General features: G+C 53.9%; 54 protein-coding genes, 1 tRNA gene and 3 pseudogenes (1 of these 58 running past the window's edge). 41 read left to right on the top strand and 17 right to left on the bottom strand.

Going from position 1 to position 57671, the window contains the following annotated elements; genetic code table 11:
* On the top strand, positions 1-386 hold the 3' end of the coding sequence (locus tag LKE28_04375; GenBank protein ID MCH3907486.1) for a hypothetical protein. The gene continues 439 nt to the left of window position 1, outside the view; 386 of the gene's 825 nt are visible here — the last part of the coding sequence; the start codon falls outside the window, past its left edge; the stop codon is at positions 384-386.
* On the opposite strand, the gene LKE28_04370 is transcribed toward LKE28_04375, so the two are convergent.
* Both LKE28_04370 and LKE28_04365 read right to left on the bottom strand, forming a co-directional pair.
* On the bottom strand, positions 387-1484 hold the full coding sequence (locus LKE28_04370) for a glycosyltransferase (protein MCH3907485.1): 1098 nt from the start codon (positions 1482-1484) through the stop codon (positions 387-389). It abuts the gene before it with no gap.
* Positions 1481-2533: a mannose-1-phosphate guanylyltransferase gene (locus LKE28_04365; protein ID MCH3907484.1), complete on the bottom strand. Its 1053-nt coding sequence runs from the start codon at positions 2531-2533 to the stop codon at positions 1481-1483. Before LKE28_04365 ends, LKE28_04370 begins: the two co-directional genes overlap by 4 nt.
* A gap of 119 nt (positions 2534-2652) precedes the next feature.
* Here LKE28_04365 and LKE28_04360 point away from each other — a divergent pair, with 119 nt between their 5' ends.
* The 7 genes from LKE28_04360 to LKE28_04330 all read left to right on the top strand — a co-directional run bounded on the left by LKE28_04360 (position 2653) and on the right by LKE28_04330 (position 11211).
* Positions 2653-3708: a glycosyltransferase family 4 protein gene (locus LKE28_04360; GenBank protein ID MCH3907483.1), complete on the top strand. Its 1056-nt coding sequence runs from the start codon at positions 2653-2655 to the stop codon at positions 3706-3708.
* A gap of 344 nt (positions 3709-4052) precedes the next feature.
* Positions 4053-4835 carry a glycosyltransferase family 4 protein gene (locus tag LKE28_04355; protein MCH3907482.1) on the top strand — a complete coding sequence of 261 codons (783 nt, stop codon included), beginning with the start codon at positions 4053-4055 and terminating at the stop codon, positions 4833-4835.
* 21 nt (positions 4836-4856) lie between these two features.
* Complete coding sequence (locus tag LKE28_04350; GenBank protein ID MCH3907481.1) at positions 4857-5999, top strand: glycosyltransferase; 1143 nt, start codon at positions 4857-4859, stop codon at positions 5997-5999.
* A gap of 161 nt (positions 6000-6160) precedes the next feature.
* Complete coding sequence (locus LKE28_04345) at positions 6161-7399, top strand: hypothetical protein (protein MCH3907480.1); 1239 nt, start codon at positions 6161-6163, stop codon at positions 7397-7399.
* 417 nt (positions 7400-7816) lie between these two features.
* A complete protein-coding gene (locus LKE28_04340) occupies positions 7817-8692 on the top strand; it encodes an N-acetylneuraminate synthase family protein (protein MCH3907479.1) in 876 nt (291 codons plus the stop codon).
* 48 nt (positions 8693-8740) lie between these two features.
* Positions 8741-9916 carry an N-acylneuraminate cytidylyltransferase gene (locus tag LKE28_04335; GenBank protein MCH3907478.1) on the top strand — a complete coding sequence of 392 codons (1176 nt, stop codon included), beginning with the start codon at positions 8741-8743 and terminating at the stop codon, positions 9914-9916.
* The gene (locus LKE28_04330; GenBank protein ID MCH3907477.1) at positions 9913-11211 is read left to right on the top strand and encodes an oligosaccharide flippase family protein; all 1299 of its coding nucleotides are present in this window, start codon (positions 9913-9915) and stop codon (positions 11209-11211) included. The genes LKE28_04335 and LKE28_04330 overlap by 4 nt, the downstream gene beginning before the upstream one ends.
* Here the strand turns inward: LKE28_04330 and LKE28_04325 are convergent.
* Together LKE28_04325 and LKE28_04320 are read right to left on the bottom strand one after the other, a co-directional pair.
* Positions 11188-11763: a hypothetical protein gene (locus tag LKE28_04325; protein MCH3907476.1), complete on the bottom strand. Its 576-nt coding sequence runs from the start codon at positions 11761-11763 to the stop codon at positions 11188-11190. The genes LKE28_04330 and LKE28_04325 overlap by 24 nt on opposite strands.
* 34 nt (positions 11764-11797) lie before the next feature.
* Complete coding sequence (locus tag LKE28_04320; protein ID MCH3907475.1) at positions 11798-12844, bottom strand: capsule assembly Wzi family protein; 1047 nt, start codon at positions 12842-12844, stop codon at positions 11798-11800.
* A 181-nt stretch (positions 12845-13025) separates the two neighbouring features.
* Between LKE28_04320 and LKE28_04315 the strand changes: the two genes are divergently transcribed.
* The 8 genes from LKE28_04315 to LKE28_04280 all read left to right on the top strand — a co-directional run bounded on the left by LKE28_04315 (position 13026) and on the right by LKE28_04280 (position 19861).
* Positions 13026-13097, top strand: a tRNA-Pro gene (locus tag LKE28_04315).
* 88 nt (positions 13098-13185) lie between these two features.
* Positions 13186-14445, top strand: a complete 1260-nt coding sequence (locus LKE28_04310; protein ID MCH3907474.1) for a 2-hydroxyacyl-CoA dehydratase family protein — start codon at positions 13186-13188, stop codon at positions 14443-14445.
* Positions 14442-16169, top strand: coding sequence for an acyl-CoA dehydratase activase (locus tag LKE28_04305; GenBank protein ID MCH3907473.1), 1728 nt, complete (start codon positions 14442-14444; stop codon positions 16167-16169). The genes LKE28_04310 and LKE28_04305 overlap by 4 nt, the downstream gene beginning before the upstream one ends.
* 94 nt (positions 16170-16263) lie before the next feature.
* Positions 16264-17013 (top strand): aminotransferase class III-fold pyridoxal phosphate-dependent enzyme, encoded by a 750-nt coding sequence (locus LKE28_04300; GenBank protein ID MCH3907472.1) that lies wholly within the window; start codon positions 16264-16266, stop codon positions 17011-17013.
* Complete coding sequence (locus LKE28_04295) at positions 17010-17153, top strand: aminotransferase class III-fold pyridoxal phosphate-dependent enzyme (GenBank protein MCH3907471.1); 144 nt, start codon at positions 17010-17012, stop codon at positions 17151-17153. Before LKE28_04300 ends, LKE28_04295 begins: the two co-directional genes overlap by 4 nt.
* On the top strand, positions 17089-17616 hold the full coding sequence (locus LKE28_04290) for an aminotransferase class III-fold pyridoxal phosphate-dependent enzyme (protein ID MCH3907470.1): 528 nt from the start codon (positions 17089-17091) through the stop codon (positions 17614-17616). The genes LKE28_04295 and LKE28_04290 overlap by 65 nt, the downstream gene beginning before the upstream one ends.
* Positions 17600-19027 carry an aspartate aminotransferase family protein gene (locus LKE28_04285; GenBank protein ID MCH3907469.1) on the top strand — a complete coding sequence of 476 codons (1428 nt, stop codon included), beginning with the start codon at positions 17600-17602 and terminating at the stop codon, positions 19025-19027. The genes LKE28_04290 and LKE28_04285 overlap by 17 nt, the downstream gene beginning before the upstream one ends.
* Positions 19028-19069: 42 nt before the next feature.
* Entirely contained in the window at positions 19070-19861 is a 792-nt protein-coding gene (locus LKE28_04280) for an alpha/beta hydrolase (protein ID MCH3907468.1), read from the top strand.
* Here LKE28_04280 and LKE28_04275 read toward each other — a convergent pair.
* Positions 19849-21133 (bottom strand): annotated as a pseudogene (locus LKE28_04275) (FAD-dependent oxidoreductase). The gene LKE28_04280 and the pseudogene LKE28_04275 sit on opposite strands and share 13 nt — an antisense overlap.
* A 94-nt stretch (positions 21134-21227) precedes the next feature.
* Here LKE28_04275 and LKE28_04270 point away from each other — a divergent pair.
* Together LKE28_04270 and LKE28_04265 are read left to right on the top strand one after the other, a co-directional pair.
* Positions 21228-22193, top strand: coding sequence for a hypothetical protein (locus tag LKE28_04270; protein ID MCH3907467.1), 966 nt, complete (start codon positions 21228-21230; stop codon positions 22191-22193).
* Positions 22186-23757, top strand: coding sequence for a D-aminoacylase (locus tag LKE28_04265; GenBank protein ID MCH3907466.1), 1572 nt, complete (start codon positions 22186-22188; stop codon positions 23755-23757). The genes LKE28_04270 and LKE28_04265 overlap by 8 nt, the downstream gene beginning before the upstream one ends.
* On the opposite strand, the gene LKE28_04260 is transcribed toward LKE28_04265, so the two are convergent.
* The 6 genes from LKE28_04260 to LKE28_04235 form a co-directional block, all read right to left on the bottom strand.
* Positions 23741-24493, bottom strand: a complete 753-nt coding sequence (locus LKE28_04260; protein ID MCH3907465.1) for an amino acid ABC transporter ATP-binding protein — start codon at positions 24491-24493, stop codon at positions 23741-23743. The genes LKE28_04265 and LKE28_04260 overlap by 17 nt on opposite strands.
* Before the next feature lie 16 nt (positions 24494-24509).
* Positions 24510-25145 carry an amino acid ABC transporter permease gene (locus LKE28_04255; protein ID MCH3907464.1) on the bottom strand — a complete coding sequence of 212 codons (636 nt, stop codon included), beginning with the start codon at positions 25143-25145 and terminating at the stop codon, positions 24510-24512.
* Positions 25146-25324: 179 nt separating this feature from the next.
* Positions 25325-26137, bottom strand: coding sequence for an amino acid ABC transporter substrate-binding protein (locus tag LKE28_04250; GenBank protein ID MCH3907463.1), 813 nt, complete (start codon positions 26135-26137; stop codon positions 25325-25327).
* Between the two features lie 94 nt (positions 26138-26231).
* Positions 26232-26429, bottom strand: coding sequence for a FeoB-associated Cys-rich membrane protein (locus LKE28_04245; GenBank protein ID MCH3907462.1), 198 nt, complete (start codon positions 26427-26429; stop codon positions 26232-26234).
* On the bottom strand, positions 26426-28390 hold the full coding sequence (gene feoB / locus LKE28_04240) for a ferrous iron transport protein B (protein MCH3907461.1): 1965 nt from the start codon (positions 28388-28390) through the stop codon (positions 26426-26428). The genes LKE28_04245 and feoB overlap by 4 nt, the downstream gene beginning before the upstream one ends.
* Positions 28387-28620: a ferrous iron transport protein A gene (locus tag LKE28_04235; GenBank protein ID MCH3907460.1), complete on the bottom strand. Its 234-nt coding sequence runs from the start codon at positions 28618-28620 to the stop codon at positions 28387-28389. Before LKE28_04235 ends, feoB begins: the two co-directional genes overlap by 4 nt.
* A 77-nt stretch (positions 28621-28697) precedes the next feature.
* Between LKE28_04235 and LKE28_04230 the strand changes: the two genes are divergently transcribed.
* The 5 genes from LKE28_04230 to yqeC all read left to right on the top strand — a co-directional run bounded on the left by LKE28_04230 (position 28698) and on the right by yqeC (position 33149).
* Positions 28698-29078, top strand: coding sequence for a metal-dependent transcriptional regulator (locus LKE28_04230; protein MCH3907459.1), 381 nt, complete (start codon positions 28698-28700; stop codon positions 29076-29078).
* 142 nt (positions 29079-29220) lie between these two features.
* A complete protein-coding gene (locus LKE28_04225) occupies positions 29221-30522 on the top strand; it encodes an extracellular solute-binding protein (GenBank protein MCH3907458.1) in 1302 nt (433 codons plus the stop codon).
* 76 nt (positions 30523-30598) lie between these two features.
* A complete protein-coding gene (locus LKE28_04220) occupies positions 30599-31522 on the top strand; it encodes a sugar ABC transporter permease (GenBank protein ID MCH3907457.1) in 924 nt (307 codons plus the stop codon).
* Between the two features lie 9 nt (positions 31523-31531).
* Positions 31532-32413: a carbohydrate ABC transporter permease gene (locus tag LKE28_04215; GenBank protein MCH3907456.1), complete on the top strand. Its 882-nt coding sequence runs from the start codon at positions 31532-31534 to the stop codon at positions 32411-32413.
* A 31-nt stretch (positions 32414-32444) separates the two neighbouring features.
* Complete coding sequence (yqeC, locus tag LKE28_04210; GenBank protein ID MCH3907455.1) at positions 32445-33149, top strand: putative selenium-dependent hydroxylase accessory protein YqeC; 705 nt, start codon at positions 32445-32447, stop codon at positions 33147-33149.
* On the opposite strand, the gene LKE28_04205 is transcribed toward yqeC, so the two are convergent.
* The 3 genes from LKE28_04205 to LKE28_04195 form a co-directional block, all read right to left on the bottom strand.
* A complete protein-coding gene (locus tag LKE28_04205; protein ID MCH3907454.1) occupies positions 33131-34069 on the bottom strand; it encodes an XdhC family protein in 939 nt (312 codons plus the stop codon). The two genes, yqeC and LKE28_04205, sit on opposite strands and share 19 nt — an antisense overlap.
* Positions 34062-35195: an aminotransferase class V-fold PLP-dependent enzyme gene (locus tag LKE28_04200; GenBank protein ID MCH3907453.1), complete on the bottom strand. Its 1134-nt coding sequence runs from the start codon at positions 35193-35195 to the stop codon at positions 34062-34064. The genes LKE28_04205 and LKE28_04200 overlap by 8 nt, the downstream gene beginning before the upstream one ends.
* A 623-nt stretch (positions 35196-35818) precedes the next feature.
* Entirely contained in the window at positions 35819-36193 is a 375-nt protein-coding gene (locus LKE28_04195) for a nucleotidyl transferase AbiEii/AbiGii toxin family protein (protein ID MCH3907452.1), read from the bottom strand.
* A 416-nt stretch (positions 36194-36609) separates the two neighbouring features.
* On the opposite strand from LKE28_04195, the gene LKE28_04190 reads away from it, so the two are divergent.
* The 6 genes from LKE28_04190 to LKE28_04165 are packed head-to-tail and all read left to right on the top strand — an operon-like array spanning position 36610 to position 41074.
* On the top strand, positions 36610-37686 hold the full coding sequence (locus LKE28_04190; protein ID MCH3907451.1) for a YedE-related selenium metabolism membrane protein: 1077 nt from the start codon (positions 36610-36612) through the stop codon (positions 37684-37686).
* The gene (locus LKE28_04185) at positions 37679-37873 is read left to right on the top strand and encodes a sulfurtransferase TusA family protein (GenBank protein ID MCH3907450.1); all 195 of its coding nucleotides are present in this window, start codon (positions 37679-37681) and stop codon (positions 37871-37873) included. Before LKE28_04190 ends, LKE28_04185 begins: the two co-directional genes overlap by 8 nt.
* Positions 37873-38109, top strand: coding sequence for a DUF3343 domain-containing protein (locus LKE28_04180; protein ID MCH3907449.1), 237 nt, complete (start codon positions 37873-37875; stop codon positions 38107-38109). Before LKE28_04185 ends, LKE28_04180 begins: the two co-directional genes overlap by 1 nt.
* The gene (gene selD, locus LKE28_04175; protein MCH3907448.1) at positions 38109-39128 is read left to right on the top strand and encodes a selenide, water dikinase SelD; all 1020 of its coding nucleotides are present in this window, start codon (positions 38109-38111) and stop codon (positions 39126-39128) included. The genes LKE28_04180 and selD overlap by 1 nt, the downstream gene beginning before the upstream one ends.
* A 42-nt stretch (positions 39129-39170) precedes the next feature.
* A complete protein-coding gene (locus tag LKE28_04170) occupies positions 39171-40484 on the top strand; it encodes an extracellular solute-binding protein (GenBank protein MCH3907447.1) in 1314 nt (437 codons plus the stop codon).
* An 11-nt stretch (positions 40485-40495) separates the two neighbouring features.
* Positions 40496-41074 carry an HAD-IA family hydrolase gene (locus LKE28_04165; protein MCH3907446.1) on the top strand — a complete coding sequence of 193 codons (579 nt, stop codon included), beginning with the start codon at positions 40496-40498 and terminating at the stop codon, positions 41072-41074.
* Here the strand turns inward: LKE28_04165 and LKE28_04160 are convergent.
* The 3 genes from LKE28_04160 to LKE28_04150 form a co-directional block, all read right to left on the bottom strand.
* Positions 41032-42822 (bottom strand): sensor histidine kinase, encoded by a 1791-nt coding sequence (locus tag LKE28_04160; GenBank protein MCH3907445.1) that lies wholly within the window; start codon positions 42820-42822, stop codon positions 41032-41034. The two genes, LKE28_04165 and LKE28_04160, sit on opposite strands and share 43 nt — an antisense overlap.
* A 2-nt stretch (positions 42823-42824) precedes the next feature.
* On the bottom strand, positions 42825-43466 hold the full coding sequence (locus LKE28_04155) for a helix-turn-helix domain-containing protein (GenBank protein ID MCH3907444.1): 642 nt from the start codon (positions 43464-43466) through the stop codon (positions 42825-42827).
* A 191-nt stretch (positions 43467-43657) separates the two neighbouring features.
* A complete protein-coding gene (locus LKE28_04150; GenBank protein ID MCH3907443.1) occupies positions 43658-43969 on the bottom strand; it encodes a hypothetical protein in 312 nt (103 codons plus the stop codon).
* Between the two features lie 399 nt (positions 43970-44368).
* Between LKE28_04150 and ilvN the strand changes: the two genes are divergently transcribed.
* The 12 genes and pseudogenes from ilvN to LKE28_04090 all read left to right on the top strand — a co-directional run.
* Positions 44369-44896 carry an acetolactate synthase small subunit gene (gene ilvN, locus LKE28_04145; GenBank protein ID MCH3907442.1) on the top strand — a complete coding sequence of 176 codons (528 nt, stop codon included), beginning with the start codon at positions 44369-44371 and terminating at the stop codon, positions 44894-44896.
* Between the two features lie 60 nt (positions 44897-44956).
* Positions 44957-45955, top strand: a complete 999-nt coding sequence (ilvC, locus tag LKE28_04140; protein ID MCH3907441.1) for a ketol-acid reductoisomerase — start codon at positions 44957-44959, stop codon at positions 45953-45955.
* 22 nt (positions 45956-45977) lie between these two features.
* Positions 45978-47591: a 2-isopropylmalate synthase gene (locus tag LKE28_04135; GenBank protein ID MCH3907440.1), complete on the top strand. Its 1614-nt coding sequence runs from the start codon at positions 45978-45980 to the stop codon at positions 47589-47591.
* Positions 47578-49174: pseudogene (gene cimA, locus LKE28_04130) on the top strand (citramalate synthase). The gene LKE28_04135 and the pseudogene cimA overlap by 14 nt, the downstream one beginning before the upstream one ends.
* Position 49175: 1 nt before the next feature.
* Positions 49176-50447 (top strand): 3-isopropylmalate dehydratase large subunit, encoded by a 1272-nt coding sequence (leuC, locus tag LKE28_04125; protein ID MCH3907439.1) that lies wholly within the window; start codon positions 49176-49178, stop codon positions 50445-50447.
* Positions 50447-50941 (top strand): 3-isopropylmalate dehydratase small subunit, encoded by a 495-nt coding sequence (gene leuD / locus LKE28_04120; protein ID MCH3907438.1) that lies wholly within the window; start codon positions 50447-50449, stop codon positions 50939-50941. The genes leuC and leuD overlap by 1 nt, the downstream gene beginning before the upstream one ends.
* Positions 50938-51996 (top strand): 3-isopropylmalate dehydrogenase, encoded by a 1059-nt coding sequence (gene leuB / locus LKE28_04115; protein ID MCH3907437.1) that lies wholly within the window; start codon positions 50938-50940, stop codon positions 51994-51996. Before leuD ends, leuB begins: the two co-directional genes overlap by 4 nt.
* Before the next feature lie 2 nt (positions 51997-51998).
* Complete coding sequence (gene ilvD / locus LKE28_04110) at positions 51999-53678, top strand: dihydroxy-acid dehydratase (protein ID MCH3907436.1); 1680 nt, start codon at positions 51999-52001, stop codon at positions 53676-53678.
* Positions 53679-53680: 2 nt separating this feature from the next.
* Positions 53681-55363, top strand: a complete 1683-nt coding sequence (ilvB, locus tag LKE28_04105) for a biosynthetic-type acetolactate synthase large subunit (protein ID MCH3907435.1) — start codon at positions 53681-53683, stop codon at positions 55361-55363.
* A 138-nt stretch (positions 55364-55501) separates the two neighbouring features.
* Positions 55502-56029 (top strand): carboxylesterase family protein, encoded by a 528-nt coding sequence (locus LKE28_04100; GenBank protein ID MCH3907434.1) that lies wholly within the window; start codon positions 55502-55504, stop codon positions 56027-56029.
* Positions 55971-57165: pseudogene (locus LKE28_04095) on the top strand (IS256 family transposase). The gene LKE28_04100 and the pseudogene LKE28_04095 overlap by 59 nt, the downstream one beginning before the upstream one ends.
* A 43-nt stretch (positions 57166-57208) precedes the next feature.
* Positions 57209-57671: alpha/beta hydrolase (locus LKE28_04090; GenBank protein MCH3907433.1), on the top strand; the 463-nt coding region annotated here is incomplete at its 3' end.

The following is a 57671-nucleotide window of genomic DNA, read 5'->3' as shown; positions in this document are numbered from 1 at the left end:
ATATTACGTCGACGATTCCTGATCCGGTATTGGAAGAACTGCCTTCCTCATTGGTCGCCTATGCGTACCAGTTTGACACCACCTTCGATGGAAACGTGTACCAGCATACGTTCACAACTTCTGATCAAGAGATTTTCCTGGATATCACCAACATGACACCGATCAAATTTCGGGGGATTACCGGGTTGAAAGCAAAGGCGCTTTCCATGTGCCTTTCAACCTATCAGACCAAAGAAGGAATTCTCCTTTTTTCCTTGGTTGAGGTGAAGAATCGAAAACCTGAAGTGAAAATCCTGTTCTGGAGCGTATGGCTTCCCGGCGCTTTTGACAAACGAATCACCGCGTTGTCCGGATGGTTCCGTGATCGAATCTCGCTTGGAATGTAATCATCCGTTCCATTCCTTGAGACACTGGTCAACGTACGCTTTGAAGGTCGTCCGGAACACCTCTTGGGAGAACTTCCTGCTGTATTCCTGAATCTCCTTCCGGGAAGAGAGGACTCCATCTTGTTCAAACCGCGTGATGCATGCTTCCAGGCTTTCTTGCGTTTGCTCGGGGAAGAACAAGCCGGTTTTTCCGTCCAATATCGTCTCCAACGCTCCGCCTTTCCCATAGGCCAACACCGGAGTTCCTGCGGACTGGGCTTCCACCGGGGTAAGCCCGAAGTCTTCTTCTCCCGGGAACAGGAACGCTTTGGCGTGGAGGAATTCCTGCTGGACTTCCTCGTCGCTGAGATTCCCTTTGAACGTCACGGTGGGGCCTGCGATCTTCTTAAGATTTGCCGCTTCATCACCACTGCCGATGACCACCAGATGTTTCTTCAAGTGGGTGCACGCCTTGATCGCCAGATCGATGCGCTTGTAATAGACGAAACGGGATACCACCAGATAAAAATCATCCGGTTGTTCAGTTGCGGGGAATGGATTCATTCTGGCTCCCGGGTAGATGGTAGTGGCGTCCCGATGGTAAAACTTCTTGATCCGTTGTTTGATGAAATTTGAGTTGCTGACGAAAAAGTCAACGCGGTCGGCGGCCGCTTTGTCCCAGAGCCGCATACGGTGCACCATGCCAGGCATCAACTTCCGTTTCAACCATCCTGCGTGGGAGCGGTACTCATAGTACATGTCCCAGATGTAGCGGGTAGGGGTGTGGCAGTAGCAGATATGGGGGGCGTTCACCGGGGTGATGACGCCTTTGCTGCAACTGGAGCATGAGCTGATCACCAGGTCATATCCGGTGAGATCCAAAGACTCAAACTCCTTGGGCATGAAGGTCAGAAAGTTCTTGTACAGTTTGGTGGAGAAGGGCCACTTCTGCATCGGGGTGGTCACGATGTGGTAGTCCTGGAATCGCTTTGGCATCCGCTTCTTGTCGTACACCAACGTGAAGATCGTCGCGTCCGGATACAAAGAGAGAATGTCTTCCACCACGCGTTCCGCTCCGCCGTACTGCACCAGCCAGTCATGAACGATGGCTACCTTCATTTCTTTTCCCCCTTCTGTTTGAGAAGTTGCTGGATTTCCGGGACATGGGAGTTTGCGCAGATCAAAAGCGTCCCTTGGTTTTCAATGATGGTGCAGTCATCCACACCGATCAAAATGATTTGTTTGGTGGATGCCTCCTGGACATCGATGATGTTGTTGTGGGAGAGGGAGAGAACCACCTGCTTTTTCGCTCCGACGACGGTATTCCCAGCTTCATCCTGCTGATAATGACGGGTCAACGCCAGGAACGAACCGACATCATCCCACGAAAAGCGCGCCGGCACCATCTTCACCACGGTGCTTTTTTCCATCACCGCGTAGTCGATGGAGATGGAAGGGACCTGCCCGTAGGTGGCTTCATTGACGCCATCGGCGTCCACCAACCGTTCGACCTGGGAATACACCTCAGGGACGTATCGTTGAAGTTCCTGCTTCATCAGGGAAATGGGGAAGACGAACATTCCGGCGTTCCAGAAATAGGTACCATCTTCCAGATACCGCTGTGCCGTCTCTTTGTCCGGTTTCTCCACAAAACGTTCCACCGGACACGCTTCGGTTCCTTGTGGTTTTGCCTTCAGGTAGCCGAATCCGGTTTCCGGATAGGTTGGTTTGATGCCGATGGTAACGATATTTCCCTGTGAGGCGCTGGTGACGGCGTCGGTGAGCGTCGCGACGAACGCGTCCTCCGGTTCGATCAAATGATCGGACGGGAAGACCATAACCGTCACCTCTTCCGAACCATATGCCTGCTGGATGGAAAGAAGGGAGAGCGCAATGGCCGGTGCCGTGTTGCGTCCGCACGGTTCCAGAATGACGTGGGATTGGGGAATCTCCGGGATCTGTTCCTGCACCAGGCCGAGGAACCGGCTTCCGGTGATGATGAAGATGTCTTGGATGGGAACAAGTGAGGTTACCCGTTGGACGGTCAATTGGAGGAGGGACCGGTTGTTCTGCGTCAAGGTGAGAAACTGTTTGGGCCGTTCCGGTTGGCTGAGTGGCCAAAGCCGTTCCCCTTTCCCTCCGGCCAAAATCAATGCTGCTCGCTTCACAAAGTGACTCCTTGCGTGTGGTATGATGATTGTACCACAACCTGGGGAAAAAGAAACTCAGTGATGAACCTTGTCCGCCAGGGAATGGGTAGAGTATACTTCCCCATTGAGGAGTGGCTGTGAGTCGGTTCATCATCAACGGAAAATTCCTTTCGCAACGGATGACGGGGGTGCAACGGTTCGCCTATGAACTGGTCTCTGCGTTGGATGGTCAGCTGACGACGAATGATGGCGTCTCGCTGGCTGTGCCGTCGTCTGTTTCGGAAACCCAGATACCCAACCTTCATGCGATCGCCGTGGCGCGTGTCGGTTCCCACCACGGAGTGCGATGGGAGCAGTGTGACTTCCCCTCGTATTGCCATGCACAGCACGCCATACCGGTAAACCTGTGCAACGCCGCGCCGCTTCGTAATCCAGGCATCGTCTGCATCCATGATGTCAAAGTGAAACGGTTTCCCGAATATTTCACCTGGAAGTTCCGGCTCTGGTATGACCTGCTGTTTTCCCGTATCGCCCGAAAAGCCGTTCTGGTGTTGACTGTCTCCGAGTTTTCCAAGAAGGAGATCGAAGCAACCCTCCATATCCCGGAGAGGAAGATCGTGGTGGTTCCCAACGCGTGGCAGCATCTGGAGCACATCGTTCCCTCAGATGATGTGCTCTCCCGATACCATGTCTTGGACAAAGGGTTCTTCTTCATGCTGGGAAGCCTGGATCCCAACAAGAATCTTGCGTGGTTGGTCAAGGAAGCTCAGCGGAATCCCCAAGAGACGTTCTTGGTGTCGGGGAGCATTGACCGGAAGGTGTTCGCCAAAAGCGCCGCGATGGCTTCGTTGCCTTCCAATGTGACGTTCCTAGGCTATGCCTCGGATGAAGACGTCAAGGGGTTGATGACTCATTGCAAGGCGCTGGTGTTTCCCTCCTTCTATGAAGGATTCGGAGTCCCACCCTTGGAAGCGTTGCGGGTCGGTTCTCCCATCATCGTTTCGGATATCCCGGTGCTCCGGGAAATCTACCATGAGGCCGCGATTTACATTGATCCCCATCGGACGGATTACGTGTTGGAGGAGCTTCTCGCCACCAATACAACAGGGGCGGACAAGGTACTGGCTTCGTATGATTGGAAGATATCGGCGGGACTTCTGAAGGATGTGTTGGAAAGAGAGGGGAAACCATGATGCGGGTGCTGTTCGTGACGACCTGTCCCTGCTTTTATCGTGTCGCTTTTTTCCGTGAATTGGGGAAATATGTTGACCTTACCGTGGTGTATGAGGATGGAACGGGAAGGTATCAAAAAGATACCAGTTCATATTATCAACGGGATACCCAAGGAGAATTCACCGTTGCTTCACTCAAAGCAATGCACATAGGGCATTACAATTACGATTTTGGCCTTTTCCGGTTGATCAAAAAAGAACGCTTTGATGTCGTGGTATTCGGAATCATTGAAAGCTTATCCTGCATGCGGACGATGGAAGAAATGCATCGCCGCCATATGCCGTACATCCTGAACATCGATGGGTTGGCAGACAAGGACAGGGGGAGACTGAAGAATTGGGCTGGTCGCCATTTTGTGTCCATGGCACCGATGTTGTTGTCTCCCTCGAAGGCGAATGATCATGTGTTGGTTACGCTCGGAGCGAAGCTGGAAACAATCAAAAGATATTCGTTCGCCAGTTATTCGGAAAAGCAGGTACTCTCACAGTGCGTGACCCCAAAAGAACGGGAAGAGGCGTGCAAGACGCTTGGCCTTGTCCCTGGTCGCTATGTGGTGTCTGTCGCCCAGTTGATCGAACTGAAAAATCCGTTAGGTTTGTTGCACGCATGGAAACGAGTCTCCTCTCCAGAAGAAATGCTTCTCCTCATTGGAAGAGGTCCATTGGAAATCCAGGTAGCCAAAATGATTGCTCGGGATAGGTTGCATAATGTACGTTTGATCCCATTTGTTGCTCCCACGCAAATTCCTTTGTATTATCGCGCTTCACTTTTTTCCGTTTTGTTTTCCCATCAGGACGCGTGGGGCCTGGTTATTTCCGAGTCGCTTGCCAATGGAACACCAGTCATCGCCACGGATGCGTGTTATGCCGCGACGGAGCTTCTGCAAAACGATTCCAACGGACAGGTGATCGCTGACGACGAAACTCAGTTGGAGGCAGCCTTGCGGACGATGTTGAAGAAGTCACCAAAGGAACTTGCCGCGATGTCCGCTTCCGCGTTGCAGTCTGTCAAAACCTATACGGTGGAACAGATGGCGAAGGAACATGTGGCAATCTTTGAGGGGTTTCTGCGGGGGGAGGGAAGATGATCAAGGTACTTGAATTAGGGAATGACCGATACCATTGGAGGTATTGAGACATACCTGTATTCCCAATATCAGTATTTCGATCGTACCCAAATCCATTGTGATTTTATCAATGACAAGAAGTATGCATCATTGGCATATGAACAAGAATTTGTACAGTTGGGAGCGGGTATCGTCCGCATGAATGCGAATTTCTCCCATAATCCTTTGAAATTCTTGCAAGAGTTCAAGACGCTTCTCAAAGAGAAGAAGTATGATGCCATTATTGCCAATGCCACGTTGTATTCCCTCAAACAAGGCTGTGAAATGCTTGTTGCGAAACAGGTTGGTATTCCCGTGCGAGTGTTTCATTCCCACATTGCCAATGGGAAGAAAAATGGAAAGACATTGGTGGGGTGGTTGGTAGAGAATCCTTTTTGCGCTGGCAATTGCGGAAAGATACTCACAAATCGGTGGGCCTGTTCAAATATTGCGGGAAAGTATTTTTTTCACAACAAGCCATTTCAATTGATCCATAACAGTATCGATATTCAAAAGTTTTCTTTTTCCTCAGAAGTTCGTGATCGTGTTCGTGGCGGTTTAGGGCTTTCCCCATCCCGAATTGTGTTGGGGAATGTCGGGAGATTGCATTATCCAAAAAATCAACGTTTCCTTATTTCTGTTCTTCAAGAGTGTCTTTCAAAGGGATTGGATGTGGAATTATGGTTCATTGGCGCGTATCAACAAAAATGGAAAGAATACCAGGAAGTCAAGAAAAACATCCAACGATTGGGTGTCCAGGATCGTGTCAGATTTTGGGGACAACGCCAAGATGTACAGGATTTATTGATGGGAATGGATGTGTTCTTGTTGCCCAGTCTCTTTGAGGGATTCCCCATCGTTGGCTTGGAAGCGCAGTGTGCAGGACTCCCTTGTATTTTCAATTCATCGATTACCGATGAAATCAAAATATGCGATACAGTTCACTTCCTTCCTGTCTCAAACGGTTCACTACGATGGGCTGAAGAAGTGGTACGACTCCTCCATGCATCATCGCAAAGAAAAAATGAATCGCAGGTATTGTTTCAGAATGGATATACAAATCAACAAAATGTTAAGAGTGTACAGACAGCTATAACTCAAGCTCTGAAAAAACGAACAGAAGATGTGGTTAAAAAAAGAGAGTAATCCAAAATTTGTAAAAATTGTCGTTACCAGAATTATTGGTGTTTAAAGGATATATAAGTCTTTTACTGATATTGTTGCTTTTGAGATTTGGGGTTCTGGTTTAAGAGTATCTTCTTGGTTTTTGTAAATTGTTTTTACAGTATACTTAAAAAAAGGAAAATATGATTTTTTGGATATTACATAAAAAAACAAAACTTAGTGATTTATACAATAAAGTTGAAGGAACTCCTAGTCTATTCTACCAACTTTTTTCTTCATTCCGCTTTGTTGATATTTCTGAATATCCAGTCTCGAGAAGAATAGAAAACAGAATTCTAGGATTAAAGTATCTTCCAGATTTTGATGAATTAGGTATCAATAAGAAAGCATATATATTAATCAAGCGTAAAAGAGATGCTGTTAAATTGATTAGGTCGGTAGATCCTCAAAATGATATATTTATATTTCAAAAAATTGAAGAGAGATCATCATTGTGGTCTTTCTTGCTTTTGCTCAACCGGTATAAGATTCATACTGCACTTATAAATAATTGGCAGCTTCCATTACAAGAAAGAAGAAAGTCGTATAACTTAAAGACACTGGTAACAATTTGGAATCAAGATAAACGTTTATTCATATGCAAGAGTTTGCGCTTTTTATCGAATTATAAGAAACCAAAAAATCAAGGAAGTTTTGATTTTTCCCTATCTTCTGGGTGGGGTATGATCGAGGAGGTTGAGAGGTCAGGGCATATTTCCATTAAAAAAATAATTCCCGTTCATTCTGTCTCATATGATGAGTTTCTTGATGAGAGAACGCATGAAAAGAAGCTAATAACAACTCCATATTTTGTATTTGTCGATCAGGCATTGTTTATACATCCAGATAACAAAGAGTATAATTTTACAGAAAGAGATTTATATCTTTATCATAATGAAATACATAAAGCTTTGCGCTTCTTTTCTCAAGAAAATAATGGATGTAAAATAGTGATTGCTCAACATCCAAGAATTCAATATGAAAGAGGGTTTTGGGATGGCTTTGAAGTATATAATGGCGTTACCGCGAATTTGATAAAGTTTAGTGAAGGTGTAATAGGTCATTTTTCTACATCGCTCAATCTTGCTTTTCTATTTGAGAAAAAAATATGTCTTTTCACATCTTCGTCTTCTTGGTTTCCTTTCTCATTGCAGGTTTCTCAATATAGATCTCTTCTTCATTGCTCAATGATTGATATGAATACCCTTCAAAAATGTAAAATAAAGATTAACAGAGGAAAATATACAAAAGCTTTTCTAACTAAATATTATACTTTATTACCTGATGACGGAAGATCAAATAAAGATTTATTTACTAAATTTTTATCAAACTACTCTGAATTTCAAGAATATGGGCATACAAATCGGCTTTCCGGTGTGTAAGGTCCTAGTTAAATAAAAAAAATAGTATTCCATTCAAAATAATATTGATGCAATTATATTGATAATTCACAATATAATATAAAATGAAAAGTTAGTATAATTAAAACAAAAAAACACAATAAAGTTACGGTATCCTTCATCGCTTTTAAGTAGAAATCTTGTTGGTTAAAAAGGAGGCATCTTCATCAGTGCCATAAAGAATCAAATCTGGTACGAGATGTCAATTGAAATTCTTTGCTTTAGCTTATAAACGTGATACATTACTTGTAAAAGAAATTTTGAAAGTTTTCAAATTTACTTTGCGGTGAAGCTGTCAATGCATTCTATAAGGAATAGTGTAGTTCCATGTTTTTAAAATTGATTTTTTACCGATGGTATATTGATGTTATAAAGTTTTATATTAAAGGATATTAATAGATGTTGCAATACAATAAACCCTTTGTAATCGCGGAAGCGGGCTGTAATCATATGGGGAGTATGGAGATCGCCCATGAGATGATTGAGACTGCTGCATATTTCTGTAAGGTTGATGCCATCAAATTCCAGAAAAGATGTCCCAAGGAATTGCTGACGCCCGAACAGTACAACGCACCGCATCCGAATCCAGAAAACTCTTTCGGGAAGACGTATGGGGAACATAGGGAATTTTTGGAGTTCACCCTCGAGCAACATGCGCAACTGAAAGCTTGGTGCGAGGATGCCGGCATTATCTATTCGACGTCCGTTTGGGATTTGACAAGTGCAAAGGAAATAACCTCTTTGCATCCCCAATTCATCAAAATCCCTTCTGCCTGCAATACCAATTCTCCCATGCTCAAATGGTTGTGTGAAAACTACCAAGGGGAAATACAGCTGTCCTTCGGTATGACGACTCATGACGAAGAAGAATCAATCGTAAGGCTGTTCGAGGATTATGGGCGAGCAAAAGATCTTATCATTTATGATTGCACATCCGGGTATCCTGTCCCATTCAAGGACGTTTGTCTGTTGGAGATCTCCCGTTTGCAGAAATCTTATGGTAACAGGGTAAAGGCGATAGGTTTTTCTGGACACCATTTAGGGATTGCTGTTGATGTGGCAGCATATACTTTGGGAGCGACTTACATTGAACGCCATTATACATTGGACCGGACATGGAAAGGGACAGATCAGGCTGCATCATTGGAACCTGACGGGATGCGAAAACTGAAGAGGAATCTTTTGGCTGTCTATGATGCGTTACAGTTCAAGCAGGAAGAAATATTGCCGATTGAGCAAGTCCAAAGAAAGAAACTGAAATACAGGGTGCACTAACCATGTTTCTTTGAAAGAAGGAAAGCCTTAAACGATAAGGGGAAAAAGATGAATGTGGCATTTATCCCGGTAAGAGGTGGGAGCAAATCAATCCCGCTGAAGAACATCAAATTACTCAATGGCAAACCTTTGGTATATTGGGCTGTAAGGGCGGCTTGTGGTTGTAGATATATTGATCGGGTCTTTGTTTCAACCGACAGCAGGATTATCAGGGATACCGTTGAAAAGTTTGCAAAAGAGGAAGGGTCTTCCTTTTCGAAAGTTGAGGTGATAGACAGATCAGAAAAAACGGCTTGTGATTCTGCATCGACTGAGTCCGCCATGCTCGAATTTGCAGGGAATTATGATTTTAGTACAATCGTTCTTGTTCAAGCCACCTCTCCATTACTTACAAGCTCTGATCTTGACAAAGGTTTTGAAGCCTTTAGGGTGGGAGGTGTCGACAGCGTCCTGTCCGTCGTCAGACAAAAAAGATTCAATTGGGAAGTAGATGCGGAAGGATTCGCTCAACCTACAAATTATGACGTATTTCATCGTCCACGCAGGCAGGAATTTGATGGATATCTTGTAGAGAATGGAGCATTCTACATAACATCAAAAAATGATTTGTTGCGGACAAGAAACAGGGTTTCGGGGCATATCAAACCTGTTGAGATGAATGAGGATTCTTTTTTTGAAATTGATGAACCTTCTGACTGGGGGATCATCGAAGCGCTGATGAAAAAGCAACAACAAACCAGGGAGCAATTGCCGGTCATCAAGATGTTCCTTACGGATTGTGACGGTTGCCTTACGGATGGTGGGATGTACTACTCCGAGAAAGGTGATGAACTCAAAAAGTTCAATACAAAAGATGGCATGGGATTCCAACTTTTGAGGGAACATGGAGTCTTGACCGGTATGATTACAGGTGAAGATGTATCACTCAATGAAAGGAGAGGAGAAAAGCTCAAGCTTGATGTCTATGAACCTCATTGCCAAAACAAGGCAGCTGTGATTTCAAGGCTCTGTGAGAAATTCAGCATAGAACCGGAAAATGTGGTTTTCATTGGTGATGATATCAACGACCTTGAGGCCGTCAAAATGGTTGGATTGGGATGTTGCCCAAGTGATGCGGAACAACCTGTCAGAGAGGTCGCCAAATACATAACCAAAGCAAAGGGTGGGGAAGGTGTTATCCGTGAGGTTGTGGATAAAATCCTTGGATATAATTTGAATACATGATGAAGACGGAAAAATCCAAGATTCTCAGCAACATTTTCTGGATGACATTCGACAAGGTCTTCATCCTTCTTCTTAATGTCTTCGTTACCGTGAAGGTGGCCAATCATTATGGTGCGACAGAATATGGGGTATACCAATATGCAATAAGCGTTGTGGCGATTCTTGAGGTATTGGGGTCGTTTATTGATGGGCGTGTGGTAAAGAAACAATACCTGGAAACAGACCCCAGCATTTTGGTTTGGAATGTGACAATAGCGAGATTGATGCTTTCCCTCATTTCGTTGTTGTTCGGGGTTTGTGTGCTGTTTGTTGCTACACCTGATTTTGAATTTACTCTTATCTTTTGCTTATTGCTTTTTAATTCGATTATCAATGGGTCTCAGTTTGGGATGATCAACCGATATGAATATCTTTGCAGGTCAAAAGTAAATGTCCTGGCCAGGGATATTGCCAGTGTTTTGGGGTCGTTGTTACAGTTGTTTGCAGTCTGGAAAAAATTACCTACTTATGTTCTCGCCATCATCGTGCTGATTACGACGATCCAGAATTTGTTTTTGTTGTTTTTCCTTTACCACCGTGATTTTGGGATAACGGCATGGGGCGCTACCGATTTTGTCCTGATATGGGATATGGTCAAGGAAAGCATCCCTTTGGGTATTGCAGCCTCATGCGCTGTCATTTATTCAAAGAGCGATACCGTAATGATTGGTGCAATGTTAACAAAAGCTGATGTAGGCGTTTATTCAATTGCATTGAAACTAATAAGTGTCGTTCAGATAGCCCTTTCCCCAATCAGGGAGTCAGTCTATCCTGGTTTGATTCGTCTGTATCATACGGATAAAAAACGGTATGAGCAAAGATACATCCAAATAACCGCGACATTGACATGGATTTTTATTTTTGGTGCGGCTTTGTCTTTTTATATATTGCCTAAACTCATGTTCTTGATGAATCGTGAATATGAGGCTGCTTTGCCCATCTATAAAATCTATATTATAGGTTCATTTTTTATGTATAACGCTGCATTACGTGCTGGACATTTTACCCTGATACACCGAGGGAGAATACTTATGTATTCACAGCTTTTTAGTGTTTTAATTAACTTAATCCTGAATTATTGGTTAATTAGAAGCAAAGGACTTATGGGTGCTGCAATTGCTACCGCAATTACGCAAGCCCTTTCATTAATGTTCTTCAATCTGTTTTTCAAAAAGGATGGATGGCAGGTTTTTAAGCTTCAGCTTTTAGGGATGAATCCTGTATATATTTTTTCAAAAGTCATATTTAAAACCTAAAGAAAAGTGGAAGTTATTAAGAATTGTATTTACCCCATTTGCTGTGGAAATAGTAGTATAATATCCATTCCCATCAGTTTTATAGAGATCATTGAGAACTAAGTTGTAAACAACGCCCCCATTAACTTCGAACGTTTCAGATAGGAAGTAGGCGGTTTGAATCCCTATTGCAAAATTGGCTTTAAATGAACCGAAAAGAGGATTGTGGATTCCATGATCGTTAGAAGTTGGGGTTCCTGTTTTTATGACTTGTTCATACACATAATTATTATCAGGATTCGATCGTTCAATATAAAAGGTCGAAGTCCCTTTGGGATAATAGATTTTGAATGCAAGGATTTGGCTGTTTCCCGCCCATCCGGATCCTGCTCCAACAAGTTGCCCGTAATTCGTGAGGCTTACATTTCCATCATGTGAGTAGAAATTATACGCCCATTGGGTCTGGGCATCTTGACTCATTTCCATGTTGGTCCACTCAAAGATCAAATCTCCGGATATCTGCTTTTGTGGGTTGATTGAAAAACCTTTCTTCAGGCCAACTTGGTATACCATAGTGTGGAAGGGGTAACGCACATAGCCTAGGAATTTATCTCCCAGGCACATAATCATCAATTCCGAGCGACCCATAGATTTCCAGGCCCACAGTTGGGAATCTCCAGTTTGCGGAGATTTCCGCTTTGGCGTCCTCATTGCCGTTTCCGACAAAGGCGGTCGCTAGTCCGAACAACTGTTTCCAGCTTTCCGAGTCTTCCCAAGGGGTGATGACGAGACTGTTCAGGGAAAGGGTGAGGCCTGGAAGAAAGGAAGGAGCATAGGCGACGCTGGTTCCTGTGAGCAACATGTGTTTGTCGGCAAATCCTTGGCTGGGTTTATAGTAATCAGAATAACCGGTTCTTCCTGCCCAGAAACGGAGTTCAAAATCACCCGCGTACCAGTTGTTGAGCCAGGGGATTGTGATTTTTGTCTTTCTCCAACCAAAATCAAGGCGAGGGTAGGTCGGAGCGTTGTTGGAATGAAGAATGGCGTTAAGCCATCCTGGTCCGAGCCAGAGCGCTTGGGTCCCAAACCCTATCGTGAACGTCCCGATCGTATACCGGATTTCGGAGTCACCCCAGTCGAATGTAAAAAACGGAGAATCTCCAAACCTTTGGGGAAGATCCAAGGACGACCAATAATAGGCGTATGCACTTCCGTAATACGAATCGGCAACCATAATTTTGAAGGACAGATTCTGAGAGAAATTAAATTCAGGTTTCAGGATGATATCAAATCCATGTGAGCTGAATCCAACTCCACCTTTTACCTGGATGTTAAACCCTTTCCCTTGCCAAAGCGCGCCATCGTTCTGGCCGTAGGGATACGCACTGTTGTAGGATGAGAAAACTTCCGGTCCGTAAAACTTCCATACCTGTTCTTTTTTTGATCCAAGATTCCAGACATCTTGGGAAGCGTCAAGAAGGGTGAACTGGTTGTCGCTTAAGGTCCTCCAGCTCAGCGTGGGGCGCTCAGCGGCACCAATGAGTACCAAATGGTTCCAATATTCCTCTTCCAGCGATTTCAATGCGACGCCACCCCAAAGGAGGGAAGAAAGGCTGCAAACAACCATAATCAGAAGGCATTTCTTGCGATTCATAGGATGAGAATACCTGATAATTCCTGCTTTGGGAACTGTGCTCGTCTCAAAGCGGGAAGGATTACAAATGAAACGAAGTACCGATGTAATCTTATGGGGTATCATCAAAAGACACATGCTTCCTTTTCTGCTTGAGTTGACACTTTCGGCTTCAAAAGGTATAGTCTTTTCTGCTTGTGTTCGGGTAGTAGCGCAGTGGTAGCGTACTTGGTTCGGGACCAAGGGGTCGATGGTTCGAATCCATTCTGCCCGATGTAACCTCCCAGTTCCGTTGAGGAATGAGGGAGGTTTTTGTTTGTTCCGATGTTGTTGGTTTTAGGGTTTTCCGCTATCATCGGGGTATGTCGGTGGTGGATGCTTTTGGGGGCAAGGTAGGGGAGTTGGCGGTGACGGACGGGCAGAAAGCCCGGTCGCTGATGCTCCTTGGCTACGTGGCGCAGGAATTCCGGCTGAAGTGGTTTCCCGACAAGCGGCTTCCCAAAAGCAAGCAGTACCTCTCCTGGTTGATCATGCGGTATATGCGGGGAGTGCTTCGTCACCCTGAACAGAGTGCCATGACCAGCCTGTTTATTCCGTGCGAACCTCTTCTTTCTGTAGGCTACGCCCCGTATTCCGCCGAGGGGGTTTCGGCGTTCATGACGGGGACGCGATGCCAGGATCCGCTGCTGGACGCGGCGGATGAAGATCCCGGGCTCTGCTCGTATCATCGGATTTTTCTCGGAGGCACCCGATTGGGCCTGTTGCCGACGCCTCCGTTCCTCCTGTACACCAACGTGGCGTGTGACGCCAATATGATCACATTCCCCCATGTTTCCCGGACCTACCACATTCCACGGTTCTGCGTGGAAGTCCCATACGAGATTTCCCAGGACAGCGTCCGGTATGTGGCGGATGAACTGAGGGAAATGGTCACGTTCATTGAGGACCAGACCCATCGGTTGATCGCGCAGGACACGTTGCGGAGCGCGGTGAATCGCAGCAGGGAAGCGTGTTCCCTGTATCTTCGGTATCTTGATCTCGTCGGTTCGGTGAATGTTCCCGGGGATGTCACTTCCCAGATGTACGAGATCATGACCAACCATATGCTGCTCGGAAGCGAGGAAAGCCTGCGCTACTGGCGAATGGCCGTCTCCGACTATGAAAAAGGAAAGCCTGATCACGGGTTGAAGCTTCTGTGGATCCACACCATCCCGTTCGCCCAGATGCCGGTAAGAACGCTCCTGAATTTCAATCCACGGGTTCGGATCGTCGCCTGCGAGATGTCCTACGAATCGATGATCGCGTTCCAGGACGATCCTGATCCTTATCTTGCCATGGCGGGAAGAATGGTGCGCAGTTCGTTCTGCGGAGGGGTGGAGCATCGCGTCGACCAGATCCTTGCCGTGCAGAAACGGGTCCATGCCGATGGCGCGGTGCTGTTCGGCCACTGGGGATGCAAGGCGACGTTGGCCTCGTCCGGGATGATCAAGGATGAGCTGGAGGCGTTGGGGCTGCCCTGCCTGTTCCTGGATGGGGACGGGTGCGACATCCACAACCAAAGCGATGGACAGACGGAGACGCGGCTCCAGGCGTTCGTCGAGATGCTGGAGGCGGGAAAATGATCCGCTACGTGTGCAAGTACACTCCGATCGAGCTCTTCGCGGGCTTTGGGGTTTCCTGCAAGCCGCTTGAGGCGATGGCGTCCCAGTATCCTGATGCTGATCGTCTGGGGCACGCCAACCTGTGCGGGTTCGGCAAATCGGTCATCCAGGCGGTGGGTGACGGTGACGCGGAGGAGTTGGTCCTGGTCAATTGCTGTGACGTGATGCGTCGGGTGGCGGACATTGCCCGAAAGAGCGGGAAGTGCCGGTTCCTGTTTCTGTTGGATCTTCCCCACGAGGATATCGCATGTTCCCGCTCGTTATTCGTCCGGGAGATTCTCCGGTTGAAGGACGCCTATACCCGATACAGCGGAAAGGAGTTTTCCGTGGAGCGGTTCCTCTCGGCGTTCGTTCCTGAGAAAAAGGCATCCGGGACGTACATCGGGTTGGTAGGAGCCAGAGCGGACGCGTCCCTTGCCGCGTTTGTGTCCCAAAAGACAGGCTATCCGGTGGAGAACCATACCTGTCTGGGAAACCGGTTTGTACCACGTCCGGAAGGAACTGGAGATGCGATGTGGGACGCCTACGCCGCCGCGTTGCTTGCCCAGATTCCCTGCGTCCGGATGGACCGGAATGTCGGGCGGTCGGCGCTGTATCATGACCCCCAGCTTGCCGGGGTGGTGTACCACGCGATGAAGTTCTGTGATTTTTCCCAAATGGAGTGCAACGAGGCGTTGGCTTCCTGCTCGGTTCCGTCGATACGGATCGAAACGGACTACACCACGCAGAGTGAAGGCCAGTTGGCGACACGTTTGGAAGCGTTCCGAGAGACGTTGGACAAAACAAAGGAGCCCCCGATGAAAATACGTGACGGGTTTGTGGCGGGCATCGACAGCGGGTCGACCAGCACGGATGTGGTGGTGATGGACCAGAACCAAACCATTGTCGCTTCGGTCATTCTGCCCACGGGGCGTGGGGCGCGGGCCAGTGGGGAGGAAGCGCTGGGAAAAGCGTTGGAGGAGGCGGGAATTTCCCGCGATCAGGTGGCGCGTGTGGTGGCCACCGGTTATGGGCGTGATTCGTTCGGGGATGACCAGCGGATCACGGAGATTTCCTGCCACGCCAAAGGAGCCCATTTCCTGGATCCTTCCGTCCGTACCGTCATCGACATCGGAGGACAGGACAGCAAGGCCATCCGTCTGGATGAGGCGGGGGGCGTGGTGAACTTCGCCATGAACGACAAGTGCGCCGCGGGAACCGGACGCTTTCTGGAGATGATGGCCCGGGCGTTGGACATGGATATCGACCAGATGGCCCGTATGGGGGATACGGCGAACGAGAAGATCGTCATCAGCAGCATGTGCACCGTATTCGCCGAGTCGGAAGTGGTCTCTCTGGTGGCCAAAAACAAGGATGTAGGGGATATCGTGTACGCCCTGGACGCGTCGGTCGCCTCCAAAATCGCCGTGCTGGTGGGGCGTGTCGGCCTCACCGAGCCGGTGATGCTCACCGGTGGGGTTGCGAAGAACCCCGGAGTGGTGCACGCGTTGGAACGCAAGCTCTCCGTACCCCTTGCCATCTCCCCCTATGGCGCAACTGTGCGGGGCCATCGGAGCGGCATTGTTCGCCTTGGGGAAATGACCGGTTTTCCCCCTTGGGAAAATTTTTCAAAAACAGCTGGAAAACTCTTTTCTTTTCTCCCGTTTGTGATAATAATACGTGTGCTCGTTGCCTATGGTTCATAGGCGCGCGTAGACTTGGTACAACCATCTTGAAGAAGGAAGATAACAGGTGCGCCAATCCAGCGATGGAACGCGTACTGAAGAAGAGAAGGACAGCATGAGCACAGTCACCAATCAATTCTACCTTGACCGTCAGAATCAGACAGAATCGAACGCCCGGACATATCCGAGGAAATTCCCCGTCGCCCTGAAAAAGGCGAAGGGCGTTTGGGTGGAAGACGTGGAAGGAAACAAATATCTTGATTTCCTCTGCGGAGCCGGTACGTTGGCCCTTGGGCACAATGATCCGGAAGTGAATCAGGTGATGGTGGACATGCTGCAGAGCGATGCTCCCCTTCATACGCTGGACATCACCACGCCGGTGAAGGACCGGTTTGTGGAAACGCTGTTCAGCCTGCTTCCTCCCGGATTGAAAGATCACGCAAAAATCCAGTTCTGCAGCCCCAGTGGCACCGACGCGGTGGACGCAGCCATCAAGCTGTGCAAGACAGCCACCGGCCGCACGTCGGTGGTGGCGTTCCATGGAGCGTTCCATGGAATGGGCCATGGCGCCCTGTCGTTGACCGGAAACCTGGCCGCGAAGAGCCCGGTTTCGGGCTTGATGCCTTACGTGCAGTTCATGCCGTATCCGTACACCTACCGCGATCCGTTCGGGTTGGGCGGGGAAGCGGGTGTCGACGCCTGTTGCGCCTACTTCGAGCGCGCGTTGAAAGATCCTGAGAGTGGTATTCCGCTTCCCGCCGCGGTGATCCTGGAGGCGATCCAGGGAGAGGGCGGGGTGATTCCCGCGCCGAAGAAGTTCCTCCAGACGGTGCGCAGGGTGACCAAGAGCTGGGCATCCCGTTGATCTGCGACGAGATTCAGTGCGGCATCGGCCGCAGTGGCGACTTCTTCGCGTTCCAGTACGGGGATATCGTGCCGGATGTCATTCTTCTGTCGAAAGGCGGTCGGCGGCTCGCTTCCGCTTTCCGTTGTGGTGTACCGTGAGGAACTGGATACCTGGAAACCGGGCGCACATACCGGGACGTTCCGTGGCGACCAGCTTGCCATGGCGGCAGGTACGGTGGTGATGCAGCGTGTCTCTGATCCCGCGTTCCTTGAGGATGTGCGGGTCAAGGGCGAGATGATCCAATCCCGTCTGAACGCGTTGAAACAGCAGGTCTCCATCATCGGGGATGTTCGTGGCAGAGGGTTGATGATCGGGATCGAATTCATCAATCCCAACGGGCCGAAGGACATCATGGGCGTTCCGCTGTATGACGGGGATATCGCCGCCCGGGTGCAGAAACTCTGTTTCGAGAAGAAGTTGATCATGGAACGGGGAGGCCGTATGGGATCGGTAATGCGGTGTTTGGTGGCGCTCAACGTCACCCATGACGAAGTGAATACCATGCTGGACATCTTCCAGGACGTGGTCCGGAGGGTGGACGCTGATGTCAAGAAAGTCTGAGCTGTTGCTTTCGGAGGATCCCCAGTCACACCTGCGCTATCGGCAGATGATGGAAGAGACCATCGACGCCGTTTTGGACGCGTCTTGCGACGGCAGCGCGTATGGCGGCAGGACGCCTCAGCAATTACAGGCTGTCCTGCAGGATACGTTGCTTCCTTCTCATGGAATGGGATATGAGGCGGTGCTGGAGAAGATGAAGAAGGAAGTGCTTCCCAACTTCGTCCATACCTATTCAGACCGCTACATGGCGCACCTCCACAGTCCCGCGTTGATGGAGTCCCTTGCCACTGAAGTAATCCTTTCGGTGTTCAACCAGTCGATGGATTCCTGGGATCAGTCCCCCATCGCCACGGAGATCGAGGTGGAGGTGGTCAAGCAACTGACTTCGTTGTACGGGTACGGGCCGGATGCCGATGGCTCGTTCACCAGCGGAGGCACCCAGTCCAACCTTTCCTGTTTGTTTCTTGCCCGGGATTGGTTCTGCGGCAAACGAGGGTGGGACGTGAAGAAGCATGGGATTCCTGACGATTTCCGCTCGCTTCGGATGTACGTGTCGGAGATCTCCCACTTTTCCATGGAAAAGAGCGCCCATCTGTTGGGGCTTGGATATGACGCCGTGGTGAAAGTGCCGGTGGATGACGCCTGCCGGATGAACGTGGACGCCCTTCGGGCTTTGGTACGCAGGGACAAGGAAGCTGGGCTCCTGCCGTTCTGCGCCGTGGCGACCATCGGGACGACGGACTACGGGAGCATTGATCCGGTGGACGGCATCGCCTCGGTCTGCCGGGAAAACGGCATGTGGTGCCACGCAGACGCGGCGTACGGCAGCGCGACGATCCTCTCTGAGAAATACCGGAGCCGGCTGGGAAATCTTTCCCAGTGTGATTCCATCACGCTGGATTTCCACAAGATGTTCCTGCTTCCCATCAGTTGCAGCGCCATTTTGGTCAAGGACGGAAAGCATATGGAACCGTTCATGCTGCACGCCGATTACCTGAACCGGGAAGAGGACGAGGAGGATGGATACACCAATCTGGTGGGCAAGTCACTGCAGACCACCCGGCGGTTTGACGCGCTGAAGGTGTGGGTGTCGTTCCAGTGCCAGGGGCAGGATGGGTACGGGGCCATCATCGACACCTGCGTGGAGAATGCCACGTACGTGTATGAACGACTCCTCGCCGATCCTGATTTTGACGCGGTGACCAGGCCGGAGTTGAGCAGTGTGGTGTTTCGTCTGCATGGCGCGACGGATGAGCGCATCAAGGCGATCCGGAGGAAGTTGCTGCTGGAAGGAACCATCATCGGGCAGACGGTCTACAAAGGGAAAACCTACCTGAAGTTCACCTTGCTCAATCCGCGGGTCACCCACCAGAGTCTGGACGCGTTGCTGGATACCATCAAGCGGACATAGCGTTCTTTGCAAAAAACCGCTTCTCATGGTACGATGCGAAGCATGAAAATCATTCAGATTGGTGTGGGGCCCAAAGAGGTCCCGCTTACCGGATACTTGCAGGATTACGTGGATGACGGTGGCATCAAGAACATCCGTCCCAGTGTGGTGATTTGCGCCGGTGGCGCGTACCGCTTCCTTTCTTGGCGGGAACGTGACCCGGTGGCGTTGCACTTCCTCTCCAAGGGGTACAACGTGTTTCTTCTGGATTACTCGGTAGGAAAAGACGCTGGGGCGATGGAACCGCTTCTGGAGGCCAGTGACGCGCTGGTAAAGATCCGCTCCCACGCAACCGCCTGGCTGTGTGATCCCAACCGGATCTGTGTTTTGGGATTCTCCGCCGGAGGTCATGTGGCCGCGTCCATTTCCCTGTTGTTCGGGAACCCGGCGTTGGGGAAGCATCCGGACAAGTTGAACCGGCCGGACGCCTGTGTGCTCTGCTACCCGGTGATCTCCACCGGGAAATACGGTCATGAGGAGAGCGTCGGCTGGGTCACGGGTGGGGACGCCAAGCTGAAGGAACTGTTCTCCCTGGAGAACCAGGTGCCTGACGACGCCCCTCCGTTCTTCATCTGGCATACGGTGGAGGATGAGGCCGTTCCCGTTGAGAACAGCATGTTGCTCGCTTCTTCTCTCCGTTCCCACAACATTCCATTCGAGCTCCATTTGTTCCAGGAAGGCGGGCATGGGCTTTCCATGTGCAACGAGGAAGTGAACACACCGCATCCCGCTGACGTGGCGTGGGTCGGCCTGTGTGATACCTGGTTGGAACGGCGCTTCGATTACTCCAGATAAGAGGCGATGCCTTCGGCGGCGCGGATTCCCGAAGCCCACGCTCCGGTGATGCCTCGTGAGCATCCCGCGCCATCCCCGGCGAACCAGATGTCCTCTTTCACCCGGAAGTGTTCGTCCAAATACTCTGGTTTGTTGGCGTAGCATTTGATCTCCGGATAGTACATGATGGTGGAGGGGTGGAGTACACCGGGCACGATGGTGTCCAGGTTCTTCATCGCTTTCCAGATGCACCGGAGGATTTTCGCCGGCATGGCCAGAGAGATGTCTCCCGGGCTGGCTTTCAACGTGGGGGCGAAATCGTACAGGTCATTGTTGAACGTCTCTTCCTTGCTGCGAGAGCCCATGCGGAAATCCCCGACACGTTGCATCAACGGTTTGCCACCACCCATCAAGGCGGCCTGTAAGCCGAGGTTCTCGGCGAACTGCTGGCCACTTGCCAGCGGATGGGTGAACTTGACGGTCTTCAGAATGGCGAAGTTCACCGAGTCCGTTGTTCGTCTCCTTGTGGGCGGAGTAGGCGTGCCCGTTGACGGAGTACCAGACGTCTCCCCGTGAGGTCACGTACCGTTCCTGCACCACGTGGGCGTTGCCGCTGTTGGTACAGAACGTCCTGACTTTTTCGGGGAAATAGAACTTCGGGTCATAGTAATCGGTGACGATCGGGTAGTGCTCGATGCGGGTCTCCACCCGGATGCCAATGTCCACGATGTTGTCCACGTAGGGAACGGAGAGGGAACGCATCAGATCCTGCAGAAACTGGAAGCCGTGCCGGCCCGGGGCGACGAGGAGCGCCCGATACCCGATCTCCCGCTTCTGGGTGCGGATGATCTTGTTCGCTTCATCCACCCGGGTCATCTCCTCTCCCAGGGAAAGCTCCACGCCCAACGAGGAGAGGCGGGCCAGCAGTTCTTTGATCAACTGAAGGCCCCCATCAGTTCCCAGGTGGGTCTGGCGGATGGACAGCAGTCCGCATCCCAGTTTCTCCGCCCGCGCCTGGTATCGCCCCACATTGGTTTTATCCAAGAATTTGGGGTTGAGGAACGCGATGACTTCCTCCAGATAGCGGTTGGCTTCTTCTTCCGTCCAGTACTCGGTGGGGAAGCCGATGGGATAGGTGAAGTTCATCTTGCAGTCGTTGCGCATCCCTCCGGTGGAAAACTTCTCCTTGTCCATCATCAAAATGGACAGGTTGGGATTACGCCCCTTCAGGGCGAACGCCGCGCCCATACCCGCCGGTCCGCTGCCGACGATCACCACATCATACCGTTCCATGACTCCTCCGAAGGGATATTATCCGAGAAATGGCAAAGAGGGTAAAGCGACTTTCCCGTTGCCTGTTTGTCGCCATCATGGTACACCTATGGGTATGGCGACGATGCAATACATGAACGTCAAGACCGCCGCGGACAAGTGGGGACTGACGGAGCGGAGGGTGCGTATCCTCTGCAGTGAAGGACGGGTGGATGGCGTAATCCGGAACGGCTGGGGATGGAACATCCCGTACGACGCCCCGAAGCCACAGGATGGCAGAAGATTACGGCGCATCAAGAACGTCGGGCTCCGCCCGGGCGCTGCGAACTACGCGGCGTTGGACGCGATGGCGGAGGAGTTCCGCAGCCGCAAGGAAGACCAGGGATTCGTTTGGCGTACCATCGGCTCGTTGCTCCCTGATTTCCTCTCCGGTGCGTTGCTGTTGGATGGGATGGATGTTTCTCCGTCCCAGGTTTCCCAGCTGTTTGATGGCTCATTCCCCATGGGAATGGACCAATCGGTGGCGCTCCTTTGCCTGAACGCCCGCACCATGCTTCTTCGGTGTATCCAGGAGACGGGGCTTGGCCCGATCCCCGCCATGCCGCATGATGATCCATATCTCTCCGAAATGAAACTGAAAGGGATGTATCGGACCCTGCTTTCCGGTATCGATGACCTGAACCTCGGCACGTACCGCAAGGCATCCATCCCCGCCGGCGGGTCGACGGATGACGCGGTGTTCTCCATCGGACAGCAGATGGCCATTCTGCTTTACCAGTATGACAAGGAATGGCAGATGCTCCACCCGCTGGTACGCTCGGCGTTTCTGTTCGGGGAGCTGACGCGCATCCGGCCGTTCGGCGAGCATGATGGACTTTTCGCCCTGCTTGCCATGGCGTGCGAACTGCTTTCCGGCGGCTATCCGCCTCCGGTGATCCCCAAAGAGGGTGTTCCGGAACTGAACGCCGATCTCGCGCTGACCCGCCGGCGTGGCAACTACCAGGATGTGATCGCCTTGTTCGAGACTTCCATCCGGCGCGTGTTGTCGCTGCTCCTTCGGAGGAAAGACAACCATGTTTGACCTGGTGTTCTCCCATGCCACCGTGGTGGATGGCTCGGGAGCGGAACCGTATGTGGCTGATGTCGGCGTGAAGGATGGCGTGATCGCCCGGATCGGAACCATTGACCAACCGGGGGCCGTCGACGCGTCGGGGAAGATCCTCTGCCCGGGGTTCATCGACATCCATGCCCACAGTGAGCTTGAAGTCCTCAGGGATCCCGCCATGCGGGCCAAGGTCGGGCAGGGGATCACCAGCGAGGTGAGCGGAAACTGCGGGGTGGGGGTATATCCATCCCCGCGGGATGATTCCATCCAGAAGGCGTTGAACGAGGATGTGCTGGGGGCATGGAAGGAGTCCTATTGGTCGTCTTTCCAGGCGTATCTGGATCGTCTTGCCCAGAGCGGTACGGGAACCAACATGGCGTTCCTGGTCAGCCACAGCGCGCTCCGATGCACCGCACTTCAGGGAAATCCCAACCGGGTGGCGACGGATGAGGAGCTGAAACGAATGACATCTCTGTTGGAAGAAGCGTTCCGACAGGGATGTGTCGGTTTTTCCACCGGTCTGTACTACGCTCCGTGCATGTACGCGGATGCCAGGGAACTCCGTGCCCTTCTTTCCACCACGGCGAAGCATGACCGGCTGTTCGCCGTCCATCACCGGTGCGAAGGGGATGATGTCATCCCTTCGCTTGCGGAAGTGCTTTCCTTGGCCAAAAAGACCGGTGTCCGGCTGGAAGTCAGCCATCTGAAGGCCATCGGGAGGGGAAACCAAGGCAAGGTGGGCCGGATGCTGGAGATGATCGAAGGAGCCAAGGACAACGGCGTACGGGTGACGTTTGACCAATATCCGTATACCTATGGCTCCACCAGCCTGTTCAGTCTGTTGCCTCCTGATTACCTCCGCTTGCCAAGGGAGGAGCTTCTTTCCGCGTTGCACAATCCATCAGACAGGAAAACGATGCGTCGGGAGATGGAGAAGCCTGATGGGTGGGACAGCATCACCCAAATGGTGGGGTTCGGGGAGATCACCATCCTGGCGCTGGATCATCATCCCGAACTTCGGATGCACACGCTTCAGGATGTGGCCGACGAGCGGAAGACGGATCCCTTCACCATGCTGTTCGGTCTGCTCTCCGAGGAGACGGGCATCGCCCTGATGGCGGACACCACGCAGAGCGAAGCGTCGTTGATCCGCATCCTTACCCATCCGTTGATGGCCTTCGGTTCCGATGCCCTGTATGCCGGCTCTCTGTGGCATCCCCGTTCCACCAACGCGGCCGTGCATCTGCTCTCCCGCTATGGAAGGGAATTGAAGGTCGTTCCCTGGAAGGATCTGATCCGCAAGATGACCGCCCTGGCTGCGGGAAGGCTTGGGATGACTGATCGGGGAATGGTGAAGGAAGGAATGAAGGCGGACCTTGTCCTGTTCGATCCAAAGACCATCCAGGATACGGCTACGATGGACAAGCCGGTCGCGCCGATCATCGGGCTGGACTCTGTTCTGGTCAACGGGCGCGTTGCCTGTCAGGATGGAAAGCCGACCGGAGTGGTGGCGGGTTCTCCGTTTATTGCTCGTATCTGAGCAGGAACTTCTGGGTGCGTTGGTTCTTGGGATTCCCAAAGATCTCCCCCGGAGCGCCTTGTTCGACGATCACGCCATCGTCCATGAAGATCACGTTGTCCGACACTTCCCGGGCGAACTGCATCTCGTGGGTGACCACCACCATGGTCATCTTCTCTTTGGCCAGCGCTTTGATCACCTTGAGGATTTCCCCGGTCAGTTCGGGATCCAGCGCCGAGGTGGGTTCGTCGAAGCAGAGCACCTGGGGGTTCAGCGCCAGGGCGCGGGCGATGGAGACCCGTTGCTGCTGGCCTCCGGACAGCTGGCAGGGGTAGGCGGATGCCTTGTCCGTCAGTCCCATCTTCTCCAACAGCGCCATGGCGGTTTTCTCCGCTTCTTCCTTGCTCTTCTTCAGAACAAACCGCTGGGCTTCGGTGATGTTGGTCAGCACGGACATATGGGGGAACAGGTTGAAGTTCTGAAAGACCAGACCGCACTGCAGGCGGATGTGCCTGAGTTTTTCTTTGTTCGCGTAAGTGACCACCCCGTTGGTGGTGGATGCCATCCGCTCTCCGCAGATGTCGATCTCCCCGCCGTCGATCTTCTCCAATTGGGTGATGCAGCGAAGGAGGGTGCTCTTTCCTGATCCTGACGGCCCGATGATGGACAGGACTTCACCCTTCTGCAGGCTGAAGGAGATGTCTTTCAATACTCCCAGGTCCCCGAAATGTTTCTGAACGTGTCGGACGGTGATGATTTCTTCCATAGGTGCCTCAGTTGTAATAGGCGAGCTTGCGCTCGATGTGGTCGAAGGTTTTGGAAACCAGGCCGTTCATCACGAAGTAGAACAGGCCGGCGATGAAGATCGGAGTGGTGGAGAACTGGCGGGCCGAGGCGTTCTGCGCCACGCGGAACAGCTCGGCGACCCCGATGGTCTGGGCCAGGGCGGTGTCCTTCACCAAGGTGATCACCTCATTTCCCATCGCCGCCATGATGCGTTTGACCACTTGGGGGAGAATGATGCGGAAGAAGGTGTGGGCTTTGGTGAACCCTAGCACGGAACTGGCTTCATACTGGCCTTTGGGGATGGACTGAACGCCTCCGCGGTAGATCTCGGCGAAGTAGGCGGCGTAGTTGATGACGAACGCGATGATTACGGCGGTGAACCGGTCGTAGGATGCGTGGAAGATGTAGTACGGGGCGAAGTAGACGAAGATCAACTGGAGGATCAACGGGGTCCCGCGCATGATCATGATGTACACGTTGACCAGCCAGGAGACCACGCGGTTCTTCGCCATGCGCCCCCGGGCGACCAGCATCCCCAGTGGCAGGGCGAACAGCAGCGTCAGGAAAAAGATTTCCAACGATGTTCCGGTCGCCTTGAGCATTTGCAGCAGTAATGGTCCCATGAAACCCATACCTTCCTAAAGGATTTCCTTGGCGGCAAAATGCATACCCAAGGAATAAACATACCGAATCATACACCAAAGGAAAAAACTTGCCTAGGGAAGGGAACGGAAGTGGCGGGATTCTTTCCTGGAAAAGAAAAACTCCCGGTTTCCCGGGAGTCGTTGACAAGATTGTTCTGTTATTTGCCGATGACGGTGATGTCAGCGCCGAACCACTTAGTGGCGATCTTGGCAAGACTGCCGTCCTTGGCCATCGCTTCCATCTGCGCCTGCACGGCGTCCCTCAAAGCGATGTCGTTCTTGCGGAAACCGACGCCGTAGGACTCTTTGGACAGTCCTTCGGGGAGGATCCGGAAGTCTTTGCCGCTGCGGTTGATGTTGTCGTTGGCGACAAGCAGGTCAAGAACGACGCCGTCGACTCCACCGATCTCAAGGTCCATCAGGGCGGTGAGGTTGTCCTTGAACTCGACGATCTCCTTCAGGCTGCTCTTGAAATCCGGGGTGTCGTCCACCGCTTCCTGGGCGGAGGAGCCCGCCTGCAGTCCGATCTTCTTGCCTTTCAGGTCGGCCAGTGTCTTCACCGGGGAATCGCCTTTGACGACAACCACCTGGGCGTTGTCCACGTAGGGTTCCGTGAAAGCCATGTTGGCCTTCCGTTCGTCGGTGATGGTGAATCCGTTCCAGATGCAGTCGATGTTGCCGGTGTTCAGCTCCTGCTCCTTGGCGTTCCAGTCGATCGGCTGGCAGACCAGCTTCACGCCCAGCCGGTTGCACACCTCACGGGCGAAATCGATGTCGAATCCAACGATCTCGTTGTTCTCGTCACGGAATCCCATCGGTGGGAACGAATCGTCCAGACCAAGGACGAACTCACCCTTGTCCAGAACCTTCTGCAAGGAATTGTCGGTCGTTGTCTGCTCTTTGTTGCCTTGGGCAAACAGCGTCGACACCATACAAAGCGCCATGATGGCTACCAAAATCTGTTTTTTCATAGGAAACCCCTTTCCTGAATGATATGCCACGATTGTACGGTTTCCCGGCGTTTTATTCCAGTCTTTTTGCATAAATATGCTAATGAATGTATATTTATTTATGGCAATTCCCGGCGAACGGGCATCCCGCGCATCCGCTGGGGGGACAGGTATGCTTGCCGTCACTGCTTGCCGCGCACCGCGTGCAGGAGCCGCAGCTGTTGGAGCGGTTCTGCCTGACCACCGAACGGATGGCCAGAAAGAGCAGGAACGCGATGACCAGTCCTACGATAATGTTCGCCAATACCGTCATACCATCATGCCTCCTGCCCAATATATCAACAGGGCGACCAGGTAGGCAAATCCCATTTGGTACCCCACCGCCCTCCAGAACTTCCGTTTGTCACTGCCCAGTTCCTTGAACATGGCCGTCTGCGCCGCGACACAAGGGGTGGAAAGCAAGACGAAGGCCATGAAGGAGAGCGCCAAGCGGGTGGTGAAGACGGAGGAGAGTGCCGCTCCTCCCATCGTCACCGTCAGGGTGCTGACGATGCTTTCTTTGGCGGCGATCCCGGTAAGGAGCGCCACCGCCGCCTGCCAGGTGCCGAAGCCCAACGGTTTGAAGATCGGGGCGACGATTCTGCCGATGGTGGCCAGAATGCTCTGGTCGGCCGATACCGGTTGCAGGGTGAAGGAGAAGGATTGCAGCACGTAGATGCCCGCCGACGCGAGCAAAATGATGGTGCCCGCCTTGTGGACGAAGCCTGCGATCCGCTCTTTGGTCTGCAGCCAGACGTTCTTCACCGTAGGGACCTGGTAGTGGGGCAGTTCCAGGATGAACGCGTTGGTCTCTTTGTGCTTGTCCAGCTTTTGGCTGATCAACCCGGTGATGATCACACTGAGGATGCCCAGGAAGTAGATCAGGGGGGCGATGTACCATTTGCCGGGAAAGAAGAAGGCAATGAACAAGGCGAAGGTGGGCATCTTGGCGCCGCAGGGGATGAATGGGGTGACGATCACCGTCAGTTCACGCTCCCGCTGGTGCTCAATCGTCCGGCTGCACATGATGGCGGGTACGGAGCATCCCGTACCGATGACCAGCGGGATGATCGATTTGCCGGACAAGCCGATGGAGCGCATGATCCGGTCCATGATGAACGCGATGCGGGCCATGTACCCGCAGTCTTCCAGAATGCTCAATAAGAGAAACAGAACGAACAATTGGGGAACAAAGGTCAGGACGGAACCGACGCCTCCGATGATGCCGTTGACCAGAAGTCCTCGGAGGATCGGTACCACGCCGATCGAGGAAAGGAACGCGTCCAAGTGGGTGTTGATGAAGTCAAAGAACTGTTCGATCAGGGGAGTGGTGATGCCGCCGACCAGCTGGATGGAAAAGTAGAACACCCCGGCCATCACCAAGGCGAACAGCGGGATGGCGCCGTACTTGCTGGTGGCGATGCGGTCCAGTGAGAATCGTTGTTCTTTTTTTACGGTAGTCTGGCAGGCGGCGCAGATTTTCTCCGCCACCTTGTACCGCTGGTCGATGATCACCGCTTCCGGGTCATCATCGTAGGTGACGGTCAGCGCGGCGCGCGCCTGGTCGATCAACTTCTGGGTGGTGGCGGGGACGGGTGGCATGGAGGAGAGGAACAGTTCATCCTGTTCGATCAGCTTGATGGCGGCCCAGCGCATCGGGCGTCCCTGGGGAAGATTGTGCAGGTAATCATCGGCGATGATCGGCGTGATGTATCGTTCCACCGTGTTGGAGAACAACGGACAGGCGGGGAGCTTGCCGCTGGAGAGTGTCTGCCGTATGGTCTCTTCAAAATGTTCCAGACCTTTGTTCTTGGACGCGGAGAGCTGGATGGCGGGACAATTGAACAGCATGGAAAGTTTTTTCGCGTCAATGGTGATGCCGTTCTTTTCCAACAGGTCCGTCATGTTCAGCGCCAGAATCACCGGACGCCCCAGTTCGACCAGTTGGGTGGTCAGGTACAGGCTGCGCTCCAGATTGGTGGAGTCAATGACGTCGATGATCAGATCCGGTTGTTCGTCCAGAATGTACCGACGGGCGATTTTCTCTTCCGGAGAGTAGGGGGACAGGGAATAGATGCCGGGAAGATCCAGGATCCGCATCCCATGATACAACCCTTCCTTCTTCTCTACGGTGACGCCCGGCCAGTTGCCGACGTACGCCGTCGTTCCCGTCAGTTGGTTGAACAGGGTGGTCTTGCCGCAGTTGGGGTTTCCTACCAGAGCCAGGGTGGTCATTTGGTTTCCTGCAGGGAGATGTGGTCTCCTTCGGCTTTCCTCAGACAGAGATTGTACCCTCTCAGCTCCACTTCGATCGGGTCTCCCAACGGCGCTACCTTGACCATTTTCACGGCAACCCCTCGGGTGAATCCCATGTCCATCAGTCTGCGTTTCAGCGGTTTGGGCGCGACGATCGTATCGACGGTGCCCGTTTCCCCCAACGTGAGACCTCCTACGGTTTTCTTCATACTAAAAAGTTAGCATAAACAAACTTTACCGTCAAGGAAGAAGTGACAACCGGCCGGAAATATGGTACGTTGCATATATGCACAAAAGTGGCGAGGACTATCTTGAGGCGGTGCTTGCCATTGAGGAGGAACACGGCGTCGTCCGTACCACCGACGTGGCCAACAGGCTTGGGCTTTCCAAGCCTTCGGTAAGTCGTGCCATGCAGAACCTGATGGATGGCGGCTACGTGGTGCGTCCCAGCTATGGGGACATCAAGCTGACGGACAAGGGCAGGGAAGTGGCCAGCAGGATGTATGGGCGCCACAAGATGCTCACCCGGTTCTTCCATGAGGTGCTCGGGGTGGATGGCAAGGTCGCCGAGCATGACGCCTGCTTGATCGAACACGATATCTCCGAAGAGACGTTTGACAAACTCTCCGCGTATCTCCATACATTACAAAGTGATGACAATGTATAACGGAGAAAATTACAAAACTGTTTGAGCTTTCTCAAAACCGAACCTTTTTTCCGCAAAGCCTTAAAGAAATACCAAGAATGTTTTCTTGCGGCCGCTTTCTTCTGCCCCTACACTGAACATACCGAATACAGGGAGGCTTTGTATGAAAAAAGGAATGGCGCTGTTCTTGGCGCTGGCGTTGCTCACGCCGGCTGTCTTCGCGCAAGGATCAAAGGAAGCCGCTGAGGACAATTCCCCGGTGACGATTGAGTTTTGGACGCATGAGGATGCCGCGCGGCAGAAACTGGAAGACCGGTACATCCAGGAATTCCAGCAGGCGCATCCCAATGTAACCATCAACGTGACCCGTCAGGCATCCGGAAAGATGGTGGAGTTGGTTCAGACCAGTTTCGCCGCCGGCAAGGGGCCGACGATCTTCAATCTGCAGGTGAATGAGGAATACCCGTACATCGTAGCCGGTCGTGTCGCCCCGATGGACTACGCGGCCACAGGTTACAAGGACGCCAAGGACGTCATCGCCGCCTACGCGCCCAAGACGATGGATCCGGTCACCTATGAAGGCCAGGTGTATGGACTTCCGATGGAATTGACCAACTGGGCTATTTACGTCAACAAGCGGGCGTTCCGGGAAGCCGGGTTGGATCCTGAGAAGGATTATCCGAAGACCTGGGAGGACATGGTCACCGTCAACCAGAAACTGGTCAAACGGGATGGGGACATCCTGAAGAGCCGTGGCTACGATTTCCGCTATGGCTACAACCTGGAGAACATGGTTCCGATGGTGGAGCAGCTGGGTGGAAAACTGGTCAGCGACGATGGCAAGGAAGCGATTGTCAACAAGGACGCGTGGGTGAAGTTCTTCACGTTCCTGCAGCAGTGGGGCCCGGATGGGCTGAACCTGGGATCTCCGACGTTGACCGCAGCCCGCAAGGTGTTTGACAAGGACAACGGGGAAGTGGCCATGTGTTCTTCCGGCCTGTACCAGCAGTCCCGCATCAAATCGGAGAACCCGTCGTTCTACGACAGCGGAGACTGGATGGTCATTCCGTATCCCAAGTTCAAGGATGCCGTCGCCGATGGCGCCTGCAACTACTACGGCCACTACTACATGGTCAACGCCGACGCGGACAAGCGGACGCAGAAAGTCGCCTGGCAGTTCATCGCCTACATGCTTTCCCACGGTGAGGAGTATCTGACCGAAGTGCAGTTGCTCCAGCCGACGAACAAGCTGATGGAAAGTGATACGTTCAAGAACCTGCCGTACTCCGATGTGTTCCGCTCCGATATGGAACGGGCCCACGTGGTGTACTATGGAGCCAACTCCAGCGCTATCCAGGAAGCGCTCACCGCTGCCGTCAAGGCGGTGATGATTCAGAAGAAAGCTCCGGAAGACGCCTACAACGAGTTGAAGAAGACGGTGCAGGAATTGATCAACGAAGTGTGATTTCTTCGTAAGGCGCGAGGGGTGGAAACGCCCCTCGCTTTCCATTTTTTCGGTGATATGTATGGGGAGAGGTGTTATGGCCAAGCAAAAAACGTACAGTATTGAACGCAAGCAGGCGAAATGGGGATTTTTGTTTACCGTCCCCTGCCTGGTGTTTTTCGCGGTGTTCAGCTTTTATCCGATCATCAATGCGCTTCTGACCAGTTTCACCAACCGGCAGGCCATCGCCCGTACCAGCAAGTGGGTGGGGTTGCAGAACTACGTGTATCTGTTCACCCAGGAGAACGCCGGTTTCCCGCTGCTCAATTCGATGCGGGCGACCTTCACCTTCACGTTGGGGACCTTCATCCCCATGGTGGTGATCTCCTTGATCCTCGCCACGTTGATGATGCAACTCAGACAACCTGGCCAACGTGGTTTTTTCCAGATCGCGTTCTACATGCCCGCAGTCCTCTCGTCGGTGGTCGCCGCGTCCATCTGGATGATCTTGTTCAATCCGAGGGGACTGGTCAACCAGTTTTCCAACCATCTGTTGATGACCCATGGGGTGGACTATCGATGGTTGACGGATGACGGTATGTTGCAATGGTCCACCATGATTGTCTATTTCTGGAAATACATCGGCTATTTCGTCATTCTGTTCATCACTGGTCTGGCGTCGATTCCTCCGACGCTCTACGAGGCGGCCATCGTCGATGGTTCCAGTCGTTGGCATACGTTCTGGCGCATCACGCTGCCACTGCTCAAACCGACGGTGGTGCTGGTTTCCATCATGGCGATGCTGCAGTGCCTGAAAACGTTCAGCACGCAGTACATGTTCGTGCAGAACGGAGCGGCGCGAGGGCCGATCGACGTGATCACGATGAACATCTATTACACTGGGGTGCGCAACGGGAAGTTGGGGCGGGCTTCGGCCATGTCCATCATCCTGTTCGTCATCATGCTGGCGCTCACCTATCTGCAGTTCGCCGCTTCCAAGAGCGACGACGTCGAGTACTAGGAGGCGGATATGGCAAGCAATACTTATGTCGGCCGGGTGAGTGTGGGAGAAGTGGTGGCGTGGATTCTCCTGCTTATCGTGATGTGTTTCACCATTCTTCCCATCCTGTTCATGGTGGTGGCTTCCTTCATGGACGCCAAGCAGATCCTCACCATGCCGTTCAATTGGATCCCTTCCAGGTCGTATTTTCTAACGCAGGACCGTACGTTTCTGACCAACTTCCACAAGGCGATCTACGGCAACAACAATAATCCGGTGTTCCTCCGTAACATCTGGAACTCGTTGGTCGTGGCGCTCACCGACGCCGCCACCACCGTCCTGTTGGCATCGTTGTGCGGATACGGACTTGCCAAGTTCAAGTTCAAGGGACGGACGTTCGTGTTCATGGCCATCATGGCGACGATGATGATCCCGTTTGAGGCCATCATGATCCCTCTGTACATGGTCGCATCTTCGATGAAGATCATGGACACGTACCGTGGCTTGATCATCCCGTTCCTCGTCTCCGCCTTTGGGGTGTTCCAGATGCGCCAGTATTTGATCACGTTCCCCAGCGAGTATCTGGACGCCAGCCGTGTGGACGGGCTAGGGGAGTTCTCCATCTACTGGAGGATCGTGCTTCCCAACTGCACGCCGGTGGTGGCCACGCTGGGAATCCTCTCGTTCCGCAACCAGTGGGACAACCTGCTCTGGCCGTTGTTGGTGTCACAGAGTGAGAAGATGAAGACCATCCCGTTGTACATCACCAAGTTCAGCGAGGAGAAGCAGACGGACGAGGGAGCCATGATGGCATGCGCACTCCTGGCGTCCATCCCGATGTTCATCCTGTTCGGCTTCCTGTCCAAATACTTCCTGGGCGGCGCGGAGGTGTACGAGTCCCGCAAGGGTTGACGGATGGCGAAGCGCTTTGGATGATGGATGCATGACGCGTTTGGACGAAACGATCGGCACGTTGGCGCGTGGGAAGGTCATCGCCATCACCGGAGCCGGGGGGAAGACCAGTCTGCTTGCCCTTCTGGGGCGGTATTACCGGGGTTTGGGAAAGCGGGTGCTTTTGACGACCACCACGAAGATGCAGACCCCCGAAGGCTTTGGGTTTTCCGCTGACCGGTACTTCTTCGGAGATTCGGAGGTTTCCTCCTACTTTCCCCATCCCGGCGAGACGGTCTGGTTCGCCGACCCTCATCCCTCTCTTCCCAAAGCGATTGCTCCTTCCTTGGAGAGTATCCACAACCTTTCCTTCCGGTATGACATCACGTTGATCGAGGCGGATGGCGCGCGTCGTCTTCCGTTGAAACTCCATACGGAGCGGGATCCGGTGATCCCTTCGTTCACCGACACGGTGATCGCCGTACTTGGGTTGTCAGCCATTGGACAACCGCGGAAGGAGGTGTGTTTTGGTGAGACGGGGGAGAAAACGGTGGATTTCCCCTATCTGCAGCATCTGATCGATACGCCACAAGGGGTGAGGAAAGGTTTTTCAGCCCAACGCTCCTGCTTGATCCTCTGCAACCAGTACGACGCGATAGAGGAGACGGAGAGGGAGAAGAGTTTGTCCCTCCACGCTCCCTATCCCATCCTGTGGGGATCGGTACAGGAAAACCGCTGTTACCAGAGCCGGGTGTAGAGAAGCTTCACCGCGCCGCCGCAGACCATACCGGCGTCTCCATGGGGACCGAGGTCCTCTGCGTCGATCATGTTCGCTTTGAGCGCCCTTGCCTTGTCGATGGCCCGTTTCTCCACTGATCCTCCCCCCACCGTTCCGATGACGTTGTCCTTGGTGACCAGCATCATCGCTCCAGGAGTCGCCGGGGAGGAGCCGGTTTTCTCAAGCACGCGGACCAACACGCCGTCCGTTTCACAGGAGGTGGCAGCGGCAAGCACCGTCGGGTCGATCAACACACGACCGGGATCCTTGGCGTAGATGGAGATGATCTGGGCCATGATGGACACGGCGATCTCCGCCGGGCTGTTTCCGCCGATGGCAAGTCCGATGGGGGCGTGCACCGAAGAGAGTTCTTCGTCGGTGAACCCTTCCTTCCTCAGCGCGTCGAAGGTGAACGCCACCTTCGCCCTGCTGCCGATCATGCCGATGTAGGCATGGGGTTGCCGGAGAGAGTAGGCCAGGCACTGCCGGTCGAACAGATGTCCATGGGTCGCGATGACCACGTACGCCCCGGGGAACGTGATGGGGTGCTGGGGGAGCTGGTCGAAGGGCATGCAGTGGACGGTCGCCTTGGGAAAGCGCGCCTGGTTGGCGAATTCCTCCCGGTCGTCGTAGGCGTCCATCGGCATTTCCTGCAAAACGCCCAGCTGGTACAGCGCCAGGGATACATGGCCGCCTCCAAACAGCACCAGGTGCGGTTTGGGGATCAGATGTTCGGTCAGCGTCTGCGCTCCTTCGGGCTCAAAATGGGGACTGGCAAGCACCTGCTTGTCCCCGATGGAGATCGCTTCTTCTCCGATGTGGGGGCCGGAAAGCACCGTGGTCCGGCTGCAGATGTCCTTGTTCAGAAATTGGGACAGGTGACGATAGTATTCATGCATGGATCAGCTCCTTCAACGCTTCTTTGGTGGCGAGGATATCCTCATCGGTGGTGAACGGCCCCGGAGCGAAGCGTATTGTGCCTCCGGGGAACGTTCCGAGACTGGTATGGGCGGATGGCGCGCAATGCAACCCCACCCGTGTTTCGATTCCATAACGATCGGCGAGTGAAAAGGCCACATCGGCGGGATCGTTCCCCGGTGTGGTGATGGAAAATACCGGGACACGGCCTTCCATCGTGGGAAGCCCGACCAATGAGACGCCCGGTTGTTCCATAAGGATTTCCAACAGCGCTCCTCCTGTCTGGTATTCCCTTTCTTTCACTTTCTTCCCATGGGCTTTCAGATAGGTGAGGGCGGCGTGCAGTCCCAGGATGCCGGGCAGATTCTGCGTCCCCGCTTCCAGCCGGTCGGGAAGGACGGTTGGGATGGTTTCCTTGTCGCTGAACGAGCCGGTGCCGCCGCTGACCAGCGGGTCGATGGTAGAGGCGATTTTTTCGGTGAGCGCGAGCCCTCCGACTCCCTGGGGGCCGAGCAGTCCTTTGTGTCCCGTCCAGGCGAACGCGTCGGCGTGGATGCCACAGAGATCCAGATAGGGTACGGCCTGCGCTGTATCCACCAAAAAAAGCAGATGGTGCCGCCGGGCGAATTCAGACAACTCTGCAAGCGGTTGGATGGTGCCGCAGACGTTGCTTGCAGCGGTGGTGATGATGGCTTTGGTCTGGGGCGTGATGAGATCCTCCAGATGATCGACGAGCATCCTGCCCTGTGAATCGGAAGGAATGCGGGTGAACGGGAAGCCGCTTTGCACCAGAGGACGCATCACGGCGTTATGTTCCATGGAGGAGACCAGCAGGTGGTCACCGGGCTGGAACAGCCCTTTGATCAAAAAGTTCAGCGCTTCGGTTACGTTCAGCGTGAAGGTGACCAGCCGGGGGTCGGGGATGGAGAACAGCGACGCGACCATCTGGCGGGTTTCCATCACCTGTTCTTCCGTCGCGTAGGCATGGGAATACGCGCCACGGTTGACGTTGCTCCCGTTGCCTGAGAGAAAGTCAGTGATGGCCTTCCCGACGCCGGGGGCTTTAGGCCATGAGGTGCTTGCGTTGTCCAGATAGATCCGCCGCATGGCACAAGTGTAGCGCAATATCCCGTCTTTTGCCATTCCGGATGTGGGCGGATAATGGAAATCAGAAGCCATGCCTTTTTCGATCCCCAAAAGCATACGTGGAGAGCGCACCTGACACCGGATGCGTGTCCCCTTGCAGGTGTGTCCGTCCCTTTGAGAGGAATAAGAGGGGAGGTTTCCTTCCTTGTCCTGTCTCTGCCTGGTTGCTCAGGAGATTATCTTTTTACTGGAATGAATTCTATGCGAACACTGGAATCTACACTGAAAATTGAGAAGATTTGAATGGGAAGTCGACAAGGTAATCAAGCCAAAAAACAAACGTAAATTGATGATGTTTCTGAAGAAATCGCTGTATAAAAGACGATACGTTTTCGGAATGTAGAAGAGAGATTTTCTGGAATAAGATGATGTCGTATCATATAAAACGTATCATAGAGATCACGCGTGGCCGCACGATTGAGCAGGGCGTTTGTTTTTCCTACATACATTTCAAGAGGCATACGTGTTCACACTTCTTGTTTCTTGGATGTTGTTTCAATCAGCAAAGGCCTAAGAACAGGATCAAACATATGAGAGCGTAATGAATAGGTTATCTCGATGTTAAGGTTATCACTTCTACCTCCTTAATGGGTATATGAGAAGACAAACGAATCCAGACTATGCCAAGATTTACTCCCTGTGTGTCGTGTGTATCCTTGGCTCTCCCTGTACGTTGGCAAATCTTTTGTGATTTCTTTTCTGGTTGTCATCATTTCTGTTCGTGTCTGATCTGCATGGTAATCCAGGTCAATGTCTACTGACAAACGAGGGAGGTTGAACACTGTCAGGTTGATTGCGGTACCACCTTTCAAAGCAAGTGTGTCCTTCATTCGGGAATTTGAATGAATATACGTCAGGATTTCAGTCAGACGTAACACCTTTTCCAAGGTGTCACGTACGAAGTGCAATTCTTCTGCTTTTTTTGTTAGTTCCGAAAGGGAAAGATCAAACATCTGCATTAGCTCCCTGTTCCATCGTCTTCAGAAGATCTTCTGGAGCGTAGAGTTGCCAGAATGCATGGTAGATTGGATTCTCCCATCGATTATCCATGGAAAGATACCGGATGCTTTTCCCAATATGGGAATGACATCGTTTGAAAAAGGATTTGGAAAGTTTCATCTTGGGAAAATAGGAAAGGATATATCCGGCTTTCTGATAAAGGAACTGGTTGTGATGGAACCCCAAATATGTCTCCAGCTTTCTTTCATCAACAATCGTTACCATATTTTAAAACTCTTCGGACTACGATGGGACACCTGCCGGGAAAGGGTGGTTCTTTCGTGTTTTTGCTTCCCGGGAATCCAAGGGCTGAATTGTGGAAGGAACCCTAAAAAACTTCATTGCATGGTGAAAAACATAATGGTATACTGCGCCTATGACGATCACAAAGGAAAAGAAAGTGCTCGCCGCTACCGGTGTCTTGGTGGGGTTGGGCGCAGCGTTGTTGGTGTTGTGGGGGAATCCCAAGAACATGGGGTTCTGCATCGCGTGTTTCATCCGGGATATCGCCGGTTCTCTGCATCTGCAGAACGCGGGCGCCGTCCAGTATCTCAGGCCGGAAATTCCCGCCATGGTGCTGGGCGCGTTCATCCTCTCCATGGCTCGAGGGGAATTCCAGCCGCGAGGCGGTTCGTCCCCGATGCTCCGATTTCTGTTCGGCTTCTGCATGATGGTCGGAGCGCTGGTGTTCTTGGGATGCCCGCTTCGGATGGTGCTCCGTCTGGGCGCCGGTGACTTGAACGCCTTGATCGGTCTGTTCGGGTTTGCTGGTGGCGTGTGGGTCGGGACGCTGTTCCTCAACAGAGGTTTCTCGTTGGGGCGCAGCCAGATGCTGGGACGCTTGGAAGGAACGGTGTTCTCCGGACTGCAGGTGGTGCTTTTGGTGCTCCTGTTCGCGTTCCCCACGTTGCTTGCCTTCAGCAAGGCGGGTTCCGGACCGGGTGCGATGCACGCGCCGGTTGCCGCTTCCCTGATCATCGGACTGTTGGTCGGCGCCCTTGCCCAGCGCAGCAGACTTTGCATGGCCGGTGGCATCCGTGATCTGATCCTGTTCAAGGACTCTACGTTGATCATGGCTCCGCTCTTCATCTTCCTGTTTACGTTGATCTGGTCACTGGCTACGGGAACGTTCCATCTTTCGTTCGCCGACCAGCCGGTGGCCCATACTTCCGGCCTGTGGAACTTCCTCGGCATGTCCGTGGTAGGGCTTGCCGCCGTAATGCTGGGTGGCTGCCCGCTCCGGCAGGTGATCCTGGCCGGTGAGGGGAACACGGACAGCGCCATGTCGGTGCTTGGCATGGTGATGGGCGCCGCGTTCGCCCACAACTTCTCCCTGGCCTCTTCCGGCAAGGGACCGACGACCAACGGAAAGGTCATGGTGATCGTATGCTTGGCATTCCTGGTTGCGTGCGGCATGATCATTACGAAGAAAGGAAAGGAACAATATGCGTGAGATTGACGCCAGGGGATTGTCATGCCCCCAACCGGTGGTTATGACGAAGAAGGCGCTGGCTGACAAGCCGGAGGAACTGAAGGTGCTGGTGGATGACCGCGCTGCGCTGGAGAATGTCACCCGGTACGCCAAAGCGGTGGGATACACCGTGACGGTGGATGGCTGGACGCTGGATCTGAAGAAATAATGGAGACTTGGACGGCGACGTTCTTCAGCCATTATGGCGCGTTGCGGTTCAAGACGGATGTGGAGAAACGGGGGTGCGCAGCCTACCTCAGGCCGGTGCCCCGCTCCTTGTCCGCCTCGTGCGGGACGTGCGTCGTCTACACGGCTCCTTCGTGGGATTGTGTCTCCTCCCCGGATCTTGACGGCGTGTACCGCCCGGAAGGGGAGGGGTATGTGTGTGTATGGAGGCATGGGTGATGGTGAAACTGACCAGTATGGTGAAGGTAAGCGGATGCGCCGCGAAGCTGGATCCCCAGAAACTGCATGACACGCTCTCCCGACTTCCGGTGATGCACAGTGACCGGTTGCTGGAAGGGTTCGAATCCAGCGATGACGCTCTGGTGTACCAGGTGGAAGGTGATACGGTGGCCATCGAGACGGTGGATTTTTTCCCACCGATGGTGGACGACCCGTACACGTTCGGCCAAGTTGCCGCGGCCAACGCCTTGTCTGATATCTACGCCATGGGGGCGGAGCCCGCCGTGGCAATGAACCTGCTCTGCTTCCCCTCTTGTCTGGAACTGTCCGTAATGGAGCAGATTCTCCGGGGTGGTCAGGACAAGGTCGCGGAGAGCGGCGCGGTGATCGCCGGCGGGCACACCATCAGCGACGCCGTACCGAAGTACGGGCTGTGCGTAACCGCCTTCGCCAAGAAAGGGACCATCTGGTCAAACAAAGGCTCGAAACCGGGTGATGTTCTGATACTGACCAAACCGCTGGGCATCGGGGTGATCGTCACCGCGGCGAAAGCGGAAATGCTGGATGATCCGGTGTATCTGGAAGGAGCGGTCGCCAGCATGACCACGCTGAACAAGAAGGCGCGGGACGCGGCGCGGCCCTTGTCCGTCCATGCCGCCACCGATGTGACCGGTTTCTCCCTGTTGGGACACGGCATGCAGATGGCTCAGGCAAGCGGGGTGACCTTCCACATCCATTCCGCCGCGGTCCCTATCCTGCCTGGCGCATTGGAAGCCGCCTCCTACGGCCTGCTTCCCGAGGGGATGTACCACAACCTTGATTATGTCTCCCCCCATGTGTCGTTCGCCGAGCGTATTCCCCAGAATCTGAAGGACCTGCTCTGCGATCCCCAGACGAGCGGTGGCTTGCTGTTTTCTCTTCCTCCTGGGGACGCGGAACGTTTGGTGGCTGCATTGCCCGGCGCGGTGGTGGTCGGCACGGTGGAGCCTGCTTCCGGTTTCGCGGTGGTCATCGACTGAAAATTCGTTTGCAAATCCAAAGGATTGGAGTACCATGGACGCATGAGGAAACGGTACGCCATCATCTTGCTGGCCATTACGGTGATCCCGCTTGTGGCGTGGCTGTTCTTCGCGTGCCAGCGGAAAAAAGAGGAAACGCCGCTTCCCGTGACCATTACGTACTGGACCCATCAGGATGAAGCGCGAGCGGCCCTAGAACAGGAGTTGATCGCCCAATTTATCCAGCGGAATCCCGACGTGCGGATCAATCGTGTGGAGTACACCTCTTCGGAGATGATCGATCTGATCCCCAGGGCGTTTGCCGCCGGCCAGGGGCCGGACATGTTCAACCTTCCCGTGGAAAGCGAGTATCCGTTGATCGCCCGGGGATACGTCGCTCCGGTGGATTACCTTGCCGCCGGGTTCGATTCCCGGCAGGATCTGCTGGATACCTATATCGATGGAGTATTCGATGGGGTCACCGTCAGGAATGACATCTATGGGCTGCCCCTGGAATACACCAACTGGTGCCTGTACCTGAACAAGAACGCGTTTTCCGCCATCGGGCTGGATGCTGAGAAGGATTATCCCCGCACGTGGGAGGATGTTGTTTCCCTTTCCCGGAAAATGGTGGTGCGGGATGGCGCCGTGTTGAAGAAACGGGGCTTTGATTTTCGTTATCCGTATTATCTGAACTTCCTTGTCCCGATGGTGGAACAGCTCGGGGGCGCCTTGGTCAGCGCGGATGGGAAGACGGCCGTTGTCGGGGAGGACGCGTGGATCTCGGTGTTGTCGTTCATGCAGGCGTGGGGGCCTGGGGGGGTGAACCTTGGCTCCCCCACGTACAAGAACGCCCGCTCGTCATTCGCTGGAGGTGACGCCACCGCGGCGATGGCGCTCTCCGGACTGTACCAGGAAAGCCGGATGCGCAAACAGTATCCCGAATTTTATCAGAGCGGGCAGTGGATGGTCGTTCCATTCCCCCAGTTTGCGCATGCCGTCAACGAGGTGTCCGCTTCCGCCTACGTCCATTATCTGATGGTCAACGCGAAAAGCGATCTACGGACGCAAAAGGCTGCGTGGAAGTTGATCGGTTTCCTGCTTGATCACGGAGACCAGTATCTGGAAAGGGCGTCGCTCGTCCAACCCACCCGGGAAGTGGTCTACTCCCGGGCGTTCCGTGATCTTCCTTATGGAAACGTGTTTCTCCATGATCTTTCGCGCAGCCACATGGTGTATCATGGCTCTGACAGCGCCCGGATCCAAGAGCTTTTGGGAAATGCCGTGGAGTCCGTGATGCTTTCCGGAGTCTCACCACAGAAGGCGTATGTCACGCTGAAGGCGAACCTGCAGGAATTGCTTGATGAACGGAAATAAGAGGAGTTGGTATGTTGTATGTGTTTGACATGGGCAATGTCGTCATCACCCATATCCATTGTCTGGAGGCGATCATCGACGCCTATCAGGATCGGGTGGACAAGGACGCGTTCCTTGCGGATTTTCGGGCGTATGAAGTCCCGTTGATGGAAGGTTCCCTTCCCACACGCGCCTATTGGGAGCACTGGCAACGCCGTTTTGGCGTGACCATTTCCGATGAGCCGTTCGCGACGTTTTTCCATCCTCGTCCCAACGAGGACGCCATCCAGGTCATTCGGCGGCTCAGAGGACGGGGAGAGAGGGTGGTCTGTGGTTCCAATACCTTCGGCCCCCACTGGGATATTCTTTCCGGGATGGGGCTGACGGACGAACTGTTTGACGCCACCTATCCCTCCCATGTGATCCGCCTGTCCAAGCCGGAACCGGAGTACTACCGGTACATTCTCCAGAAGGAAGGCTATACCGCAGGCCAAGCGTGGTTCATAGATGATTACGAATGCAATATCCAGGCGGCTTCCCAGGTGGGGATGCGCACCGTGCTGTATGACTATCGCTCCTCGGATTCCCGGGACGCGCTGCTTTCCTTGTAGTCGTCTTCGGTTTCCGTCCGCTTGTGGATTGCGGGCATCAGCATGGTGACCGTCGTGCCCCCACCCGGTTCGCTTTCCAACGAGAAGGCAGCCTGGGCCTCGTAGCGGAGTTTCAGCCTCCGGTAGGTGTTGTACAGCCCGACGTGCCCGCTGCCGTCCAGTTCATCCAGATCCGAGGGAAGGGTGGAGCGGTCGAAGCCGATGCCATCATCGTGGATGACGATGGAGAGGATCCCGCCACGTTCTCTGATGGTGATGGAAAGGTGCCAGTCCCCCGCCTTGGGCTCCAGTCCGTGGACGATGGCGTTCTCCACCATCGGCTGGATGATCAACTTGGGGGTCATCACGTCCCGTGTGGATTCCTCCACGGATTCCTGTACGTGGAGTTTCTCTCCGAAGCGGATCTCCTGGATGGTCAGGTAGCTGTCCACCAGCTCCATGCTCTCCTTGATGGAACACTCGCTTTCATGGTTATCCACCGTGGAGCGGAGCAGTTTCCCCAGTTTGATGGAAATGGTGTAGATCTCATCCTCGTGGTGGATCTTTGCAAGCGCCTTGATGGTGTTCAGCGTGTTGAACAGGAAGTGGGGGTTCATCTGGCTTTCCAGCGCTTTCCGTTCCGCTTCGGCGAGCTTGGCTTCCTCTTCCCTGGACAGGTCCATCAGGCTGGTGATCTGCCGCACCATGGCGTTGAACGAGTGGTCAAGCTGGTTGATCTCCGTAATCCGGGAGTCCGCCACCTGTGCCTGGAGATTGCCGTCTTCCACCGCTTTCATCGACTGGGCCAGCCGTTTGACCGGTTTGGAAAGGGAGCGGGAGAACAGTGAGGCGAACACTACCGAGACGATAATCCCCAGTCCCAAAGCCAGGAGCATGATGAGCAGTACCTGCCTGAGGTTGCCGGCGTACGGCGCCGAGGACACCGCCCCCGCCAAAGAAAGCGTGGTGTTCTTGATCGGCGTGATGGCCACAATGGTGTTGCCCGATGTAGAGACGCCTTCTTCCGGATTGGTCACCGCCGCAAGGTACGGGAACTTGTCGAACCCTCCGACAAGAGAGGGGTTGGCCAACGATTTGGCGTAGAAGCGGTGGGGGTCGATCACCAACTCGTCGGAGAGCGTCGAATCCCGGTCAAGGATCGCTTCCGCCGCGTCGGTAAACACCTCGACGATCACATAGCCCAGATTGTTGCCTTGTTCGTCATAGACGCGACGGATGATGGTGACAAGAATCGCCTTGCCGGTTTCGCTGGTCATCCGTCCGCTGAGGGAAATGACACTTGCCGTACGGTTGGTTTCCATTTGCGCCGCCACTCCGGAACTTTCCCACTGGTTGGTATGGAACCGGAGATCGTACAGATCAGGGAAATCATGGGTGGAGAGCCGGACATTGCCGGAGTCGCTTACCACATGGGCGCTGGCCAGATAGGTGTCCCCTTTCATTGTGGTGAACAACAGGGAGTACACTTCCTTGTTCTCCGCCTCATCGGCATCCGGACTGTCTTTTTTCAGTAGGTCAACAGTGAGAGGGGAGGTGCTGAGCACGTACGCTTTGTGACGGTATCCTTCCAGAAGATCCCCAAGCTCAATGCTGTCCTGTTCCACCGTTGAGCGTGCCTGTTGCGTGAGCGCATGTTCCAGATTTCGGTTTCCCCACGAGGCATAATAAATTGCCAATGCCGCCACAGGAATCAGCATGACAATGAGAAAACTGGTGATCAGACGGGAGAACAGGCTGTAGGTCCGCATCGTCAGATCGACGGGTGCTCATCCCGGTACTGGGTAGGAGTGACCCCGGAAAAGCGTTTGAAAATCTTTGCGAAATAGCCGGGAGTGGGGAATCCGCAACTGGTGGCGATCTCCCCGATGTTACGTTTCGGATCCCGCATCAACTCAACGCTCTTGTTGATTCTCCAGGCGTTGAGGTATTGCAGAAAATTCAGCCCGGTGACCTCTTTGAACAGACGGGAGAGATGACTCTCCGACAGTCCAAGGAACGTGGCGGCTTCCTGCAGCCCGACCGGCTTTCCATAGTTTGTGGCGATGAAGCTGATGGCGTTGTCCACCACATGGTTGTTCACCGAATGGGGAAGGGGGATCAACTCCTCCCCTGTGGCGTTTTTCGTCTTGCGGAGCCGTTCGTAGTCGACATCCTCTTCCCGAAGCTTGACCACCAGATTGGACAGGGTCGTTTCCAACTCGTCGTCATCCACCGGCTTGAGCAGGTAGTCGAACACCCCTAGCCGGATGGCTTGTTTCATATAGCTGAAATCGGTATGTCCTGAAAGAACAATCGCGTGGTTTACCGGGCAACGCGCCAGCATGGTCAACCCATCGATGCCGGGAAGACGGATGTCGGTGATGACGATGTCAGGATCCAGTTTCTTGATCATCGCTTCGCCTTCAAGGCCATCCGCCGCCGGTGCCGACCAAGCGTCAACCCCAGCCGTTCCCATCCGATGGACGCGGCGAGCTCATCCCGCACGATTTTTTCATCTTCCACCAGAATGACCGTATACCCCATACTTTCCTGCCTTGTGCTGCCTTCCCATCATAAATGATTGGAACGGTTTGTGCTAGTCGGTCAGAAACGGGAGCTGATGATTTGTCGGACAAGGGAAATGGCGAGCAACACAAGGAACGCGTACCAGATCCAATGGAACGCCACAAGGACAAGACTCCATCGATCGATCATCGTCACGATGACGCCACGGAACGCCAGGATGACCAGCAGGGTGGCGATGGGGTAGATCACCACGTCTCCGTCATACCGTCCAAGCAACGCGCCAAGGGCCAGCCCGATGGACGCGGTGACGGCCAGATCGCTCCTCCGGAACCAGATTCCGAACGCTCCAGCAACGGCAATCTCACAGAACATTGCAACCGTCTTCCGCATAGAAAACAGTATACCACCAACAAAACTCAAAGAAAAGTGAAAGCTTTTTGCATATTCATGCATTGTGTGTATGAGTACTTGACATTCTCCATCCGTTTTTGCTATCAATCTAGGAAAAGGCCGTTCGGCCTGGAGGATTGGACCGTGAAATTCGCAATGGACAGGAAGAATCAGATGAACTGTACGATGATGCAGAAAAGCACCACCGCGACCGCTTTTTACTTTTCTGCATCTTCCCTCCTGTTGCCTGTCCTCTCCCTCCTTCTGATTACCCTTCTTACCATTCTACTCGTCGTCATTTGCTAACCACGGCGGCAGATTCTTCAATCTGTTACGGTCCGTGGGTTCAATACTTCGCCTGGCGAAGCGTCTTTTCATATGCAAGAAGGAGCATCCGACATGAAAACTACTACCGGCAATCGTTACACTCTCTCCATTTTGGTCTATAACCGCAGCGGCGTATTGATGCGTGTCGTAGGCCTGTTCAGCAGACGGGGCTACAACATCGACAGCCTTTCGGTGGGGGAGACGCAGGACGAGACGGTCTCGCGCATCACCATCGTGGTGACCGGTAGTCGTGATGTGGTGGAGCAGATCAAGCACCAGGTGGAGAAACTGGTCGATGTGATCAACGTGGCGGAAATGATCCCTGCCGATTCCATCCAGAAGGAGCTGGTGTTGATCAAGATCGCCACGACGGAGGACACCCGCACCCACATCATCGAACTGGCCGAGATCTTCAAGGCCAAGGTGGAGGATGTGGCCAGCACCGCCATCACGCTGCAGATCACCGGCAGCCTTGACAAGATCGCGTCGTTCATTGACCTGTGCAAGGAGTATGGGATTGTCGAGATGGTGCGTACCGGCATCACCGCGCTGGGACGCGGCCCCTCCTCGCAGATGGAACTGGGCGTGGTGGACGAATGAGCTGTATGTTCGATAGGAGCCGTATGGCTTCTAGGAAATATCGATTTGGGGAGCAAGGAAATGAGTGCGAAGATGTATTATGACTCAGATGCTGATCTCGGGAAGTTGGAAGGAAAGACCGTGGCCATCGTCGGGTATGGGAACCAGGGACACGCCCACGCGTTGAACCTGCATGAGAGTGGCGTGCATGTCATCATCGGCCTGTACAAGGGTTCGAAGAGCTGGAAGCGCGCTGAAGAGGATGGCTTTGAAGTGCTGACCACCGCCGAAGCGGTGAAGAAGGCGGACATCGTCATGATTCTGGTCAACGACGAGAAGCAGTCCAAGCTGTACGCCAATGATATCGGGCCGTTCATGAGAAAAGGCCAGTATCTGGCTTTCGCCCATGGCTTTAACATCCACTACGGCCAGATCGTGCCGCCGGCTGACGTCAACGTCATCATGATCGCCCCCAAAGGGCCGGGCGCCACAGTGCGCAGCCAGTATCAGGAAGGAAAAGGCGTTCCGTGCTTGATCGCCGTTCATCAGGATCCCAGCGGAGACTCCAAACAGGTTGCCATGGCCTACGCCAAGGGACTGGGCGCGGGAAGGGCCGGAATTTTCGAGACATCGTTCAAGGAAGAGACGGAGACAGACCTGTTCGGCGAGCAGGCGGTGCTCTGTGGTGGGGTCTCCCATCTGATCAAAGCGGGATTCGACACGCTGGTTGCCGCTGGCTACCAGCCGGAGATGGCGTACTTCGAATGCTGCCACGAGATGAAGCTGATCACCGATTTGATCAACCGCGGCGGATTGACCTTGATGCGCGCCTCCTGCTCGGACACGGCGGAATACGGCGACTATGTCTCCGGACCGAAGGTGATCAACCAGCAGAGCAAGGACGCGATGAAGGAAATCCTGGGCAGGATTCAGGATGGATCGTTCGCCCGTGACTGGCTGCTTGAGAACCAGGTCGGACGGCCGTATTTCAACGCCACCAAGCGGATGGAACAGACCAGTCAGCTGGAACAGGTCGGAGAGCGTCTTCGCTCGCTGATGAGCTGGCTGAAGCAGAATTGATGGCGTAAGGAGGGGAAACGAAATGGCGAACGAACGGATTTTGATATTTGATACGACGCTTCGGGATGGGGAACAGGCCCCGGGATACAGCATGAACCTTGAGGAGAAACTCCGCATGGCCCGACAGTTGCGTCTCTTGGGTGTGGACATCCTGGAAGCGGGGTTCGCCATCGCTTCCCCCGGTGATTTCGAAAGCGTGAAAGAGATCGCCGCGGCGGTGGACGACACGGTGGTCGCCTCGCTTTCCCGTGCGTTGACCAAAGACATCGACGCCGCGTGGGAAGCGGTGAAACTGGCAAAACGTCCTAGGATCCACACATTCCTGGCCACCAGTGATTTGCACCTGCAGTACAAGCTGAAGATGACCAGGGAACACGCCCTGCAGCAGGCAGTGGACATGGTCGCTTACGCCCGCAATCTCTGCCCGGATGTGGAGTTCTCCTGTGAGGACGCCACCCGGACGGATCTTGATTACCTCTGCCAGGTGGTGGAGGCGGTCGTCAAGGCGGGGGCTACGACGATCAACCTGCCGGATACCGTCGGGTACTCCACGCCGGAGGATATCCGTACGATGTTCACCACCGTCCGGGAGAAGTGTGACGGCATCGACAAGGTCACCCTTTCCTGTCATTGCCACAACGACCTGGGGATGGCGGTGGCCAACAGCCTGGCGGCGGTGGAAGCGGGGGCACGCCAGGTGGAATGCACCGTCTGTGGCATCGGAGAGCGGGCGGGGAACGCCAGCTTGGAAGAGCTGGTGATGAATGTCCGTACCCGAAGCGATGAGTATCCCTATGCGACCGGCGTGCATACCGAGCAGATCTATCCTTCCGCCCGGCTTCTGTCCACCATCACCGGGGTGAAGATCAACCCGTCCAAGGCGATCGTCGGAGCAAACGCGTTCGCCCATGAGAGCGGCATCCACCAGCACGGCATGATGGCCAACAGCAGGACGTACGAGATCATGACGCCGGAATCGGTCGGCGTGCAGAAGACCACGTTGATTCTAGGCAAGCACAGCGGGGTGCACGCCCTCCGCAAGCGTCTGGAAGAGCTGGGCTATCATGTTTCCGATGAGCAGATGTCCCATCTGTTCGAGGATTTCAAGAATCTCGCCGACCGGAAGAAAACCATCGAGGACCGCGATTTGATCGCCCTGGTGGAAAACGGCCAGAAACCGAATCCCAATGCCTGGAAACTGGTCAATTACGTCGTCAACAGCGGCAACACCATCACCAGCACGGCGTGTGTCACGCTGGAGAGGGCCGGCAAGAGCTACCAGGAAGTGGCGTTCGGGACCGGTCCTGTGTACAGCGCCCTTCGGTGCGTGGAGAAGATCATCAAGCATCCGTTCAGCCTGGAGGAGTATGGACTGCAGGCGGTGACGGAACACCGTGACGCGTTGGGTGAGGTCCTGGTGAAGATTTCCGACGGGACGGGGTTCTATCGTGGCAGGGGCGTCTCCACCGATGTCATCGAGGCTTCGATCCTCTCTTGCCTTTCGGCCGTCAACCACATGCTGGATGAGTCGCAGCTTCCAGCCGGAAGCGGCATGAGCGCCGCGGACAGCACGATGAGTTTCGCCAATGACATGCTCTATGAGCATTCGGATAAGCAGAACCATGCGCACGATTGACCTGTACGATTCCACCCTGCGCGACGGCAGCCAAGGCGAGGGCATCAGTTTTTCCGTCGAGGACAAGCTGAAGATCACCCGCGCGCTGGACGAGCTGGGGATCGCCTTCGTTGAGGCGGGAAACCCGGGAAGCAACGCCAAGGACCAGGAGTTTTTCCGGGCTGCCAAGGAGTTACGCCTCAATCACGCCCGTCTCGTCGCCTTCGGTTCCACCCGTCGCAAGGGAAAGACGGCCGAGCAGGATGCCAACCTCAACGCGTTGCTTGAGGCGGAGACGGAGTATGTGGCGGTCTTCGGCAAAACCTGGACGTTCCAGGTCTCCGAAATCCTCCATGCCACCAAAGCGGAAAACCTGGAGATGATCAGGGACTCTGTGGCGTATCTTGTGGGGAAAGGACGGAAGGTGTTCTTTGACGCCGAGCATTTCTTCGATGGCTATCAGGCGGATCCCGCCTACGCGATGGAATGTCTGCGCGTCGCCCGGGAAGCCGGAGTGGAGGCGCTGGTGCTCTGCGAGACCAGGGGAGGGATGCTGCCGGATGTGGTGGGACGCGTGACCAAAGCGGTGACGGAGACGTTTTCCTGCCCCATCGGCATCCATGCCCATGACGACAGCGGGTGCGCCGTGGCGAACAGCCTGGCGGCAGTGGATGCCGGCGCGGTCCAGGTCCAGGGAACGCTGTTGGGCTACGGAGAGCGGTGTGGCAACGCATGCCTGTCCACCATCATGGCGGATCTGGTCCTGAAGAAAGGGATGGAATGTACCGGAGGGGAGCGCCTTACCCGGTTGACCCCCGTCTGCAGGAAAGTGGCGGAGATCAGCAACGTGGCCATCCCTCACTCCATGCCGTATGTCGGCGCTTCGGCGTTCGCCCACAAGGGCGGCATGCACATCGACGGGGTGAAAAAGAACCCGCTTGCCTACGAACATGTCGAGCCATCCTCCGTGGGGAACGAGCGTCGGTTGCTGATGAGCGAGGTTGCCGGGCGCGCGTTGATGCTGGATCGTATCCGGACGGTGCTTCCCGGCTCGAAGAAGGATGATCCACAGATCATCGCGCTGATGGATCTCCTCAAGCGCCGGGAAGCGGACGGATATCAGTTTGAAGGCGCGGAGAGCTCGTTCGATCTGGTCATCCGGCGTCACTTGGCCGCCTACCATCCCTTCTTTTCGCTGGTGCATTACCAGACCATCGGGAGCCTGCCGTACGCCGACCCGAACAGCGGCTACAGCCATGACGCCGTGGTGAAGGTGCTGGTGGGGAAACACTCCCGCGATCACTGCGGCGGAAGGGGAAGGTCCGGTGAACGCGTTGGACAAGGCGCTCCGGAAAGTCTTGGAGCCGTTCTATCCGACGCTGAAGACCGTCCACCTGACGGATTACAAGGTAAGGGTGCTCTCCGCTTCCGAGGCGACCGCTTCGAAAGTCAGGGTTTTGATCGAGTCGACGGACGGCAAGGAGAGCTGGTCGACCATTGGCGTAAGCAAAGACATCATCGAGGCGAGCTGGCTCGCTTTGGTGGACAGCATTGAATACTATTTGATCAAGAACGGTGTGGAAAGCATCGGAGGAGCGAAATAACATGGGAATGACAATGACACAGAAGATTCTCGCCCATCACGCGGGACTGGATGGCGTACATGCGGGACAGCTGGTGATGGCGAACCTGGATCTTGTGCTGGGAAATGACATCACCAGTCCTGTAGCTATCCGTGAGTTCCCCAAGTTCGGCAAGGAGAAGGTGTTTGACAAGGACCGCGTCGCGCTGGTCCCCGACCACTTCACGCCGAACAAGGACATCAAGGCTGCGGAACAGTGCAAATGCCTCAGGCAGTTTGCCGCTGACCAGCAAATCTCCCATTACTACGAAGTGGGACGGGTGGGGATCGAGCATGCCTTGCTGCCGGAACAGGGGTTGGTCACCGCCGGGGATCTGATCATCGGCGCGGACAGCCACACCTGCACGTATGGCGCGGTGGGGGCGTTCTCCACCGGCGTCGGATCGACGGACATGGCCTGTGGCATGAGCTGGGGGAAGGATTGGTTCAAGGTGCCGGCGGCGCTGAAGTTCAACCTGCATGGAAAAATGGGCAAGTATGTGTCCGGCAAGGATCTGATCCTCCACATCATCGGAATGATCGGGGTGGACGGCGCGCTGTACGAGTCGATGGAGTTCGCCGGTGACGGTGTTGCCAACCTGACGATGGATGACCGCTTCACCGTCTGCAACATGGCCATCGAGGCCGGCGCGAAGAACGGAATCTTTCCGGTCGATGAACAGACCATCGCCTATTTGGAGGCTCATGGGGCGAAGAAACCGGTTGTTTACACCGCCGATCCTGACGCGGTGTACGTGAAGACGTACGACATTGACCTGTCCCAACTGAAGAGCACCGTGGCGTTCCCCCATCTGCCGGAAAACACCCACACGTTCGATGACATGCCACGGGTGAAGATTGACCAGGTGGTCATTGGTTCCTGCACCAACGGAAGGCTTTCCGACCTGGAAGCCGCCGCCCACCTCCTGAAAGGCCACAAGGTTGCTGATGGAGTGCGGTGCATCGTGATCCCCGCCACGCAGAAGATTTGGCAGGACGCCATGCATGAGGGGCTGTTCGATATTTTCGTCGACGCCGGATGCGCCGTCTCGACGCCCACTTGTGGACCGTGTCTCGGCGGTCACATGGGGATTCTCGCCGAAGGAGAACGGGCGGTGAGCACCACCAACAGGAATTTCGTCGGCCGCATGGGGCATGTGAAGAGTGAGGTGTACCTCGCCAGTCCCGCCGTCGCGGCGGCATCCGCGGTGACCGGTTACCTGACCGATCCCACGACCATTGAGGAGAAAGCGTGATGAAAGCAAGAGGAAATGTATTCCGCTACGGAGACAACGTCGATACGGACGTGATCATCCCTGCGCGGTATCTGAATACCAGCGATCCCAAGGAACTGGCCTCCCACTGTATGGAAGACCTGGACAAGACGTTCATCCGGCGGGTGAAACCGGGAGACATCATCGTGGCGGACAAGAACTTCGGATGTGGTTCCAGCAGGGAGCACGCCCCGATCGCCATCAAGGAAAGCGGAGTCTCCTGCGTCATCGCGCGGACGTTCGCCCGGATTTTCTACCGCAACAGCCTGAACATCGGGCTTCCCATCCTGGAGTGCCCGGAAGCGGTGGATGGCATCAAGGACGGTGATGTCGTCCAGGTGGACTTTTCCACCGGGACGATCACCGATGAAACGACGGGGAAAAGCTACTCAGCTGAGCCGTTCCCCCCGTTCATGCAGGATCTGATCGCTGCCGGCGGACTGGCCGGTTACATGCGCAAGGAGGCAGGGAAATGAAAAAAGTCATCGCCCTGGTGCCGGGAGACGGCATTGGTCCGGATGTGGTTGGGGAAGCGGTAAAAGTACTGCATGCCGTCGGGAAAGCCTACGGCCATGAGTTTGTCTGTGAATCCTACCTGTTGGGAGGTTGCTCCATCGATCGGTACGGCGTGCCGATGACCGATGAGACGCTTGCCGCGTGCAAAGCCAGCGACAGTGTCTTGCTCGGCGCGGTGGGCGGCCCCAAATGGGATCATGTCGATCCTTCCATCCGTCCGGAAAAAGCGTTGCTCGGACTGCGCAAAGGTCTTGGATTGTTCTGCAATCTGCGCCCGGCGATGATGTATCCCCAATTACGGCACGCATCTCCCTTGAAGGATGAGATCATCGGGGACGGTCTGGATGTGATGGTGGTACGGGAGCTGACCGGGGGCATTTACTTCGGAAAGCGTGGTACGACGGAAGATGGCGCGTTCGACACGATGGAATACCATCGCTATGAGATCGAGCGGATCGTCCGCAAGGGATTCGAGATCGCCATGAAGCGCCAGAAACGGCTCACGTCGGTGGACAAGGCGAACATCCTTGCTTCCAGCCAGCTGTGGCGCTCCATCGTGGAGAACATCGCGCCGGAGTATCCCGAGGTGGCGGTGAACCATCTGTACGTGGATAATGCCTCAATGCAGTTAGTCCGCAATCCCAAGCAGTTTGACGTGATCGTCACGTGCAACATGTTCGGAGACATTCTCTCCGACGAGGCAAGCCAGATCACCGGTTCCATCGGAATGTTGCCGTCCGCTTCCCTGGGGGAAGGTTCCCGTGGAATGTATGAGCCGATCCATGGATCCGCCCCTGACATCGCGGGCAAGAACATCGCCAATCCCCTTGCCACGATTCTGTCCGTGGCAATGATGCTGCGCTATTCGTTCGGTCTGGAGCAGGAAGCGGCCGCCATCGAGCGCGCCGTGGGAGAGACCTTGGACGCTGGTTACCGTACCAGTGATATCTACACCGACGGAATGCAAAAGGTCGGTACAAAGGAAATGGGCGATCAGGTCGCCCGGAGGATTTGATCATGGAAGAATTACGTTCACATATCGTCACCCAGGGGGTGCAGCGCGCTCCCCATCGTTCATTGATGAAGGCCCTCGGCTGGACGGAGGAAGAGCTTGCCATGCCGATGATCGGCATTGTTGATTCCACCAATGAGATCATTCCCGGTCATGTGGGGCTTCGCAGAATCGTGGACGCGGTGAAAGCCGGCGTCCGGGAAGCGGGTGGAAATCCGGTGGCCATCCCGACCATCGGTGTGTGTGATGGCATCGCCATGGGGCATACCGGCATGAAATACTCCCTCTGTTCCCGTGAGTTGATCGCCGACAGCATCGAGATCATGGCAAAGGCCCATCCGTTTGACGCCTTGGTGTTTGTCCCGAACTGCGACAAGATCGTCCCTGGCATGTTGATGGCTGCCCTTCGGCTGAACATCCCCTGTGTCTTTGTTTCCGGTGGCCCGATGCTTGCCGGCCATGTTCCTGGTGGGGACAAGCGTGGCATGAGTCTCTCGACGATGTTCGAGGCGGTGGGCAAGTATACCGCCGGAACATTGGATGAGGCAGGGGTGCGCGCCTGGGAGGATGCCTGCTGTCCGACTTGTGGTTCCTGCAGCGGCATGTACACGGCGAACAGCATGAACTGCTTGTGCGAGGCCGTCGGAATCGCGCTTCCCGGAAACGGGACGATTCCCGCCGTGTATTCCGCTCGTGAGCGGCTTGCGAAAAAAGCCGGGTACGCCGTGATGGATGTCCTGAAGCGGAATGTACGCCCTCGGGACATCATGACGGAAAAGGCGTTCCACAACGCTTTGACGGTGGATATGGCGCTGGGGTGCTCCACCAACACCATGTTGCACCTGCCTGCCATCGCCCATGAAGCCGGCATCAAGCTGGACATCTTCATGGCCAATGAGATTTCCAGCCATACGCCGAACCTCTGCCATCTGGCCCCCGCGGGAAAAGACCATATGGAGGATCTGAACATGGCTGGCGGAGTCATGGCGGTGATGAAGGAGCTGGACAAAGGGCATCTGTTGTACACGGACGCCCAGACCGTATCCGGGAAAACCATTGGAGAGCAGTATGCGGACGCGAAGAACTATGACACCGAAGTCATCAGACCATTCGACAACCCATACAGCGTCACCGGTGGCATCGCTGTCCTTCGTGGCAATCTCGCACCGGATGGAGCAGTGGTCAAACGTGCCGCCGTCGCCCCGGAGATGCTGCGCCACCAAGGGCCCGCGCGGGTGTTTGAGAGTGAGGAAGAGGTCACCAAGGCGATCCTTGGCAAACAAATTCATCCCAATGACGTGGTGGTCATCCGCTATGAAGGACCCAAAGGTGGTCCTGGAATGCGGGAGATGCTCGCACCGACCAGTGAGATTGCCGGCATGGGGCTGGACAAATGCGTCGCGTTGATCACCGACGGTCGGTTCAGCGGAGCGACCCGTGGCGCGTCCATCGGACATGTCAGTCCGGAAGCGGCCGAGGGTGGCCCGATCGCGTTCGTCCAGGAAGGGGACCAGATCCTGATCGACATCACGGAAGGGAAACTGGAATTGCTTGTCGATGAGAAGACGCTTGCCGAACGGAAGAAGAATTGGAAGAAGAAGCCGTGTCCGATCACCACCGGCTATCTGGCGCGGTACGCCAAACTGGTGACCAGCGCTTCGACTGGAGCAGTGTTCAAGGAGTAAGCATGGAAATCACCGGTGCCCAAATCATCATCGAGTGCTTGGTAGAGCAGGGAGTGAATACGGTCTTCGGGTATCCCGGAGGTACCGTACTCCCTCTGTATGATGCATTATACCAAAATAAGAGCCGAATACGGCATATTCTTACTGCGCATGAACAAGGAGCAAGCCACGCGGCGGATGGATATGCACGGTCTACCGGCAAGGTTGGTGTCTGCATCGCCACCAGTGGTCCTGGCGCCACCAATCTGGTGACGGGAATCGCTACTGCGTACATGGACAGCGTCCCGATGGTTGCCATCACGGGAAACGTTCCGCTCAATCTGCTTGGGCGTGACGCATTCCAGGAGGTGGATATCACCGGGATCACCATGCCGATCACCAAGCATAATTATATCGTCAAGGACATCGCGGAACTGGCTGCTACGATACGGAACGCGTTTCATATCGCTCGTTCTGGTCGTCCCGGCCCTGTGTTGGTGGATGTCACAAAAGATGTGATGACATCGACGTTCGGGTATGAGCGGAAGGAACCGGAACCCATCCATCGGTATGGAAAACGGTTGAACCCCAACCAGTTCGATCTTGCATTGAAGTTGCTGTATGAGTCCAAACGTCCGATGTGCTACATCGGAGGTGGGGTGATCAGCAGCAACGCGTCTGAGCAGGTCAGACGTTTTCTGGACCTGTTGGATAGTCCGGCGTGTTTCTCCATGATGGGAGCGGGCGCGATTTCGACAAAAAGCCCGCGTTGCACGGGGATGGTCGGAATGCATGGCACCAAGGTTTCCAATATTACGGTTTCCGGATGTGATCTTTTGGTGTCCATCGGCGCTCGTTTTTCCGATCGTGTCATCGGGAAGGCTTCAAATTTCGCCCATGGAGCGAAGATCATCCAGATCGATGTGGATTCCGCTGAGTTTGACAAGAATGTGAAGACGTTCTGCCATTTGGCCGGGGATGCCGGGTTGGTTTTGGAAAAGCTCAATAAGGAGCTAGAGAAGAAACCTTGCAGTCATCAGCCATGGATGGAAACGGTCGCGGGATACAAGAAAAAGTATCCAGTACGACAAAATCCCGACTCAAAGCGGCCCAGGGAGATTCTCGAGGCGGTTCAGGCGTGTCTGAAACCTGAGGACTTCGTCACGACGGAGGTAGGGCAGAACCAACTGTGGTCCGCGATGTTCCTGGAGCATGAACAGCCTCGGCACTTCCTGACCAGTGGTGGGTTGGGAACGATGGGATATGGGACGGGCGCCGCGATCGGTACGCAATTGGCGAATCCCAAAAGCAGGGTGTTCAATATCGCCGGTGATGGTTGCTTGCGGATGAACAGTAATGAGCTAACTACCGCCGTCAGATACCAGCTTCCCATCATCATTGTGTTGATGGATAACCACGCGCTGGGGAATGTTCGGCAATGGCAGACGTTGTTCTATCAGGGGCGGTACAGTGAGACGACGCTTGATACGCCGATCGACTGGATTGGTTTGGCTCGCGCGTATGGCGCGGAAGGATTCCGTATCGGGGTTGAGGATGATCCCAAGCCTATCATCAAGAAAGCGTTGGCACTGGGCAAACCGGTGATTTTGGATTGCCAGATTCCGTTGGATGACAAGGTGTATCCGATGGCTGCCCCAGGAACACCGATCGAGAACATGATGGGCGTGGAGGTTTCTGGAGAGTAACCTGAAGTTTTCAAAAGAATTACGTACCTGAGAAAGAGGTTGTGTCTCTGGCATGACCTCTTTTTCGTTGTCGTAATCTTGATAAGTCTGTACTGTTGTGCGTTAATGTGTGCATGAAACAAACACAACGTTTCCATCTTGTTTTGGTTTTGCTTTGTTCCGTTTTTTATGTTTATTTTGGGTGGTTGTGTAACCGATGGGATGATCATCAGAGCGATTGCGCGGTATTTTACGAAAAGCAGTCCTGTAGTGCTGCCGGATGATTATGATGAGATCCGTTCTCGTGTAACCGGATGGGTAGATCAACCATATGGAAATCCGAAGAAAAATGAAATACTGGATGTGTACCGGCCAAAGAATACAGAGGAAAAGCTTCCTTTGATTCTTTGGGTACACGGTGGGGCTTTCATCACGGGATCAAAAGAAGAGACCGTGCCATATATGGTAATGTTGGCTGATCGTGGTTTTGTTACCGCGACCATCAATTATCAGGTTGCGCCTGACGATCACGTATACTTAAGTTCGCAATTTGACAGTAGATTGAAATTGGTCATGAGAAGACCCATACTAGTAAGTAACCAAACAAAACTAGGAGGGAAAACATCTCATGACCGACTCAAATGTTACCAAAGAGCTGGAGAAAAAGCTACTGTCGTTTATCACTGAAGAGGATCCGATGCTGAGCATGTTGCAGTGGATCACCGAAAAGTTCATGGAGATTGAGGTGGCCAACAAAGTAGGAGCCCAAAAAGGCGAACACAGTACAGAACGAACCACACATCTCAGTGGCACTCGGGTTCGAAGATTCGATACCCGGATGGGTACGATGTATCTGACCATCCCGAAATTACGTAAAGGTGGGTATATACCCTTCTTTGTGACAGCGAAGAAGCGTAGCGAACAGGCTCTGATGCAGATTATCCAGGAAGCTTGGGTAAGTGGCATCTCTACACGGAAAATCGAACGGCTTGCCAAGAGCATGGGTATCGAACAGATTTCTGCATCACAGGTATCAGAAGTGAACAAGGAACTGGATGCGATGGTCGAGGAATTCAGGAATCGTTCTCTCCAAGCGGAATATCCTATCCTTTGGATTGACGCCTTATACGAGAAGATCCGGGAGAACGGCCATGTAGTGAGTATGGCGGTACTTGTAGTAAAAGGGGTCACTCTTGATGGTACTGCCCAGATTCTCGCTGTAGAACCGATGCATAACGAATCTGAAGAAACGTATCGTATCTTGTTCCAGAATCTGAAAGACCGTGGAGTCAAACGGGTCTGGTTGTGTATCAGTGATGCTCACAAGGGCCTACAGGCAGCTATCAGGAAAGAGTTCATAGGAACATCATGGCAACGCTGCAAAGTTCATTTCATGCGCAATATTCTTGCATATGTGGGACATCGTCATAAGGATAGCTTTGCCAAGCAGCTGAAGCACATCTGGCTGCAACCTGATGAAAAGCAAGCCCGCTCTTATGCCCAGTCATTCATGGAATCCTATGAAAAACAATTTCCTGAAGCAATCCGCTGCCTGGAAGAGGGATTGGAGGATTCTTTGCAATTCTATCGGTTCGACCAGATCGACCATCGCAAGATATCCTCCACCAACACCCTGGAGCGATTGAACCGAGAGATTCGTAGACGTTCGAAGGTTGTAGGGTATCTTTCCAAACAAGGATTCATACATCCGATTGATCACCACCTACCTCATCGAGTATGAGGAGGAGTGGCAATCGGAAAGAGCATATGTGAGTGTCCAGTCGTTGACTGAACAGAGATTGAAATTGGAAGAGGTTGCATAATGCATGTGGCTTCTCATGACTTATTCAACATGAAATTGCGAACATGTCTGGACACAGGCCGCCTGACGCACAATATCCCACACCGGTTCTTCAAACGGCAAAGGCCTATCAATTTCTTTTGGAGAATGCGGAAAGATTCGGTATTGATCCTCAGAGAATATTTGTTGGTGGTGATTCTGCTGGTGCGCAAATTGCGGCTCAGTTCCTTGTGGCACAGACTTCATCTGAATATGCGCAAAGGACAAACCTACCTCAAGTCGCTGACAAAAAAGCGTTACGTGGAGCGCTTTTGTTTTGTGGTCCCTATGATATTACAAAATTTGACAGTATGGGGCAGAACACTTCTTTGTCAAAAGCACTGGAAGCTATCGCAAGACAATACCTTGGTGTAAAAGAATGGAGGACTTCCCAACAAGCACAAGATGCCTCAGTCATTCATCATGTTACTTCGGATTTTCCCACGACTTTTATAACTGATGGAGAAAACTATTCCTTTCCAGAGCATG

Origin of the sequence: Sphaerochaeta sp. (assembly GCA_022482495.1) — a bacterium.
GTDB lineage: Bacteria > Spirochaetota > Spirochaetia > Sphaerochaetales > Sphaerochaetaceae > RUG023.
Note: the sequence above shows the minus strand (reverse complement) of the source record. Positions and strands in the feature narration are given on the sequence as shown.

Bases quoted from the DNA above. Each gene is read 5' to 3' on its own strand.
- ilvC (MCH3907441.1), top strand. From the start codon at position 44,957: ATGAGTGCGAAGATGTATTATGACTCAGATGCTGATCTCGGGAAGTTG.
- leuC (MCH3907439.1), top strand. From the start codon at position 49,176: ATGGGAATGACAATGACACAGAAGATTCTCGCCCATCACGCGGGACTG.
- LKE28_04265 (MCH3907466.1), top strand. From the start codon at position 22,186: ATGTTTGACCTGGTGTTCTCCCATGCCACCGTGGTGGATGGCTCGGGA.
- LKE28_04285 (MCH3907469.1), top strand. From the start codon at position 17,600: ATGTCAAGAAAGTCTGAGCTGTTGCTTTCGGAGGATCCCCAGTCACAC.
- LKE28_04155 (MCH3907444.1), bottom strand. From the start codon at position 43,466: ATGATCAAGAAACTGGATCCTGACATCGTCATCACCGACATCCGTCTT.
- LKE28_04205 (MCH3907454.1), bottom strand. From the start codon at position 34,069: ATGCATGAATACTATCGTCACCTGTCCCAATTTCTGAACAAGGACATC.
- selD (MCH3907448.1), top strand. From the start codon at position 38,109: ATGGTGAAACTGACCAGTATGGTGAAGGTAAGCGGATGCGCCGCGAAG.
- LKE28_04170 (MCH3907447.1), top strand. From the start codon at position 39,171: ATGAGGAAACGGTACGCCATCATCTTGCTGGCCATTACGGTGATCCCG.
- LKE28_04135 (MCH3907440.1), top strand. From the start codon at position 45,978: ATGGCGAACGAACGGATTTTGATATTTGATACGACGCTTCGGGATGGG.
- LKE28_04350 (MCH3907481.1), top strand. From the start codon at position 4,857: ATGACCGATACCATTGGAGGTATTGAGACATACCTGTATTCCCAATAT.
- LKE28_04280 (MCH3907468.1), top strand. From the start codon at position 19,070: ATGAAAATCATTCAGATTGGTGTGGGGCCCAAAGAGGTCCCGCTTACC.
- LKE28_04370 (MCH3907485.1), bottom strand. From the start codon at position 1,484: ATGAAGGTAGCCATCGTTCATGACTGGCTGGTGCAGTACGGCGGAGCG.
- LKE28_04320 (MCH3907475.1), bottom strand. From the start codon at position 12,844: ATGAATCGCAAGAAATGCCTTCTGATTATGGTTGTTTGCAGCCTTTCT.
- leuB (MCH3907437.1), top strand. From the start codon at position 50,938: ATGAAAAAAGTCATCGCCCTGGTGCCGGGAGACGGCATTGGTCCGGAT.
- LKE28_04215 (MCH3907456.1), top strand. From the start codon at position 31,532: ATGGCAAGCAATACTTATGTCGGCCGGGTGAGTGTGGGAGAAGTGGTG.
- LKE28_04255 (MCH3907464.1), bottom strand. From the start codon at position 25,145: ATGGGACCATTACTGCTGCAAATGCTCAAGGCGACCGGAACATCGTTG.
- LKE28_04345 (MCH3907480.1), top strand. From the start codon at position 6,161: ATGATTTTTTGGATATTACATAAAAAAACAAAACTTAGTGATTTATAC.
- feoB (MCH3907461.1), bottom strand. From the start codon at position 28,390: ATGACCACCCTGGCTCTGGTAGGAAACCCCAACTGCGGCAAGACCACC.
- LKE28_04235 (MCH3907460.1), bottom strand. From the start codon at position 28,620: ATGAAGAAAACCGTAGGAGGTCTCACGTTGGGGGAAACGGGCACCGTC.
- LKE28_04290 (MCH3907470.1), top strand. From the start codon at position 17,089: ATGTCATTCTTCTGTCGAAAGGCGGTCGGCGGCTCGCTTCCGCTTTCC.
- LKE28_04230 (MCH3907459.1), top strand. From the start codon at position 28,698: ATGCACAAAAGTGGCGAGGACTATCTTGAGGCGGTGCTTGCCATTGAG.
- LKE28_04300 (MCH3907472.1), top strand. From the start codon at position 16,264: ATGAGCACAGTCACCAATCAATTCTACCTTGACCGTCAGAATCAGACA.
- LKE28_04220 (MCH3907457.1), top strand. From the start codon at position 30,599: ATGGCCAAGCAAAAAACGTACAGTATTGAACGCAAGCAGGCGAAATGG.
- ilvD (MCH3907436.1), top strand. From the start codon at position 51,999: ATGGAAGAATTACGTTCACATATCGTCACCCAGGGGGTGCAGCGCGCT.
- LKE28_04335 (MCH3907478.1), top strand. From the start codon at position 8,741: ATGAATGTGGCATTTATCCCGGTAAGAGGTGGGAGCAAATCAATCCCG.
- LKE28_04305 (MCH3907473.1), top strand. From the start codon at position 14,442: ATGATCCGCTACGTGTGCAAGTACACTCCGATCGAGCTCTTCGCGGGC.
- LKE28_04195 (MCH3907452.1), bottom strand. From the start codon at position 36,193: ATGCAGATGTTTGATCTTTCCCTTTCGGAACTAACAAAAAAAGCAGAA.
- LKE28_04250 (MCH3907463.1), bottom strand. From the start codon at position 26,137: ATGAAAAAACAGATTTTGGTAGCCATCATGGCGCTTTGTATGGTGTCG.
- ilvN (MCH3907442.1), top strand. From the start codon at position 44,369: ATGAAAACTACTACCGGCAATCGTTACACTCTCTCCATTTTGGTCTAT.
- LKE28_04270 (MCH3907467.1), top strand. From the start codon at position 21,228: ATGGCGACGATGCAATACATGAACGTCAAGACCGCCGCGGACAAGTGG.
- LKE28_04190 (MCH3907451.1), top strand. From the start codon at position 36,610: ATGACGATCACAAAGGAAAAGAAAGTGCTCGCCGCTACCGGTGTCTTG.
- LKE28_04185 (MCH3907450.1), top strand. From the start codon at position 37,679: ATGCGTGAGATTGACGCCAGGGGATTGTCATGCCCCCAACCGGTGGTT.
- LKE28_04200 (MCH3907453.1), bottom strand. From the start codon at position 35,195: ATGCGGCGGATCTATCTGGACAACGCAAGCACCTCATGGCCTAAAGCC.
- LKE28_04245 (MCH3907462.1), bottom strand. From the start codon at position 26,429: ATGACGGTATTGGCGAACATTATCGTAGGACTGGTCATCGCGTTCCTG.
- LKE28_04310 (MCH3907474.1), top strand. From the start codon at position 13,186: ATGTCGGTGGTGGATGCTTTTGGGGGCAAGGTAGGGGAGTTGGCGGTG.
- leuD (MCH3907438.1), top strand. From the start codon at position 50,447: ATGAAAGCAAGAGGAAATGTATTCCGCTACGGAGACAACGTCGATACG.
- LKE28_04225 (MCH3907458.1), top strand. From the start codon at position 29,221: ATGAAAAAAGGAATGGCGCTGTTCTTGGCGCTGGCGTTGCTCACGCCG.
- LKE28_04340 (MCH3907479.1), top strand. From the start codon at position 7,817: ATGTTGCAATACAATAAACCCTTTGTAATCGCGGAAGCGGGCTGTAAT.
- LKE28_04160 (MCH3907445.1), bottom strand. From the start codon at position 42,822: ATGCGGACCTACAGCCTGTTCTCCCGTCTGATCACCAGTTTTCTCATT.
- ilvB (MCH3907435.1), top strand. From the start codon at position 53,681: ATGGAAATCACCGGTGCCCAAATCATCATCGAGTGCTTGGTAGAGCAG.
- LKE28_04165 (MCH3907446.1), top strand. From the start codon at position 40,496: ATGTTGTATGTGTTTGACATGGGCAATGTCGTCATCACCCATATCCAT.
- LKE28_04330 (MCH3907477.1), top strand. From the start codon at position 9,913: ATGATGAAGACGGAAAAATCCAAGATTCTCAGCAACATTTTCTGGATG.
- LKE28_04325 (MCH3907476.1), bottom strand. From the start codon at position 11,763: ATGGTATACCAAGTTGGCCTGAAGAAAGGTTTTTCAATCAACCCACAA.
- LKE28_04150 (MCH3907443.1), bottom strand. From the start codon at position 43,969: ATGCGGAAGACGGTTGCAATGTTCTGTGAGATTGCCGTTGCTGGAGCG.
- yqeC (MCH3907455.1), top strand. From the start codon at position 32,445: ATGACGCGTTTGGACGAAACGATCGGCACGTTGGCGCGTGGGAAGGTC.
- LKE28_04180 (MCH3907449.1), top strand. From the start codon at position 37,873: ATGGAGACTTGGACGGCGACGTTCTTCAGCCATTATGGCGCGTTGCGG.